The sequence below is a fragment of the Streptomyces sp. NPDC046831 genome (genome assembly GCF_040645305.1).
In the GTDB taxonomy this organism is placed as follows: Bacteria; Actinomycetota; Actinomycetes; order Streptomycetales; family Streptomycetaceae; genus Streptomyces.
In genome coordinates this window covers 1-56,454 of the sequence record NZ_JBEYXZ010000015.1, presented here as the reverse complement: position 1 = coordinate 56,454, position 56,454 = coordinate 1, and the positions used below count along the sequence as shown (strand labels likewise).

Sequence of the window (56,454 nt, the reverse complement as noted above, 5' to 3'; positions counted from 1 at the left end):
GACGAGTTCGGCGTCTGGCGCCGCCAGCCCTTCACCGGCGGACCCGACGAGGCCGCCGTGCCCGGCCTGGGCGCCTCGTACCCGGCGGGCCTCGCACTCGGCCGGGACGGCCGTACGGCGGTGGTGGGCCGCTCCACGGACGAGGAGGGGACCACGATCCACCTGGCCCGGGCGGGCGAGGATCTGGTGCAGATCTACCGCCACCGCGAGTCGGCGCACGTCGGGGACCTGTCCCACGACGGTTCGCTGATCGCCGTCGAGCACACCGAGCACGGCGACGCGATGCACTCGGCGCTGCGGGTCGTGCGCCCGGACGGCACGGCGGTCGCCGAGCTGGACGACACCGAGGGCGGCACGCGGGAGCTGGGCCTCGAAGTGCTCGGCTTCGCGCCGGTCACCGGCGACACGCGGCTGCTCATCGGCCACCAGCGGCGCGGCCGCTGGGAGCCGCTCGTGTGGGACGTCGCGACGGGCGAGGCGACGGACCTGGCGCTGGAGCTGCCGGGCGACGTGAGCGCGGAGTGGTACCCGGACGGCAGCGCGCTGCTGGTCGCGCACGGCTTCGAGGCGCGCAGCGAGCTGTTCCGGTACGACCTCGTCACCCGTGAGCTGACCCGGATCCCCACGCCCCCCGGCACGGTCTCCGGGGCCACCCCCAGGCCCGACGGCAGCGTGGAGTACCTGTGGTCGTCGGCGGCCGAGCCGCCCGTCGTGCGCTCCACGGCCGGCGGGATCGTCCTGGACCCGCCCGGCATGAAGTCCCCGGGCTCGGTGCCGGTGGAGGACGTGTGGGTGCCGGGGCCCGGCGGCCGCATCCACGCCCTGGTCCAGAAACCCGCGGGCGCCACCGGGCCGTTCCCCACGGTGTTCGACATCCACGGCGGCCCCACCTGGCACGACAGCGACTCCTTCGCCGCGGCGCCGGCGGCCTGGGTGGACCACGGGTACGCGGTGATCAGGGTCAACTACCGCGGCTCCACCGGCTACGGGCGGGCCTGGACCGACGCGCTCAAGCACCGCGTGGGACTGATCGAGCTGGAGGACATCGCGGCGGTGCGGGAGTGGGCGATCGGCTCGGGCCTCGCCGACCCCGAGCGACTCGTCCTCACCGGCGGCTCCTGGGGCGGCTACCTCACGCTGCTCGGTCTCGGCACCCAGCCGGAGGCGTGGACGCTTGGCATCGCGGCCGTCCCGGTCGCCGACTACGTCACGGCGTACCACGACGAGATGGAGGCGCTGAAGGCCATGGACCGCACCCTCCTCGGCGGCACGCCGGAGGAGGTGCCCGAGCGGTTCGAGGCGTCCTCGCCGCTGACGTACGTCGACCAGGTCAAGGCGCCGGTCTACATCTCCGCCGGCGTCAACGACCCGCGCTGCCCCATCCGCCAGATCGAGAACTACGTCAAGCGCCTGGAGTCACGCGGCGCCGTCCACGAGGTCTACCGCTACGACGCCGGCCACGGCTCGCTGGTGGTGGACGAGCGGATCAAGCAGGTCCGCCTGGAGCTGGAGTTCGCCGAGCGCCACCTGCCGCAACACACCGACTGAGGACGGCCCCGGCGGGAAACGGGTCCGGCGAGGACAGGCCCGGCGGCAGCGGGCCCGGCGGGGGCGGCGCCGGGCCCCGGACAGGAGGCGGACCGGGCCCCGGCCGCCGGTGCGGGGCGTCGCCTGCTGCGGCGACAGCGACAGTCGCAGGGGGAGCGCGGCAGCCGGGCCGTGGCCGTCGGTCGGCGGGCGGCCAGTCGCCGCCACCGGGGTCGTTGCCGCAGGCCGGGGCGCCCGGTTCCTCCGGAGCAGTGTGCCGTCGTTCGGCCGGTCCGCGCGGAGCAGGTGGCCGGGGCCGCCGGACGGCCGGCGTCCCCGGGCCGGGCCGCCGGACGGTCGGCGTCGCCGGGCCGGGCCGCCGGACGGCCGGCGCCGCCGAGGCGGGCCGCCGGGGTGCCGGCCGACGTCGGGGCAGGTCGCCGGGGTGGCCGACGCCGGGGCAGGTCGCCGGGGTGGCCGACGCCGGGGCAGGTCGCCGGGGTGCCGGCCGAAGGGTCGTCACGCCCCGGCCCGTTCGCGGGAGCGGCGCCCGAGCAGTTCCGCCAGGCCCCTGCGGGTCACCGCCAGCACCACCCGGTCCTCGCCCCGCAGGACGTACGTACCCGGCAGGCTCCACACCAGCCGCGACCCGCGTCCGGCGTCCTCGGCCGCCGCCTGCGCGGCCGGCTCCCGCCGCGCCCCGCCCCTCACGCCCGTGTCCAGGGCCAGCACGCGCCAGTACCCGGCACGGAAGGCCTCCGCGACCGTCCGGCCCTCCAGCTGCGGATGCCCGGCGACATCCACGGCCGCGAACAGCAGCACCCGCCGCTCCACCGGGATCGCCCCGAGGATCTGCCGCCCGAGCATCGCCCCGGCGAACGCGGGCGCGGCCAGGTGGGTCACGCTGCGGCTGCGGGTCAGCGCGCGCGGGTGCGCGGCGCGCAGGGTGCGGTACACGGCGGTCGCGAAGTCGTCGTCGTAGAGGCGGAGGACGACCCGCAGGTCGGGGCGGACGGACCGCGCGTACAGCACGGCCTCCAGGTTCGTCGTGTCCGCGCTCGTCACCGCGAGCAGCGCGTGCGCGCGGTGGATCTTCGCGGCCTCCAGCACGCCCTCCTGCGTGACGTCCCCGAGCACGACCGGCACCCGCAGCCGCCGTGCCGTGGCCAGGCCGCGTGCCTCCGGGTCGGACTCCACGCACACCACCGGGATGTGCAGTTCCCGCAGCCGTGTCAGCACCCGGGTGCCGATCTTGCCCAGGCCCAGCAGCACCACGTGCCCGCCGAGCCCGCGCGGCGGCTTGCGCAGCGCGGACGCGGAGCGGAAGGTCCCCAGCGCCTCCAGCACCGCGGCCAGCAGCACCGGCAGCAGCAGCAACCCGACCAGCCCGGACAGCAGTTGCAGTACCTGACGGCCCGTCGACGCGCCGAGGGCCGGGTCGTCGATGGCGAACAGGTCGAGCAGCGTGAGGTAGAGCGCGCTCAGCGGGTGCACGCCGGTCACGAGCGACAGCGCCACCGCGAGCGCGAACACGCAGCCCACCAGGCCCGCCAGCGACCACCGCAACCGCCGGGAGAACAGCGAGGTGAGCGGCGGTACGACACCGGCGACCCCGCGGCCGGCCGCCAGCGGCGGACCGGAGTACGACACCTGCTCCAGCACGACGGTGCCGCGTCCGGTGGCCGCCCGTACCGCGGCCTCGTCGGGCAGCAGCCGCGGCCCCCGCTCCCCGCTGCCCTCGGAGCCGTCCGCACCGGCCGGGTCGCTGCTCGTCGCCGACAGCAGGGCGAGGGTGCACAGCCCCGGATCGGCGACCTGCCCCGGCGCGGGCGGCGGCCGCTCCACCGCGCGCAGGAGCAGCCCGTCGGTCTGCACGACCTTGCTGGTGCCCGCGACGGCGCTGGCGGCCAGCGCGGGCGCCGCCGTGTCGGCGTCGGACAGGACGGTGGTGGAGGCGTCGAACCCGGAGCCGGCCGCGGCACCCTCCCCGTCCCCGTCGCCGATCGCCAGCGCGGCGGCCTGGTCGAGGAGTTCCTCGATGTGCTGCCCCAGGCGCCGGTTGTACAGGCGCAGGACGAGCCGCAGCCGCGGGTTGAGCCGGCGGGCGGTGAGCGCCGCCCGGATGTTGGTCTCGTCGTCGTACACGAGCGCCAGCGCGGCGGCCTGCTCCACGCCCGCGTCGGCCAGCACCGCCTCGGTCAGCTCGGCGGCCTCCACGGTCCGGTCCCCGCCGGTGCCCTGGCCGGCCGGGCCGTTCGCGCCGTTGGTCCCGGCCCGGCTCACGGCCGCGTTGACCACCCGGTCCAGCAGCGTGGACGTCGCCCGGGTGCGGCCGACCACCGGCGGGCGCACCGTGCGCTCGCTGGGCGGCACGACCAGCGTGACCTGCTCCTCGTACACCCCGCGCAACTCGGCGGCCAGCCGGTGCGCGAGGCCGTCGTCCCCGCACACCACCATGTGCGCGCCGGAGCCTCCCGGCGCACCCCCCTGATACGGAACGCTCCCCACGAGGAGGAAGACTGCCCCACCGGGGCGGGTGGTTCCAGCTCAGCCGGCGGGGAGGCACGACCCGGGGCAGGGCAGGGGGCCTCGTCGTCTCTCAGGAACCGGGACGTCCGGGGAGCTCACCGACCCCGCCGGCCGTGTGCGTCAGCCCTCCCTCCCCGCCGTGGCGTCGATCTCGGCGACGAGGGCCTCGACTCGGGTCCTGATCTCGTCGCGGATCGGGCGGACGGCGTCCACTCCCTTGCCGGCCGGGTCCTCCAGCCGCCAGTCGAGGTACTTCCTGCCGGGGAAGACCGGGCAGGCGTCCCCGCAGCCCATCGTGATCACGTAGTCGGACGCCTGGACCGCCTCGGTGGTCAGCACGGTGGGCTCCTGGCCGGCGATGTCCACACCGGCCTCCCTCATGACCGCGACCGCCGCGGGGTTGACCTGGGCGGCGGGCAGGGACCCGGCGGAGCGGACCTCCACCCGGTCGCCCGCGAGGTGGCGCAGGAAGCCGGCCGCCATCTGCGACCGGCCGGCGTTGTGGACGCACACGAACAGCACGGAGGCGAGCGGGACGGCAGGCATGGGCGCTTCCTTCAGCGAACGGTTGAACAGGGGTCTCAGCCGATCCGGGGGCTGCGGCGTTCGACCAGGACGACGTCGCGCCAGCGGCCGTGGTGGCGGCCGATGCGCTCGCGGACGCCGATCACCCGGAAGCCGGCCCGCCGGTGCAGCGCGAGGCTGCCGGTGTTCTCCGGGAAGATGCCGGACTGGACGGTCCAGATGCCGGCCGCCTCGGTGGAGGCGATCAGCGCCCGCAGCAGCGCCGAGGCCACTGTGCGGCCGCGGGCGGCAGGGTGGACGTAGACGGAGTGCTCGACGACACCCGCGTACGCCGCCCGGGAGGAGACCCTGCTCGCGGCGATCCAGCCGAGCACCGTCCCGTCCGCGTCCAGAGCGGCGAAGCGGTGCTCGGGCAGCTTTCCGGCGTCGAACGCCTCCCACGACGGCGCGCTGGTCTCGAAGGTCGCGTCGCCCTCGTCGATACCGGCCTGGTAGATGGCCAGCACCTGCTCGGCGTGCTCCGCCCCCAGCGGCACGACCACCGTGCCCGGCCCGCCGCTCGGCACCGTCGCCCCCTCGCCCGCCACCGCTCACGCCCCCGTCGGCACGGCCAGCAGCTTGCCCATCGTGGCGAGCACGGACGGCTCGACCCGGTAGTAGACCCAGGTTCCGCGTCGCTCGGAGGTCAGCAATCCGGCTTCCTTGAGCTTCTTCAGGTGGTGGGAGACCGTCGGCTGGGACACCCCGACATCGGAGATGTCGCACACGCACGCCTCGCCGCCCTCGTGCGAGGCGACCGCGGAGAACAGCCGCAACCGCACCGGGTCGCCCAGCGCCTTGAACATCCGGGCGGCCGTCGCGGCCTCGTCGGCCGTCATCGGCCGCTCGCTCAGCGGAGGGCAGCAGGGCACCACGTCCCGGCCGCCGGACTCCGGCACGGGCAGCACCTCGGCATTCGACATACGTCTATGTTGACATGCATCGAACCAGCGGGGGAGCCCTGCCCGCGGTTCGGCCTCCGCCACTCACGCCGCTCCATGCTCCCGTGACCCCGTGTCGGCTTCGACGTGTGTCTATGTTGACGTTCATCGAATCACCGGCCATGCTGAAGCCGCGAGTCATTGACGAACGTCGAAACAAGCGAGGAGTCGCCGTGAGCGCGCCCATCACCGAGCTGCCCGTGGTCGTGATCGGGGCCGGCCCGGTCGGACTGGCCGCCGCCGCGCACCTGGTCGGCAGGGGCATCCGGCCCCTCGTCCTGGAGGCGGGACCGGCCGCCGGAGCCGCGGTGCGCGAGTGGTCGCACGTCCGGCTGTTCTCCACCTGGGGCGAGGTCACCGACCCGGCCGCCGAGAAGCTGCTCGCCCCGACCGGCTGGGCCAGGCCCGATCCGGCGACGTACCCCTCCGGCGGCGACTGGGCCGACCTCTACCTCCAGCCCCTCGCCGACGTCCTCGGCGACCGGGTGCGTACCGGTGCGCGGGTGACCGGCGTCTCGCGCGCCGGCCGCGACCGCGTCGTCGACGCCGGCCGGGAGAGCCGGCCCTTCGTGGTCCACGTCGAGTACACGGACGGCCGCCGGGAGCGGCTGTTCGCCCGCGGGGTGATCGACGCCTCCGGCACCTGGAGCACGCCCGGCCCGGCCGGCGGCAACGGTCTGCCCGCCCTCGGCGAGAGCGCCGCGGCCGACCGCATCGGCTACCGCGTCCCGGACCTGAGGGACCCGGCCGTCCGCGCCCGGTACGCGGGCCGGCGCACGGCCGTCATCGGCTCCGGCGCCTCCGCCTTCACCGCCCTGGCCGCCCTGGCGGACCTGGCCAGGTCCGAGGACGGCACCGGCACGAAGGCGGTGTGGATCCTGCGCCGGGGCCTGTCCGGCGCGACCTTCGGCGGCGGCGCCGCGGACCGGCTCCCCGCCCGCGGCGCGCTGGGGCTCGCGGCGAAGGCCGCCGTCGACGAGGGTCACGCGGACGCCGTCACGGGCTTCAGCACCGAGGCCGTCGAGCGTGACGCCGACGGCCGCCCGGTCCTGGTCGCCGACGACGGCCGCCGCCTGGACCCGGTCGACGAAGTGATCGTCCTGACCGGCTTCCGGCCGGACCTGTCGTTCCTGTCGGAGATCCGCCTGGGTCTGGACGAACGCCTCCAGGCCCCCCTCGCCCTGGCCCCGCTGATCGACCCCAACCAGCACTCGTGCGGAACCGTCCCCCCGCACGGCCACCGCGAACTGGCCCACCCCGAGCAGGGCGTCCATCTGGTCGGCATGAAGTCCTACGGCCGCGCCCCGACGTTCCTCGCGATGACCGGCTACGAGCAGGTCCGCTCCGTCGTCGCGGCCCTGGCCGGCGACATCGAGTCCGCCGACCGCGTCGACCTCACCCTCCCCGCGACCGGGGTCTGCGGTGGCGCCGGGCTCTTCGACGCGCCCGACGCGGACCCGGCTGAAGGCGGCTGCTGCGCCCCGGCACCCCAGTTGATCCCGTTCGGCGCGCCGACGCGCGCCGAGGAGGCTCCCGCGGGCGGCTGCTGCGGCGCGTGACCGGCGATCCGGCGGGAGGGCGGCGCCCGCCGGACGTCTGCGGACGAAGACGCATCCGGGGAAACGGGCCGGCGTCCCGGGGCGCTTCCCAGGACGCCGGCCTCGCAGGTGTCCCCGGCCGGGTGCCGGTGCCCCCGGTCGGGTGCCGGCCGGCCTCAGGCGGCGGCGACCGCGCACTGGCCGCGGTCCGCGGACTTCGGTCCGTCCGCGGTGGGGCGGACGTCGAAGTCGAAGATCCCGGTCGGGAGGTAGAGGGAGCAGCAGGCGTTCGGGATGTCGACGATCCCGCTGATGCGTCCCTCGATGGGGGCCGAGCCGAGGAGCAGGTAGGCCTGCTCGCCGGTGTAGCCGAACCTCTTCAGGTACTCGACGGCGTTGAGGCACGCGCGGCGGTAGGCGACCGTCGCGTCCAGGTAGTAGTTGGTGTCGGTGTCGTGGTCCACGGAGATCCCGATGAAGGAGAGGAACTCCGAGTAGCGCGGCTCGACGTTGCCCGGCATGAAGACCGGGTTGGTGCTGATGCCGTACTTCTCCATGCCGCCCTTGATCAGGTCGACGTGGAAGTCGATGAAGCCGCCCATCTCGATGGCGCCGCAGAAGGTGATCTCCCCGTCTCCCTGGCTGAAGTGCAGGTCACCGCCCGACAGCTTGGCGTCCTTGACGTGGACGGGATAGAAGACACGCGAGCCGCGAGTGAAGTTCTTGATGTCGTGGTTGCCGCCGTTCTCCCGCGCGGGAACGGTGCGCGCTCCGTGCCGGCAGACGCTCTCGGCCTCCGAGCCGGTCGCCTTGCCGGCGAGGGCCTGGTCGGGGTCGGGTGTGAGTCCGAGCGGCGGAATGCGGTCCGGGTCGGTGTCGACCAGGGCCTGCTCGCGCCTGTTCCACTTCTCCAGCAGTTCCGCGGACGGCGCGGTGCCGAAGAGACCCGGGTGGGTGATACCGGTGAAGCGGACACCGGGGAGGTGCCGGGAGGTCGCCACCTGCCCGTGGAAGTCCCAGATCGCCTTGTAGGCGTCCGGGAAGTAGTCCGTCAGGAAGCCACCGCCGTTGGCCTTGGCGAAGACGCCCGTGTATCCCCAGCCCTGGCCCGGCGCGTCCCCGACCTGCTGCGGTACCGGCCCCAGGTCGAGGACGTCCACGACGAGCAGGTCGCCGGGCTCCGCGCCTTCGACGCCTATCGGTCCGCTGAGCATGTGCGCCCGCTTGAGGTCGACGTCGCGCACGTCGTTGGCGGAGTCGTTGTTGCCGATCTGCGCGTCGGTCCATTCGCGGCATTCGACGCGGAACTCGTCGCCCGGGCGGACCATGACGACGGTCGGTACGTCCGGATGCCACCTGTTGTGTCCAGGAACATCCTGGTCGCGCATCGACCGGGACTGGTCGACGCTGAAGACGACTTCTGGCATGTCAGTGCTCCTCGAGAATTCTGGTACCGGCGATCCGGTCGCGGCACGGCACCCCGGGACCGCCCGGCGCCCGTCGTGCCGCTTCGCACGTCCCGTCAACCACCTCCCGTGTTCGGACAGACCGGCGAGTCGGGTCGCCCCGGGCCTGTCAGCCGGTGCTGCCGGCCGGTGAGCCCGCGGCGCCGTACTGCTCCACGGGCCTGCCGGGCGGGCGCCGGTGCCGGAGTACGAACCACAGCGCGCCGAACGTCAGCACGCCGAACGCGCCCAGCGCGATGGCGATCTCGCTGTAGTTCTGCTGCACCCAGTAACCGGACAGGAGCAGGAATGCCGGTATCACGCCGGTCACCCAGCCCTCGATCGCCGTCACCCAGCCGACGTACGGGGTGAGCACCTCCAGTTTCAGTCCCAGCAAAAGGAAGAAGAAGAACCAGAGGAAGGACCAGTAAAGCCAGATCACTCCGAATGGCTGGTCATTGAACTGCCGGAAACTGACGAAGGAGTAACCCAGCGCCACGATCGACACGAACAGCGAGTAGTAACCGACCCCTGTCGTGTCGAGCCCCATCAGCAGTCCGATACCTACATACAGGTAGGTGAAACCGAAGAGGAAGATACCCGATGCCAGCAGAATTCGGCTGGCATCCTGACCGGCGGCGATGATGAGATATGTGGGTGTCAGTACCTGGAGACCGCCCACGAACAGGTTGAATATGGCCGCTGCCCGGCTGTCCACCTTGCCCAGCAGCATCAACCCGTTCAGAAACAGCACCGCGCCGACGAAGAGAAGCCCGACGTTGGCCAAGAGGACACACCTCCCGATGTTCCGCTCTCTCCAAGCGATGGGCCGCCGGGGCGGTCACGAGACGAAAAGCGGTTCCACGCAGTTCGGCGTCCTGATCTCCGAGGCGGTGCGGCCGGCAGGCGCCTGCCTGGCCCGGCGCTCCGAGAACGTCGACGTCAGGGACGGGGGAGCCGGGCGACCGCCGGATGGACCGGCTTCGGGGCAGCCGCCCTCGGAGGCACCCGCGTGACGACCGACGGGTTCTCGCGCGACTTCTCCTCCTGCTCCCGCAGGCCCGTCACAGCGCTCGGCGCGGGCGTGAGCCCACGCGAGGAGTACACCCGCCGGGCCGCACCCGAGCACCGCGGGCAGCCGTGCCGCGCAGGCGCCTCGCCCATGGGCAGTCTCACGTCGAAAGGTCCGCAGCAACTGCAGGAATACTCGTACGTCGCCATTACCGCGCCTCCGCCCCGCCGCACGTCCGGCCTAGGCTCGACCGCGGATCCAGTCGCCCGGGTGAACGCCGCCGAATTGGATCCCTGTTCAAGGCAACGCCCGGAACGACAGCCTGTCAAGCGATGTCGCACCGCCCCGCCGTCTGCTTGCGGCACCCATGGGCAGAGCGCCTCGAGCGGTGACGAATGGGGCGGCAATTCGCAGGGGCGTCGTGGGGCGCGGGCAGCCGTGCACCAAGCGTGGCCGTTCCATACCGGGCGCGATCGGCGGAAGCGCAGGCGCCCGAATCAAGCGGCCGGAAAGCCTCCCGAGCCGCGCCGCCCCTATCCGGTCGCGGGAATAGGCAGGGGCCTGGGCGCCCAATGCAATCCCCTACCCGAATGCCGCCGACGCCGCCCGGCCCGTCAGGCCGGCCGCACCCGGCCGGTACCTGCAGGTGACCGGCGGCCCGCGGCCACACCGGACGGCACCGCCGCACGGGCTGCCGCCTCACACGGTCGCCGGCCGTGCCGGAGCCGTGCGGCGACGGTCGGCGGTCGCCTCCGGCCGGCAGGGCGGACAGCGCACACAGCGACGGCCCCCGGCCGGATGGCCGGGGGCCGACATGATCGGGTGCCGCGCCGCCTCGTCGACGGGACACGGTCCCGGGCGGCATGGGGCGGGGGGTGCTTCTCAGGGGGTGCCGGCGATCGCGCAGGCGCGGCACGGGGGACGGCCGCAGGTGCACTGCAGGATTCCGTCCAGTACCTGGTGGTCGTGGTAGAGGCACGTGTCGCGGCAGGTGTGACGGGGCACGAAGCCCGCCTGGAGCTCGTCCGGCCAGGGCTCCTCACCCTCCCGGCAGCGCACGAAACGCTCGGGGTCCGTGGCGTGCAGCTGCTGCATGCGTGCCCGGGCCTCGCCCTCCAGGACGCCCGCCTGGGCGAGCATGCCCTTGAGCTGCTCGGCGAAGCCGGAGAACCTGGCGTCGCCGGTTCTCACGTGTGCCGCGCTCAGCGCCATGACGGCATTGCCCAGGAATCGCCGAGCATCTTGAAGATTGGTGACGTGGTGCAGCTGGATGCCCGTCACGCCCCTGACCCACACGGCCTCGTTGCTCACTTGTTTACCTTCCGGACTCGAGTCGTCCTCTGGTGATCCGGCTCGGATGTTCGCCGCATCGCCCATGCGCCTTGGATCGCCGGCCCGGCGGCTACCCGTCCGGGTACCGGCCGACCCGCTGATGGCCGGGACCATCCGCGACGCTGCGGAAATCACCTAAAAAGGCGCATGCTCACCAAAGACGCTAAAATCCGCAATGCGCGCAGGTCCAGTCATCTTCAGGTGAATCGGATCACAAGCGACCGCATATCCGTTGTGGGCCCGGGAGTTGCCCACCGAAATTCGGCAGCCCCACCGCGGCCGCGCGGGGCCGCCCTGCCGCCGGGAGAAGGCACCCCGCTGTCCGGCCGCCCGGGCACACCGCGGGCCCCCGCTGACGGCGGTCACCGCCCTCGGAACAGGCCGGGACGGCCACGTCGTCGGGGCGCATGAGACCAGTGGCCGTGGCGGGCCGGCCGGACTCGGGCAGGGCGGGGCGCCTCCGGTCATGCGGCGCAATCAGGAGCCGGTCGGCACCCACTCTCGCAGCCCCTGGCTGTTCGTGCCGTACCAGTAGTGGGGCAGGCCCTTGATGCTGCTGGTCCGGAACGGGCGGCCGTGGTCGTCGATGCGGACCGTGCCCGTGCGGCCCTGCGAGGACCAGTCGAGTTCCAGGTACCACTCGCAGTCGTACGCCTCGGTCGCCGCGGTGACCATCAGCACCTCCGGGTCTTCGGCGGAGACGCGGTAGGGGAACCGCGGGAGGGGCCTTCCGCCGTCGTTGCCGGGACGCGGACGGGCGATCGGACGGCTGACGTCGAGGTTCACGGAGAGCTCGCCGGACGTCAGGTCGCCGCCGCAGCCGTGGTCCATGGCGTACGTGGTGCCGGTGACCGGAGTGCCGCGGCTGACGACACGGACCCGGAGACCCTCCAGGACCACGGCCGTGGACGACTTCCCCTGCACGGAGATCTGCACCATCGTCTGCCGTCCGTGCACCGCCCCCTGCGTCGCCGCCCACACCCCCGCGTCCTGCGGCAGCGGCGGCGGGGGCACCTGGGCCGGCTCCTTGTCGATGACGTAGTCGTGCCCGCAGCCGCCCAGCCAGATGTGCGGGTCGGCGGTCCAGGCGAGCGGCACACCGGTCGGCACGGGGGCGTCGCTCCCCGGGGCCGCCGACGGTCCGCCCTTTGTCTCAGGGCTCTGCGACGCCCGTACGGCCGCGGAGGGCGAGGCCGACGAAAGGGTGGGGGAAGGGCTGATCGCAGAGGCCGGGGGGTGGTGTGCCGCAGCAGTCCCCGGCGTACGGGACCGGCCGGGGGCCCCGGCCGAGGTGCCGTGGGACCGGCCGGCCGACAGCGCCGACAGGCTGCCCAGCGTCACCAGCAGCACGGTCGCCGCGGCGGCGGCGACGAGGGTGCGGCGGCGGTGGTACCAGGGCCGTACGGTCGAGCGGTGCGCGTCCCGCTGCATCGCCGGCTCGGGGCTGCCCGGCCCGGGGGCGTCGGAAGCGGGGAGCCCGGCTGCGCCGGGTGCACCCGCGTCGAGCCGCGGCGGTTCCCCGCTCGTGCCGCCCCCGTCACCACCGATGCCGCTCCCGTCACCAGGGACGCCACTCGCGGCGCCACCGACCTCGTCGGCCCCTTTCGGCTCCGCCCTCCCCTCACCCGCCCTCGGCCGTTGCCGTGCCGCCACCGCGAGCAGCCACAGGCGGTGCAGTTCGAGGCGTTCCTCCGGCGTCGCCCCGCAGAAGGCGGCCAGGCGTTCCACGGGGGCGTAGTCCTGCGGGACCGCCTCGCCCGCGCAGTAGCGGTGCAGCGTGGAGGTGTTCATGTTGACGCGCCGGGCCAGTGAGCCGTAACTCCGGTCGGTGCGCTCCTTCAGCCGGCGCAGCAACGCCGCGAACTGCCCGGCATCGTCCCCGGTCGGCACAGTTCCCCCGCCCTTCTCCCCGTACGCCCGTGTCCCCGTATCCCAGGTGGCCCCTATCCCTGCACGTCAGCCGGACCGGGATGGTTCCACCGGCGCCGGAAGGGCGTCCGGCGCCGCAGCTCGGGGGTCCTTCGCGCAGCGCCCGTTCCGGCGCGGCGGGCGCTCCGGACGGCCGGCCGAGGCTGCGGTGATCGCCGCACTTCGCTTGGACGACACAACGCTGGAACCGTCCCAGCCGTACGGACGTGCAGGAGTGCAGGCAGGGAAGCGCCTGGGAGGCCGTCCCGGACCGGGACATGACGGCACAGGCCGACGGACGGATGCGGGTACGGACCACATGGATGCGATGCGCGACGACGTGTCGGAGTTCGCGTTACTGCTGACGCGCCTGAAGGAGCGCACGGACCGCAGCTACGCGGCGCTGGCCCGCCGTCTGGACATGAACGCCTCCACGCTGCACCGCTACTGCGTCGGAGAGGCGGTGCCCCTGGACTTCACCGGAATCGAGCGGTTCGCCGCACTCTGCGGAGCCTCCTCCGAGGAACGCGTGGAGGTGCACCGCCAGTGGATCCTGGCAGTCGCGGCACGGAAACGGTCACGCGCGTCCGATACCCGGCGCGCGCCGGCGGGCCACGACACCACGAGCACCGCGGCGCCGACCGCATCCGCGAGCCACGGCAGGCCGGCGGATGAGGCGGCCGAGTCGAATGCGCCGGCCGACCCGCGCCCGGGGTGGGATTCCTCGGCGGATCGGCGGCCGGGGTCGTTCTCGGCGGCTGACTCGTGCCGGGGGTCGGAATTCTCGGCGGATCGGCGGCCGGGGTCGTTCTCGGCGGCTGACTCGTGCCGGGGGTCGGATTTCTCGGCGGATCGGCGGCCGGGGTCGACTTCGTCAGCCGACCGGCGCTCGGAGTCGCCTTCGTCAGCCGACCGGCGCTCGGAGTCGCCTTCGTCGGCCGACCCGCGCCCCGAGCCCACCTCGCCGGCCGACCTGCGGCCCCGCGTCGGGCGTCCGCGACGACGGCCCGTGCGATCGACCGCACTGGCGGCCGCGCTCGCCCTCGCGCTCGGCGGCCTCACCGCATCCCTCGCCGGCCACCCGCCCGGCGGCGATGAGCCGTCGGCCTCCGTCCGCGCCACACCGAAGCCCTCGCTGCCGGCCGCGCACAGCGGTGGCAGCCCGCAGTCCGCTGCCGGCCTGCCTTCCGGTGGCGTCGAGTCGTCGGCCCCCGCCCGCGCCACACCGAAGCCCCCGGCGCCGGCCGCACCCAGCGGCGACAGCCCGCGGAAGCACCGGGCGAGCGCCGGCTCGGTCCCACCGGCGACCCCGCTCACCTGGACGGCCGACTCCCATATCTGGCGACTCGAATGCGACCACGACTACGTCATCGCCAAGCCACCGCAGCAGGTCCCGCCACCGCCGACCCCGCAGGACGCCGCGGTGTGGGCCGCGTCGCAGGGGGCGGTGCACGGGCGCACCACCAATCTGCGGATCTCGGTGCAGGGACGGGGCTCCGCCGCCGTCGTCCTGGAGGCACTGCATGTGCGCATGGTCAACCGCACCACCCCCGCCGCCCGCCGGGGCACCGCCTACTCGATGTACGAAGGCTGCGGCGCCGTCCTCATCCCCCGCCACTTCTCCGTCGACCTCGACGCGCGCCGGCCCCTGGCCCGTTCGGTGCCCGGCAACGAGCCGGACAGACCGGCCCCCGCGATCGACTTCCCCTACCGGGTGTCCCTGCGGGAGCCGGAGGTCCTGCTGGTCTCCGCACGCACCGAGTCCTGCACCTGCGACTGGTACCTGGAACTCGACTGGTCCTCGCAGGGCCGGACCGGCACGCTGCGCATCGACGACCACGGCCGCCCGTTCCGCACCACCAGCGTCGAAGGACTACCGCGCTACTGGTACCGCAACCCCTCCGGCTGGGTCCCCATGACGACCGCCTACGACGACGAGGAGACCGGCGGCTGACGAGCAGCGGGCCCGGCCGCTGCGGTGCGGATCGCTCAGAACGCCGTCCCGCCGGGGAACAGCTCGCCCGGCCCTGGGCTCCTCACCCAGCCCTGTCCGCCACCCGGCGGGCGCGCTCACGCACGCCTGCCGGCCGTTCCGGCGGCTTCAGCACGTGGAACTGCTGGAGATTCTGATTCCGTTGACGACGTAGGAGTCGCTGAAGACGGTCTGGTGGTTCGGCGCGAGGCAGATCGAGCCCCCGCTCTGCAGCCGCAGATACACCACGTCGTCGTTCCGGGTGTTCAGGACTCCGTAGTGCGGCCGGGGGGTGACCGCCTGATAGGCGCTGGTGACGTCCCGGTACTTCGAGAGGGGGCGGCCCGCGAGCAGGGCGTCGTCGTCCACGTAGAAGCAGACGTAGGGGTACGGGCAGCCCTGGGTGGGGCCTTCCGCGTGGGCTGCGGACGCACCGGTCAGGGACATTGCCACGACGGCCATGCCGACCCCCGCGAAGCTTGCGGCCTTCCGGGCGATGGACTTCATTGAAACTCCAAAAATTGGACGAATGGTTCGACGCACCCCCGAGTGACGCGAGGCGCCACCCGGGGGAGTACGGCCGGACGGACGTGTGTGCTGTCACGAACTCCTCACGCGCCGGCGGTGCTCGAGGGTGTTCGGTGTGCACGACCGGGCTCGGCCGCCACGGCTCTGCTGCTCGTCGCGAATGCTCCTGCCGGCCACACGGACGTCCGGCCGGTGCTCGGCAGGTCGTGCGAGCGTCCGGGGCAGCCGCTGGGAAGCGGTCCCGATCGGTCGAGGCCCGTCACTTCGACATGATGAAGTCCAGGGCGAAGCCGGAAGAGGTCGTCCAATAGGTGACACGCTGACCGTCGTCCGCGTACAACGTGTCGACGGGCATGGGGACATCGATCGGCCCGCCCGCGCTGCTGCCGGGCTTGCGACCCTGGAGGCCGAGGGTGATGCTCTTCGCCGGGTACTCGTCCATGGCGCCGCCGCTGACGAGCAGGGCGGCATACGCCTCCGCACCCGGAGCGAGGGTGACGGGCACCCCCGGGTTCGGGTCGCTCTCCTTGATCACGGGGACCGTGGTCCGGGCATCGGCACCGAGCCGCACGAGGGGGTGGCGGTAGAGGTTGCACGCCCTGTCGCCGGCGTTCTGGACGGTGATGAGGAGGTGCCGGGCGTCCCTGCTGTCCGCGGGCTCCTTCACGGCGGACACCCCGAGGACCTCCTGGGAGCAGGCGGCGACGGTGCCCTTGTCACCACTGCCGCCCGAGCGGTGCGTCACCGCGCCCTCGGCCTTCCCGCCGATCGCCCCCGCCCCGGTGGCGGAGGCCTGTGCCGACAGACCGCACCCAAGAGCCAGGACGAGACCCACGGCCACGGCCGCACGGCGGCCGGCAAGGGACTTCACGTTCATATGCGTGTTCCTTCTCTGCTCGATACGAGGTCGCACACGCCCGCAGCCGCGGCACTGTGGTGAGCGCCCGCGCCCGCGCCCGCATCCCGGATGCCCGCATCCCCGATCCCCGCAGACATGGGTGTCCCCTGGGACGGGTGAGCTGGGGTGCCGTGGCGCTGCCGGACGGGCGGCCGCTTCAGCCGGTGCGACAGCCATAGCGTCGGACGCCTCGTGGGCCTGGGACAACAGCCGCCGGCGAACCTGCATCGGTGGGACGATCCCACCCCCGGCGACCTGCGCAAACACGTGACCCTGGGATGCCTGGTCGGGATGGGAACACCTGAGGCCGGCGGTCGGACACCCAGTGGACACACCCCGCGCCCGCCGTCTCACCCGGCAACGGCGCAGCCGGTCCGTTCCCGAAGGCTCTCCGGATCCTTGCCACTGGGCCTTCGAGCGCACGGCTCTGCGCGAGGCAGACGTCCGTGCCTGTGCGCCGCTGTGCGCCGACGGCGTCACGCAGCCGGACACTCATCCGGCCAACACGGAAGCACCGTTCAGGGTCAACTCGCTGTCGTCGAAGCCTTGGTGTGCGTCGGCCCACGGAACCACTGCGCGGCACGATCCTTGCGATCCCGTCCCCGCTGACCCCCGGGGCTCAACCAACCAGCTCCAGTCCGCTCCAGCTGCGTTCGCCGCCCGCCGCCCACGCATCCAGTAGCTGCCGGGCCTCGGTCTCAGGGGCGGCCAGCCAGACCGTCTGTGAGCCGCCGTGTGTCGGCACGCCGGCCTCGTCCCAGTCGACCCGGCCCTCGCTGCAGCAGGCGCACAGCATGTGGAAGCTGCTCGCCGGCTCGGCGCCGAAGTCCTGCGCGAAGAACGAAGCCACGAGGGCGTCGACGTCGGATGCGTCCGCTGCGTTCACGGTCGCACGCAGCGTCGGCAGCGGAGAGACCTCGAAGAGCAGCAGTTCGTCGAAGACAGCGACGCTCTGGCCGTCGTACGTCCGCTCGCCGGTCGGCTCCCCGTCGTGCACGACGATCTCGCCGAAGCGACGGCCTTTCGTGGCAGGGACGTTCATCACGCGTCCCCGCGTCGGGCACAGCCGCTGGATCCAGACCACCTCGCGCTCGCCACCCGTGTCCAGCCGTACGCACGCCGGGCCGAACGCCGCGCCCGGCGACGACATCGGCTGGAGCGTGCCGAGCGACGAGCTGTTCCAGTTCTGGTCCGACCAGTTGCAGGCGACCGACCTGTCGCTGTACGGGCGCAAGCTGTGGCAGATGATGAGCTCCTACTGGCCGACCGGCGACCAGCAGCCCAACGCCACCCCGGCGGAGATCGAGTTCGCGCGCCGCTGGCGGGACAGGCCGAAGGTGGTGTTCTCCTCGACGATCGACAAGGTCGACTGGAACACCCGCCTGGTCACCGGCGACGTGGTCGCCGAGATCACCCGGCTCAAGGCCGGGGATGGCGGCCCGATGGACATCGGCGGCGCGACGCTCGCAGGGGCGGCCATGCGGGCCGGGCTGATTGACGAGTACGTGCTGGCCACCGCGCCGGTCCTGGTGGGCGGCGGCACGCCGTTCTTCACCGCGCTGGACAGCTGGGTGAACCTGAACCTGGTGGAGACGCGGCCGTTTCCCTGCGGCGTGATCCTGACCAGGTACGAGACGAGGCGCTGAGCGCCCGTCCGGAGGCACGGGCCATATGCTCCGCGCAGCGGTGCTTCCCACGACCTTCGCCTGCGCGAGGCTGGGTGACGCCTCCTTGAACACGACGGTGCCCCCATACTCGTCACCCGGACGAGCACGGGGGCACCCTCATGCACGGCCAAATCAGGCTCGAGAGGCCCTACGGCGCCGCAGCGCCAGGTAACCGCCCGCAGCCACCAGCGCTGCCGCGACGCCCGACAGCAGGCCTACCGGGGCGCTGCTACCGGTCTCGGCCAGATCGCCGCCACCCTGCGCGGACGGGGATGCGCCAGCCGACGGGGCCGTCCCGCCCTCGCCGGAGGAGGCACTCGGCGCCGCGGTCGCATCGGCCGGGCCCGAGGGCGCGGTCGAATCTGCCGGGCCCGAGGGCGAGGACGACTCCGGCGAGGAGGGGGACACCGAGGCGGACGGCGGCGTACCGCCACCACCCTCGGAGCCCTTGCAGTCCGTCCAGAACACCTTGTGCTTGGCGGCCCCCTTCTCTCCGTCGAAGTTCCAGAACAGCTTGTAGTGCCCGTCGGGCAGGGACAGGTCCGCCGTACGGCCGTGGCCCTCGGCATCCAGAGTGAGGGCCCCGGACTTCACGGTCTCGCCCTTGGTGGCGGCGGTCGGGGCCCAGGCCTCGATGTGCCAGTCGACCTTCTGGACCGCGTCGAAGCCGAAGGCGTCGAGGTAGAACGTGCAGACGTGCGGCTCGTTGCGGCGCAGCTCCTCGCCTGTCTTGGCGTCGTGGATCTTCACCGTCCCGTTGTCACCGGGAGCGGTGGCGTGAGCGGCCGGTGCGAGGAGCAGCACGGCCGTAACGCCGGCGGTCAGCGCGCCGACGCGGATGTGAGTACGCATGGGGCAGGTCCATCTTCGTGATACGAGCGGGAAGATGTGGAGGGGGCAGCTCAGCATCCGGCCCTACATGGCGGCGCATCAAGCACGAACAGACAACGAATGAAGGCGCGGCACTCTGGAACGGCTCGTCACCGAGCGGGATGTATGGGTGTCGACAGCACATCCTGATCACGGGCCGCACCAGGTGCCGCTGTGGTTATGTGGGATGGGCGAGCAGTGTGGATGTGCACCAGTGCCACTTCCGCGACTGCGCGGAACGTCCGCGAGGAGCCGCGCGTGCGCCTGGCGCTGCCGGACGCCTTCGACGTCGTGCTTCTCCAGGGTGAGGCGGAATGCTTCCTGGACCAGGACGTGCCCGGAGACGCGGCCGAGGCGTTCGCCGCCAAGTTCGGGTGGGACCCGCGTGCGGAGGAAGGTTCCTCTCTGTATGTATGTGTGCGTGGTGCCGAAGAGTGTGCGCGCTTGGCGCGGCGAACCGGAACTACGCGGCAGAGTCATCATGCGCGACGGGACGTGGCTGGAATAGCAGCCGTCGCTGACTGACGCCGCTCTCCCCACCAGCAAGATCACGATCTAGGGCTGGAGTATTAGAGAGGGAGGCGCGGGTCCGTCACCCATTGGGCCGAAGGCTCGGCGCCCGGATGGCGGGAGCGCCGTGGCCGGGGTGATGACGGGCCCGCGCCGCGGGTAGCTGGCCTGAGTACGAAGTGTCCCGGCACCCTCTTGTGAGGCTGTAGCCGACGCCTGCACCGCCGCTACGAGCGCAAAGGCCGAGCACTTCCTCGCATTGGTTGGCATCGCCGCAGCTCTCATCAGCTACCGCCGACTCACCAACTGAAGCCACGTCTTAGCCGAAAGGCACGCCCCGGCATCGACCGTCTGCCAACATGGCATGACCTCGTCATTGTGAACCACTGTTCACTCAAGGACCATCACAACAGATATGGGGAAGCATGCAACTCACCACGCGATCCACGTGGGCCAAGGCCGCCGCCATCGGCCTTGCAACCGCCGCCGCCAGCATCCTGGGCCCCGTTCAGACCGCTGCCGCCGGCGAGTCTTGCACCCTCGGCATGTGCTCCGAGACCGTCAACCAGTCGTCCACCTGGGTCGTCGCCTACAAGAACTGGACCTGCAGCACCGGCAGCACCGGCACCTCCAGCACTGGCTGCGTGCAGACGAATGACAACACCAAGATCAGAACACTCGCCCCCTGGACGCAGACCCCGGGCGGAGAGGACTGGGACGCCTTCCGCGTAGACGCCGGCTACTGCTTCAAGGTCCGGTTCACCACCGTCTACGGCAGCAGCTCGACCAAGTACTACAACCGGTCCGGACTCGGTGCGGTGTACGTCAAGGTTGGGAATGACGCCACTGCTTACGTCCTGGCTCAGAAGTACGGCGCCTGCCCGTAACCCCAGCCGTGTCCAGCGGGCGCCCACATACTGCTGCGGGCTGCGGGGACATCCTCCCGCAGCCCTCTTTTAGCCGCTAGCGACTGGCGGCCCGACCCCGACGGCCACGTGTGCCCGGGCTGCACGACCGGCGAGGGGCCGGTCATCGAGCGGGGCGAGTGTCCCCGGTGCTGCGGCTCCACCGTCGACCTTGCGGCTGGGGGGCGCTGCCACTACTGCGGCCACCTCCAGCCGCACCCGGACGACGGGGACGACGTCCTCGTCGGTTGAGGTCCGGACACGTGAGTGCGGGTGTACCGGAGTCTGTGACTCCGGTACACCCGCACTCACGTGCTGGGAGGCTCCGAGTGGGCGCTCGCCCCGCCCGGGCCCAGTGCCCGGCGCTGCGGCCGGGCACCGTCCGCCCGGGGCGGCTGCCCGCTGCAGGGCTCCGCCTGGTGGCCGGTGTGCGCGAGCTGCTCCACGGGCAGTAGCCGCGCCCGCACTTCCTCGACGGCGCGCGGCCGCGCGGTCGGCCCGATGCCCAGTTCTCTGCGTGTCACAGGGTGATCCTGTCGCATCGGCATCGGCATCGGCGTCGGGCCGGCTGCAGGACCTGCGCCCGTACTTCCGGTGGTGCCGGAGACGGGCGCTTGCGTAGCGGGCTCAGTTCTGGAGCTTCGTGCCCTCGGGCGAGGTGAGGCCCTTTTCCGGGTGGGCACGGAACGTCGCCGTCCAAGTGGTGGGCGGACAGGACGTGCCGTTCGGGTGCTGCTCCGTCAGTCTGGCCCGGGTGCTGTCCTCCACGACCGTGTCGCCGCTCTCCACGGAGGTCACGGTGAGCCGCACCGGCACGGCGGACGCACCGATGTCGTCGGGGAGGCGGACCGACAGCGACGCGAACGGGTCGGCGGGACGGCCCGATGTCCGCTCCTCGCAGGTGCCGTCCACGCATAGCCGGATACTCGCCGCGTCCCGGCCGCCGAAGTCGGCGGGCCGCCACACGGCGGAGACCTGCGAGTCCGCGTCGGCCTCTGCGTGACGGCGAGTATCCCCCCAGGCTGGCCAGGGTGGTGGTCGCGTTCTGGAACAGCTCCTGCCGGAGTCGCGCCCACCGGGCGCTCCGGAAGAGCATCTTCAGCTTCTGCCACCTGTGTTGGCGGAGTTGACAGCCCATGAGCGCGCCGTAGCTGTTGTTTCGGCACGAGCCACCACGTCCCTCGGCCCCGCACCACACGGGCACGTTGAAGAAGAAGTAGAAGGCGCTGATCCCGGACAGGACAAGGAGCGCGACCCGGCCCCGCATGGGCACGGCGAAGACAACCCAGCCCCAGTGCTTCCCACCGTATCCAGGCCGACGACATCGCCGAGCGCGGCATCGACCTCCTGGCCCCGGTCCGGCACCTCCTCGACCTGACGCCGCAGGGCCGTGGCGACTGGTACCGACCCTCGGCTACTGACCGCCACCGCCGTCCACCCCAGGAGTACGGGCGGCAAGCCGAACGGCACCCGCCCCGTCGGGGTGGGTGCCGTGCGACGGCCTCGCTGCGGAGCTAACCGGCCAGGGAGGAGGCGTAAGGGGACAGGGCGGGAGCCAGCTGCACCCCGTGCGCCAGACCGAGGGCGGTGATGGCGTCGGGCAGGCCGCGCCCGACACGTGCCGCCTCCATGGTGCCCGGGGCGGCCAGCGGTCGGCAGCTCGCGGCGATGATCTCGAACAGGTGCTGCACCCGGCCGGCTCCGCGGGGCAGGAGCTGGCCGTGGAAGTCCTCGTGGTGAGCGAGGACCAGGGCGGCGAGGCCGGTGACGTGGGCCGAGGCCGTGCCGGTGCCGTCGAGAGCCGTGTATCCGCCTCGCGGTGAGCACGAGAGGACCGCCACGCCGGGCGCGGCCGCGTCGACCCCGGGGCCGTAGCAACTGAACGGCGCGGCGAACAGGCCTTCCGGGGTCAGCTGCGGGCCCACGTGGGTCGCCTGGGAGGTGTCCGCCGGGAAGGACCCGAAGACGCCGAGCGCACCCACGGTGAACACGGTGGGCAGCGAGCCGGGGAAGCACACCGGCCCACCCAAGTCTCCCGCCGGGGCGACGCAGGCGATGCCCGCCGTGTTGGCGTCGGCCAGTTTGTGTGAGACCAGCGCCGACGGGTACGGCGTCGCCACCGCGATGTGCGCGATGTCGACCTCCCGCTCGATGCAGTGGTCGAGGGCTGCGATCAGGTCGCTGAAGCGGCCGTCGGGCAGCACCTGGCAGACCTCGATCTCGGCGTCGGCCGCCGTGCCGATGACGCCCTTGCCGGTGTCCGCCGCCGCGATGATGCCCGCGGTGTGGGTACCGGTGCCGACGGTGTCGTGGGCCCAGCCCTCTTGGGTGCCGCGGACGAGATCGATCCCGCTGCGTACGCGCTGCCGCAGATCGGGATGCTCGGCGGTGACGCCCGTACCGATCAACGCGATCCTGACTCCGAAGGCGCGGAACGTGGGGGGCAGCCGGTCCAGCCGCATGGCCTGCTGGCCCCAGCCGTACTGCTGTCGCTCCTCCAGCCCCGGATACACCTTGGCCAGCGGTGTGAGGGTGACCAGGTTCTCCTCGGTCGCCGACAGCTGCGGACGGTTGATCCAGCGGTCGATGTAGCCGCCCGCGGGCCGCACGTACAGGGACTGGACGGACTCCACGGTCTCCGTCGACAGCATGACGGTGACCGTCCCGTCGTCCCCGGTCAGGCCCTGGGCCGGCCACGACGACCCGATCAGGAACACTCCGGCGCCGGCCAGCGGCTCTCCCTCCGGGCCGCAGACCCGCAAGCCGATCTCCACGGGCTGTTCCAGCGGCGTGACCAGTCCCGGGTCCCGCAGGGGGATCCCCGCGGCCGGCGCGGCGGCCGGTCCGGCCACGGACAGCGGCAGGTCCGGCTCGATGTGCACGTGCAGCGTCCGCATCGCCGGCAGCTGGGCCTCGGGTGCCTCGACGACCACGATGTCCGGGCACACGGAGGGCAGCCCGGCCGATCGCAGCTTCGCCGACGGCCGGAGTCTGCGGGTCACGGTGACCTCGGGCATCCTCTCCATCTGCTCACACACCGCGTCCATGCCGAGTTCGGGCACTCCCGGTGGGAGCAGGTGCTGCGGCAGCGGAGCCACCATGTAGCGCTCACGGCGCGGCCGCACCCGGAACGGTGACTGTGCGCCTTTCGTGCGCGACTGCTTATCCTTGCCCTCGGGTCCGGGTCCGGGTCCGGGTGCGGGTCCGCCGGCCCCCGCGCCGCCCCCGGGCCCGCTCGCGCGGTTGTTTCCGGGCCTTTCCTTGACCATCACGTCCACCTTCACCACGCCTATGTCGTAACTGGTGCTCCTGGTCCGGGGTGACCGGGCAGTCGGCGCTTCCGCGGGGAAGCGCCGCCACGGTGACGCGGTGCGCCCGGAACCGCTCCGGACGCACCGCGACACGCTGCCCTGGAGGTCAGCCGATACCGAACTGACCCATCTGGCCGAAACCGAAGCCAGGCTGCGGGAACTGCTGGCCGAACCCACCGCCCCACGGCTGCTGACCGGTCATGCCCGGCTGCGGACCCTGCGGGCCGCCCTGGCCCTGCGGGCCGTGCTGGAGCAGCGACGCGACCGCGATCGGCAGCGCCTGCTGCACAGACTGCTCCACCGCGTGGCGGATGCCCGAGTGCAGCGCGCGGTGCAGCGCCACGGCCAGGTACGGGTGCGCCTGCGGAGCCATGTGCGGCGGCAGCTGGTGCTGGAGCTGCTGGATGTGCTGGAACGTCTGCTGGACCTGCTGCGCCGCCTGCTGGGCCGTCTGCTGACACGCTTGCTGGATGGCCTGCAGGACCACCTGAGCGATCGGGGCCCCACCCGGCTGCGGACCGCCGAACTGCGGACCGCCGAGCGGGCCGCCGAGCTGCGGGCCGCCGAGCTGCGGACCGCCGGGCTGCGGACCGAACTGCTGGAGGGGTGGAGTACCGGTCATCACCGACATGAATGCTCCTTCCGAGCATGAGGGAAAATGCCGACATACCTCTTGATCGGCATTTTCAAGACAATCGGACCACTTGAAGCTAAGTGGGCGTTGACACAGCCGCAAACGGGGCGATCGGCGATGCCGCACACCTGCCCGGTGAGGAGGCAGCGGAGGAACCTCGGCGATGTGAGCCGTTCAGGTGAACGCCGGACCGTCTGACGGCTGTGAAAGGCGCAGGCCAGGTCGGCGGAGCACGGTGACGGACAACGGGCGTGGAAAGACTCTGGAGTTCCCCGGTCTGCTGCGGCTGATCGGGGAACAGTTGACTGCCTCCCGCGCCACGGTCGCCTCCGCGCCCGCCCTCGACATGCAGGTGCCGGCCTACCACTGTTCGATCTGGCGCAGCCCCTGGGCGAGGGGGCGTCCCGGCCGCGCCCCGGGAACGCGAGACCCTGCTGGACCTGTGGGCCGCATCGACGCAGCAACTACTGGACGCACTGCGGGAGTCCGGCCCGGATCGCGGCTCCGGCTCGTCCGGGCCGCAGCCTGGTCTCGCCATCGCGCCCACCAACCACACGGTCAAGGACGCCGTGGCTGACTGGCTGGAGTTCGGACTGGCGGGCCCCGACCCCAGCACTGTCGAGACCGTCACGCTCCTGAGCCGCAACCACGTCATCCCGTCTCTCGGCGCGCGCAAACTGCGCGACCTGAGTGCGGAGGACGTGGATCGCTGGCTGGCCACCAAGGCCGAGACGCTCAGCACTCGCACGCTTCGGGGGATTCACTCCTGCCTCAACCGCGCGGTCAAGCGGGCCATGGCGTGGGACAAGGTGAAGCGCAATGTCGTCGAGCTGTGCTCGGTGCCCCAAGGGCAGGGCGGGCGCCCGTCCAAGGCGCTCACCTTCGCCCAGGCCGAGGCCGTGCTCGAGGGCGCCGAGGGAACCTCGATGTACGCGTACATCGTCGTCGCGCTCTTGACCGGGGCCCGTACGGAAGAACTCCGGGCTCTCACCTGGGACGACGTCTTCCTGAAAGGCCGGCCGGCCCTCGACCCGCCGCAGCCTCCGCACATCGCCGTCCGGCGGTCGGTGCGGAGGAGCGGGGACACCAAGACCCGAAAGTCACGGCGCACGCTCGCTCTGCCGGCGCGCTGCGTGGATGCCCTCTGGCAGCAGTTCGAGGATCAGGGGTGGGACCGGCTCGCCTCTGATGAGGAGTGGGAGGAACACGGCCTGGTCTTCTCGTCGGCCGTGGGCAAGCCGCTCGACGCCGCCACCAACGTCCGCCGTGACGTCCGCCAGGCGCTCAAGGGCATCGATGGGATCAACGCCGACGAGTGGACTCCGCGGGAGCTGCGGTACAGCTTCGTCTCGCTGCTCTCCGACCGGGGCGTCCCCCTGGAGGAGATCTCTCGGCTCGTCGGGCACTCCGGGACGGCTGTGACCGAGGAGGTCTACCGGAAGCAGATCCGGCCCGTGATTCAGACCGGTGCCGTGGTCATGGAAGGCATCTCGCCGTTGCCCAAGGCGCCGGAGCTGGAGCGGATCGGCCCCGGGTACGGGCTGAGGGCCGTGGAACTGCCCACCGAGGACGAGTTCCACACCGCGCTCGGCCGGGCCGGGACGATCTTCGGCAGGACCGTCTCCCGGGTCCTGTTCGCCCGCAACGTCGCCCGGCTCGCCGAAGGCGTGCGCGCGGTCGCGGAGGAACACCGCGTGGCCCTCGGCGAAGTGCGCACCCTCCTGACACAGCACGCCGCCCCCCTCGGGCTGACCGGGCCCGGCGGCGCCGACGCGCCCCCTCTGAAGTCCACCAAGGCCGCCGCCGACCTCGTCGCCCGGCTGCTGCGCACCACCGAACCGGCCGCGTGCGTGCGGGAGCTGGCCGCCGCCGCGTACGACGTGACCGACGAGGAGATCGCGGGCGCCCTGCGGCACGCCTCGGAAGTCGCCGCCGCGCTGCGCGGCACCCAGTGGTCCCTGCTGGAGGACGTACGCCGCGACCTCGCCGTACGACAGGACGGCCTCGGCGAGCGAGCGGCCCGGTTCCTGGACGAGGTGCACCGCACCGCCCGCGAGCACGAGCAGAACGTTTCGCTCGTGCCCGTCCTGGACCGGCTCCCGGACACCGTCATGGCCCTGATGCGCGAGGCCACCCGCCTCGCCCAGCCCGCACAGCCGTCCACTCCGCCGTGGCTCCGGTCACCCCGGAGCCGACCGCCGAGGACGTCAGCCTCACCGACCACGGCAAGCCCTCCGTCCCCTCGACGCCCGTGCCGGACCGGCCCTCCACGCCGGACGACGCCTCCCGCGGCCAGGGCGGCGCGCAGACCGCGCAGAGGCCGACTCGTGCGGCTCCAGCAGCTGCTCCAGGCGCTCGGTGTCGTCCATGGGTGAGGAGGCCTTGCGGGCCCGGTCCAGGCAGGCGGCGGAAAGGCCAAGTGGAGCGGCACGGGCTTCGGCCAGGGCACCTCCTTCGAAGTCACCCGCGCCGTGCGCGAGGTGCTGCTCGGCACGGATCCGCCCATCGCCTTGACCCAACGCGCCACCACGACGCTCAAGGAGGCACGTGAGGTCTTCCTGGAAAAGGTCCACCCAGGCGGCACGTTGATCGTGCGGGACCAATCGGGGCAACTTCGCTGGTGGACCTGGGCAGGCCACCGGGCGAACGCGACTCTGGCCGCCACGTTGGAGGGGATCGCGGTGCCGGCCCAGTGCATCAACGATCACTGGATCCGTCTGCGGGAAGACCTCACTCCACCGGTGTGGAAAGAAGTGCTGAGCGAGGCTCCGAACCGGCTCTGTCTTCCCCCTGTCGACGAACGGGCGGTGCGGGGACTGAAATTCGGGGACGCGTTGCCGCCGCGGCTGGCAGAGGCGAAATTGTCGGCCCGGCTGGCCGACTTGGAGTCCGCCGCAACTGTTATCGCTGAACCCGTGCGTTTCGTCTACACAGGTGCGTAGAACCCGGATGACCGTGCGCGCCCAGTCGGCATTCTTGCTGAACCTGACATTCGGTGCGGCCTTGTGTGAGGGAGCTCACCAGGGAAAGTGGCACGGTCGAGGTCTTTACCGGATCTGAGTTGATCGCAGGTCGGTGGATAGCACCGGGACTGCGTGCAGAAGGAGGACCTGGGCCTTTCACACTATTGGGCGGCCTCAGGCTTCATTCGCCGCAAAGAGCATGACTGCACCCGTAACGTCAGCAACATGACGAATGAATATGGAAGCCACGGCACGCCGCTCGCCGAGTATCGGCTCACACGCATCGCGCCAGCCGTGAGGAACGCGCGTCCGGGAATCTCCGCCGTTCGGCGCGGATCAGGAAAAGCCTGCTTGAACCCTCGGGCGGAGAGGCGCCTTCAGCAGCCACGGCTGAGGTGATCCCTCCGCCCCGCGGTCGCGGTCTGTGTTGTCCGAGAGGGCCGCTTCGCCCATCGTGCCGGACCGTCTAACCTGCGGAGCATGATTCGTGCGGTGGTATTCGACGTGGGTGAGTGCCTTGTTGACGAGACCCGGGAGTACGGGACGTGGGCTGACTGGCTGGGGGTGCCACGGCACACCTTCGCGGCCATGTTCGGGGCGGTCATCGCGCAGGGTCGTGACTACCGGGAGACGTTTCAGGAGTTCCGGCCCGGGTTCGATCTGACCGAGGAGCGGGAGAAGCGCGCGGCTGCCGGACAACCGGAGTGGTTCGGCGAGGATGACCTGTACCCGGACGTGCGGCCCACGCTGGCTGCCCTGCGTGCGGCGGGGCTGTGGGTGGGCATCGCCGGGAACCAGACCGTGCGGGCCGGCAGCCTGCTGCGGGGGCTGGATCTCCCTTCCGACATGATCGCCACCAGCGATGACTGGGGGGTGTCGAAGCCGGATGTGAAGTTTTTCGAGAGTGTCATCGAGGCGACGCCTGCCGAGCCGGGCGAGATTCTGTACGTCGGTGACCGGCTCGACAACGACATCCGCCCGGCTGTGCAGGCGGGGCTTCTGACCGCGCTGATCCGGCGCGGTCCCTGGGGGACGATCCAGCAGCGTGACCCGGACGCGAACGCGATCACGACGATGCGCATCGACTCGCTCGCGGAGCTGCCGGAGAAGATCGCCAAGTTCAACGCTGAAGGGCGCTGACCGTCGTACTCCAGTCGTAGAGACGATCATCGAGGTCCCGGATGCATCGCTCGTTCTGCCAGGGGGCGAGCGTGCGCCGGACCTCGCGGATGCGGTCCATGCCCATGGCGTACCAGGTGATCGCCAGCTGGTCGAGAGCCTGGATGGCGTACCTGCATGCCTCCTCCGGCCTTCCGTCGGCGGCTTCGACCGCGGCTAGATCGCCGAGGACGACGGTGCGCTGTTTGTCTGACTCGGGTGGCAGATCGTCGAGCACCTCCTGGAGCGTCTGGCGCGCTTGCGGCAGGTGGCCGGCCTTCAGCTGCGTGTTGCCTTTGAACGCGGCCAGGCGGACGGGGCTGAACCAGTCCAGCCACTCAGGAGTGGCGTGTTCGGAGCCCGTGGACAGTGTGTCTTCGGCATGGCGGATCAAGCGCAGTGCCGCGTGCGGATCTCCGCAGCGGGTCTCGCATTCCGCTTCGACAGCATCCAGCCATGCCCAGAACTCCGCTGACGCCGGTCCGCGGCGAGCGTAGGTACGGGCGGCCAACATGCGCTCGACTGCCGCCTCCCGGTCATCCACCCAGCCCGGGATGAAGGCCATGTGCGCGAGGACGGCTGCCCCGAGCAGCGGATCGTCCGCTTCAGCTGCAGCCTGCAGAGCCCGCAGGAGGGTCTCCGAAGCCTGTTCCGACTGTCGCAGGTCGAAGAACTCGATACGACCGACCAGGAGATAGGACTCGGCCAAGGCGGCAGCGAGGGTCTGACGGGCCGGGTTGGCCGTCTCTGGGAGGAGAACGCAGCCGAGACGAGCGTGCTCCAGGACCGCCGGGTGCAGCACGGCCGGGGCGACGGACCAGTACAAATGCCGGTGTGAGCGCGTGACAGCCTCGAAGTCCCTGCTGACAGTGGCTGGTTGCGTCGTGGCCCCACCTTGAGCGGGGACGGCCGCCAGCCGGGCTCCGGACAGGGACGCGCGAGGGGTGTTGTCGATCGCTGTTCCGGGCTGGGGCCGTGTGCTTCCCCACGGAGGGGTGAAGCCGAGGTCTTCCATGCTCTGGCCCAGGAGGTGGGTCAGGACCCGGTGCACATCGGGCTGGGGCCAGGGCGGTGTGGCGGACTCCCAGCGTCGGATCTGTCGGACGCCGACAGCAAGCCCTCTGATGCCCAGCGTTGGCGCCGCCTTGGTGATGGCGTCGGCCAGCGCCTGCTGGGAGTTGTATCCGGCGGCCAGGCGGGCGGCCTTGAGTCTGGTGTTGCCTGCGGGTCGGGACATGGATCTCCTCCAGGGCGAGCTCTCCTCAGAGAGTGACATGCAATGTCCTCAGGCGGCCAAAAATCATCCCGCCGGCAGCAACTTGGCCCTGTCAGGGTCCTATTGATGACCTGTCAGAGTCCTCGAAAGAGGACCTCGCGGGTCAGCATGATGTCACTGCGCCACAACGAAGCCACGTCCCCACCAGGCTGCTCTGCTCACCGCTGAGGTGGCGGGGCGGGCGACGGGGCCGGCGCCACCGTGTCCGGTTGTCGCAGGACTGGTTAAGCGCCGCCGCACCCAAGACTCCCCGAGTGGGGCGGCGCTCACCGTTCTCAGGTGGACGCACGCGGTTGTTCCAGCACATCCAGTACGTAGGGAGGATCAGTCATGCCCCAAGCCAGGCGAGAGAAGAAGGATCACTTGATCTACGCGGATGTCGTGGACTCCAAGTCCAAGGCAGGCGTGTGGATGGGTGAGCGCGCCTCCTTCCAGGAGAAGCAGGGCCGCATCATCGAGGCGCTCAAGGAGCAGACCGACTGGGTCGAGCTGAAGGACGCGGTCATGGTCATCGGTACCGACCCGGCCGGCATCACGGTCATCGCGCCGAACCCGACGCTGCCCGGTGTGATCGTCCTCGCCGACGGCGGCTCGCCGGCCACCTCCGCGAAGCTCCAGGCCGCCGCCGAGGAGAAGGTCCGCGAGGTCATGGGCGAGCTCGGGATCGCCGAAGAGGAAACGGCGGCCTGACCACCATGGCCGTCCCCCGGATGCTGTGGGGGAAGTACTTCCAGTACGAGCGGGACGGGGAAGCGGTTCTCCTCGATCCGGTCACGCTGGACAGTGTGTTCATCGACTCCGGCGAGGTTCTCGACCTCGCCGGGGTCCCCCCGACCGCGACCCATGAAGCCCTCGCAGAGCTCGGCTTCACTCCCGAAGGCCCCATGGCCGACCGGCGTGAAGCACTCCGTGACCGACTTCGACTCCTCGGCCTCGACGCCGCCCCCTGCCGCATCAGCGGCCTACGCGTGGTCCTCACCGACCGCTGCAACATGGCCTGCACCTACTGCTTCGTCGACACGAACACCGGTAAGCCGGACATGACGAAGGAGGAGCTCTCGGCAGGGCTGGAGTTCCTGTTCGAGCAGAACGCCGGGCAGGATGAGGTGTCCATCCAGTGGTTCGGCGGCGAGCCGACCATCCGCTTCGACCTCATGCGCTTCGGTGACCAGCTGGCCGACACCCTCGCCGAACGCCATGACGTGACCAGGGTGCGGCGAACAGTCGTCACCAATGGCGCCCGCCTCACGGATGAGGCTCTCGACCATTTCATCGCGTACGAATACGGCGTAGGCATCTCCATCGATGGCCCTCCGGGCATCAACTCCGCGCACCGCCTTCTGCTCGGTGGTCAGCCCGCAGACGACCGGATTCGCCGAAACGTCGCCCGGTTCGTCGAGGCCGAGGGGCTGCACGTGGGCTGCAACCTCACGCCGACGGCCGCGAACATCGGACGCCTCGCCGAGACCGTTCGGTGGATCATCGATGACCTCGGATTGAAGTTCATCTACGTCAACACACCCATTCCGACCGCGGGCCGCTGGCAGGTCAACGGCGCTGATCTGGCTCGCGAGTTGTACGAGGCCAGGCTGACCGCCCTGGCACGAGGCGGGATGCTGTTCTCCGCCCTGGACCGCGCCTTCCAGGCCCTGGACACCCGTCGTCCGATGCTGTTCGACCACATGCAGGGCGACCGCAGTCTGAACGCTGCCCTGCTGCCCGGCAACCGGGTCAGTCTGTGCGACATCAACTTCACCGAGCCTTCCTTCCTGCGCACCCTTGATGAGGTGCGAGCCGATCCGGGGAGCCTGGCCGGCGTGGCGAAGAAGGTCGCTCCCATCCCCGAGTGCGGGAACTGCCCGGCGCTCGCCATCTGCGGCGGGCCGTCCCGCAATGAGCAGTCCCTCATCGGCGGCAGCACCCCGGACCCCGAGATGTGCGCGTTCTACACGAGCACCGTGGAGATCGCCGTGTGGGACAACTCGGGGGTGCAATGAACACGCAGGTCCGTACGGCACTCGTCTCCACGGCCGGGCACTGCAAGGTGGCCTGCGGGTTCTGCTTCCGGGCCGACCGCGCCCACGACCTCCTCGACACCGCGACCTACGCCCGCACGCTGTCGCGGCTGAAGGAAGCGGGCGTGGAGGGGGTGTGCCTGAGCGGGGGCGAACCGACGCACCATCCGCGGCTGCGGCAGCTCGTACGGCTGGCCCACCAGTTCGGAATGTCGGTGTCGATGGTGACCTCAGCCCGCACCGTGGCCGAGGTCACCACCCTCTCCCAGACAGCGCATCTGCTGGCCAACGTGACCGTCTCCGCCGACTCACAGGGCGCGATGCTGCTGGGACGCACGACCCGCACAGCGGCCTCGGGCATCGACACGCTGCGCGCCGTCAGTACCGACTCGAAGATCCTGCACGTCACCTGCTGGGACCTGAGCGACGGCGAGTGCGAGGAACTGGCCGGCCTCGTGTCCGAGGCAAAGGTGGAGATCCAGTTCAGTCCTGTCGTCCTCGACGAGCGCGCCCTGCGCCGCGAGGGCAAATCGGTCCAGGACTATCTGGTGCGGCAGCACCTCGACGCCGACCTGCTGGGCCGCCACTTCAACCTGTCCGGCCGGTACCGGGCCTACCTCAACGAGCTGCGGGACCTGCAGCTTCCCCCGGCTGGGGGTGAGCGGTGGTCGTGCCGCTCGGCGACCGCGTACGTGTCCGCCGACGGTCACATACGGCGCTGCCCCTACGGCCAGGCGTCGGTCAGCGTCAACGCGCCCCGTGCCGCGATCAGGTACTTCCTGACCGCTCCGGCGCAGGACCGCGTGACCCCGGACTGCGCTGCCATCTGCCGCCCCTCCGCCGTGTCCGACGAACGCAGTGCGTCGTGTGCAGCTCAGGCGTGAAGACGGCCCAACGCACACGACTCCATGGACTGCCCTATGACGATCACGACACCCGACGACTTCACCCGCCGGTGGCGGCAGCCACCGAATTTCCCGCTGGACGTTCCCTTCGACTACACGTTCCTGCCCGCCGTCGACGTCCTGGATCACGTCCGCAAGGACGAGGAGGTCCGGTTCACGATCCTTGGGGACGACGACTGGCAGGTGCGCATGGACCGCACCGCCGCCTTCCGCACCGCCCCGCTCGAAGAGATCGTCACCTGGCCGTTTCGGTTGGTGCACTTCAACCTCAGTCGCTTCTACGACGACCTCCTGAGCGGCTTCCAGGAGGAGGTCATGATCCCCTGGCGCACCCACCTGTCCGCCCGGGGCTTCACCTGGCAGCGCCTGGCACCCATCCTGTTCCTGTCCACCGAGGGCGCGTCCTCGACCTACCACAACGACAACTCGCACGGTCTGGTCTGGCAGGTCCACGGCACCAAGACGTTCCACAGCTACCTCGACCCCGACGAGCACCTGTCGGCCGACGCCGCGGTCATCGGCGAGACCACCGGCGAGGAGCCACCCGAGCACGACGTGGCCGATCGCCACTCCGTCACCATGCGGCCCGGAAAGCAGCTGTGGAGTCACGCTCTCACACCCCACTGGGTCACCACCGAGTCAGCGCTCGCCATGAGCGTCACCCTCTCCCACGGTGGCCTGAGCCACCAGGGCCTCTTCTCCGAGCGTGAGGGAGCGCTGCGGGCCTACTGGGACAAGAACCCCGCCGAGGTGTGGACGCACGACCTGCGCAACGTCCGCTACTGAGACCGCGTCCCACGACACGAGGTGCTCGCCCGTGTCGTGGGACGCACTCCCGACCGGCTACGGGGTAAGCCGGTTCGGCCCGCGGAAGAGGAAGGTGGCCTCGCGGATCGAGTCCAGGCCGAGCATCACCATCAGCACCCGACCGAGGCCCATGCCGAGGCCCCCGTGCGGCGGGCACCCGTACCGGAACGCGTTCAGGTAGTCCTGCAGCGGCTCCGAGCTCATGCCCTTCTCGGCGGCCTGCTTCAGCAGCACGTCGTACCGGTGCTCACGCTGAGCGCCGGTGGTCACCTCCAAGCCCTTCCACAGCAGGTCGAAGCTCAAGGTCACGCCCGGGTTGTCGGCCGGCCGCATGTGGTAGAAGGGCCGGATGCCGACCGGGTAGTGCGTGATGAACACGAACTCGTGCCCGGTGGTCTCCTTGATGTGAGCCGAGATGCTCCGCTCGCCCTCCGGGTCCAGGTCCTCCTTGATCCCTGCCGGGTCCCAGCCGCCCTTGCGCAGGATTTCGTGCGCCTCGGCCATGGTGACGCGGGGGAAGGGCGTCGTGGGGACGGTGACCTCGACGCCGAAGTGCTCGGCGATCGCCTCGCCGTACGCGTCGGTGACCTTGGCGATCGCGTGGGCGAGCATCTGCTCCTCGAACGCCATCACGTCTTCGACGCCGTCGATCCAGGCCAGCTCGACGTCGACGCCGGTGAACTCGGTGGCGTGCCGGGAGGTGAACGACGGCTCGGCGCGGAAGACCGGGCCGATCTCGAAGACCTTGTCGATGCCGGCCGAGATCGCCATCTGTTTGTAGAACTGCGGCGACTGCGCCAGATAGGCGCTGCGGCCGAAGTAGCCGAGTTCGAAGACCTCCGCGCCGGACTCCGAGGCGGTGCCCATGAGCTTGGGGGTGTGCATCTCGGTGGCGCCCTGCGCGTAGGCGTACTCGCGCATGCCCTGCTCCAGGCTGGTCTGCACGGCGAACATTAGCTGGGCAGCGGGACGGCGGCGCACGTCCAGGAAGCGCCAGTCCATGCGCTGCTCCAGGCCGGTGTGCTCGTCGATCGGTAGCGGCGTCGCGGCCAGGTTCAGGACCTCGACCGCTTCAGGCACGATCTCCAGGCCGCCGAGCTTGACCTGGACGGCGTCCACGACGCGGCCGGTGATACGGATGGCGGACTCGGGGGTGAGGGCTTCGAGCTGGGCCTCCAGCGGCCCGTCGTCGCGCTTGTGGGTCACCTGCACCATGCCGGTGCTGTCCCGCACGATGACGAACTGCATCTTGCGCTGCAGGCGGAGCGTGTTCACCCACCCGCAGACAGTGACGGTACGGCCGACGTGTTCTCGCAGGTCGGAGACGTGTACGCGGCTGTGGATCATTCGGTCCTCCGAAGGACGTCGTCATGATCCCTTGGGAGTGCGGGCGAGAAGGGCAACTCGCGGTACCACCGCACTTTCGTCGCCACGAAGTGGCGACCTCATTCGGCCCGGTGACGGGGGCCGGCCGGCGGGGCATTGGGCCACCAGAGGGGGCCGTTCCTCCCCGCGCTCGGGAGGGTCTTCGCCTCGGGGCGCGAGACCGCCTTCCCAGCTACCGGCGGCTCTCTCTTCTCGCGTGATCCCTGGCTACTCGTCTCCGTCAACGCGTTGCCCAGCAGGATACGGAGCGTGTGGCGGCGGTGGCAATCAAGAACTCACTCGCGGAGGGGCGTTTCCAATCCCATACTGGCCAGGCCAGTTGTCCGACCCAGGAGCGTATAGGCGCCATTAGCCGTTTGAGTGAGTCCGTCACCCGTGTCATGCACATTCTCGATGGAGCGGACCTGGGCGCGGACTATACGGTCGCGCAGCTGCTCAGGGAGATTCTTGACTACGCCTTCCAAGCCATCCCTGGTTGGCGGGAGATCAATGACGGCACTCTGACCGTCGCCGAGTTCCGCGAGAACTACCTGCACTCGGCTGCGGCCGGGCTGCATGTCATCGCCAACACCATTGCCGCCGCCCGGATGGCCGGCGTGCCCCCGCGTGCAGCCGTGGACGCGCTCACCGAGATCCCCTGGCGGCGCGACGCTCTCAAGACCGTCGGCGAGGACGAGATGATGGCACACGAGTTCTTCGAGGGCACCCTCGCCAAGACCACGTGGGACCTGCGGGGCCTGCGCTGGCGGGCGGGCGCGTCCGGCGCCACCGCTCGAATTACGAGGCCGCCATCAGCAACGTCCTCAAGCACATTGCCGCGAACTACCCCGAGCTCAAGGCAATGGCGACGGACGAGACCTTCACCGAGCTCGGCCTGATCGCGCGCAAGCGCGGCCCGGGCCGCCCGAAGAAGACGGAGATCGTCGCGCAGTAAGCTCACACGCACTCGGATGCCCTCGCACTCTCGGTAGCGGGGGCATCCGCATATCTGGGCTCGGATGGTGCCGTACGTGGTGTGGCACAGACTTCCTTCGGTCAACCTCAGTGCTGCCGCAACCAGCCGTTTGCGACCTGCTCGATCCCGCAGTCCTCGTCCTGGCCCGCGTCCGGGTCGTCCATCGTGACCGCGGCGTCGGTGTGCTGGTCGTCCAGGGGCGCCAGCCGGTCGGCGGGGAAAGGCCAGCTCGATGCGCGCGGCTCGTCCAGCGCTCTTCCCTGACGGGCCAGGCGGGCGGGAAGACCGCTGCCGCAGGGCCCAGTACCCGGGTGGCGGCACGCAGCCGATGAGCGGCAAGGGCCGCCGTCCACTCACCGTCGTCCAGGTCCTCGATCTCCTGTGGGACCGGCAGACGAGCGCGATCACAGCCGCGCTACTGGGCCGCGCCCGGGGCGAACTCGTCGTACCCGCCCGGCACCATCCCGCACCCAGCGGACCAAATCAGGCAGTGAGCGGGCCCCGGGTGCCGGGCGTGGAGCCGGGGCACGCCCGCACAAGCGCCGGGCGGGGAACGTGCACGTGTCTCCCGGAGAACGACGAGCCCGCAGTCGCTTGGTCACGGGAGGCCGGAGCCCTTCGCTGCCTACCACGGGGGTTGAGGAACATCGACGTCAAGACGTGCGCTAAGTCCTCCGGGGCCCGTTACCGCAGATAAGGGGGTCGCTTCACGTTTCACCGGATATCTGCCCGGCCGCCCCGAGCGGCTCCTACGCTGGATCACCTGCACCACCCGACAACGAAGGACACCGATGGACACCCCAAGCCAGCCCCAGTCACTGACCGGCCCGCAGACGTTCGTGCTCGGCACCGTTGCGGCGCTCACCGTCGCAGCGTTCTCGGCCGCACTTTGGGGAAACGCTGAGCAGAGCGAGCGCGGCTTCCGGTTGCTGAACTGGCTGCACAACCGCAGCGAGACCGAGCTCCCGTCCGCAGAGTCGGACCTGTAACGCTCGCAGGCCCCGTCTGTGTCATGCCGCGCCTGCGGGAGAGTGGACTTCTCCGCAGGCGTCGGTTTTCGTTCCAATGTTCCTCGTCCGCCTACGAGCGGTGCCAGGCAGCCGGAACACTCGGCGGCAGCGGGATCTCGTCCAGCCGCAGCCACCGCTCCCGATCGCTCTGATCGGGCAGGCAGAACCGCACGTCACCGGCCTCGTCCGCCTCGTATGGGGCGTCCCCGACCGCCCGCAGCAGCGCCCGCAGCCTCGGGTGGGGCGACTGCATCGCCCGCTTGCGCACACCCTCGCCGCGCAAGGCGACCAGCGCGAAGGAAGTGACGTTCACCCCGGTGCGACGGTGTTCGTCTGTATGGGCCGCTTCCTCCCGTTATCCCACAATGGAGGTCAGCGACTCCGGGCCGGCGACCGTGTACGGCAGCAGCAGTTCCCCGCGCTGGAGCACCACCTGCGCCCCCGGCTCCATCAACGAGCCGTTGCCGTCAATCGACAGCGCCACCTTGCTGACCATCGGGCTCATTCCGATCTCACGGGCCTCGTCGAACTGCTCCACCGTGGCGTCCACGAACCGCTCCGCGTCGGGCAGCACCAGCACGCAGTGCCCGTTCCTCGGCGCGAGCGAGCCGTAGCGGGTGCCGCCTCCGTCCTTGTGCTGAACCGCCAGGTCGACCGCCAGCGGTTCAGCCCTCACCCCCAGCTGGCCGTAGGGGTTCCGCAGCGTCATACACGCGTCCACGCACACATTCGCCGGCACACGACCGTCCACTAGAGCCACCCACAGGTACGGCAGCACCAGCTCCACCAGCTGGTCCGGTTTCGCGTGCTCCAGCATCCGCGCCGCATGGTCCGGGCTCCCCCGCAGCGGCAACTCGCCACCCGGCAGCACCCCAACCGCCGTACGCGGACGCGGTAACGGAGAACGGCCGGGGACCCGCTTCTGGGGCATTCGGTGCTTCCTGCCCCGCTTCTGCTTCGACATGAGCAGGGCCTAAAGATCCCAACCGGCTCCGCGACAGACCGCCTCCACAGCACCACCAGCACCGATCGGCATACCCGAACCGCTGTGCCGTAGCGCCACGGGGCCGGGACCGGACTACCGGCCCCCCAGATAGTCGGCGGCCCGCTCGGTAGCCTCTTCAACAGACCTTCGGTGGGAGCCGCAGGGGAGCCGGTTCTGGAAGTCGGCTCCCAAATGGCTTTCAAAACGGGGCGCCAAAGCAAATCAGGCCCGGTGCTGATCTCTCAGCACCGGGCCTGACCTGGTGTTTCTCTGTCGGGGTGGCGGGATTTGAACCCACGACCTCTTCGTCCCGAAGCAACTTGGGCGGGGGCGCTGCCTCGGGTTCGTAGGTCTCGTACCTGTGCTGATGGTTCGTAGCCGTCCGGGCTCGTCCGAGATTGTCGGTCGGCGTTGTCACGCAGTTAGACACTCACCCTCGCAACGGCAGCCCCTACTGCTTGGACCTCTGAATGGATCTCTACTGACCAGGTACAAGGGCCCGGTAGGCCGCCCAGCCTGCCTCGGTGAGCGCCCAAGGATCCCCACGCCTCTCATAAGGCTTGAGTAGCCCTGCCTTGACCATCCGGTTCCGCTGCCAAGCGGTTCGGTTCTCCCACTTGACTTCTCCGTTGGATGGTTGCGGCAAGTGGTCGGTCTCGGTCAGTTGGGAACCGTATCGCTGCTCGATCCTCCGAAGCACGGCCTGCTTGGAACCCGCACCGCCCATCTCACCAAGCGTTGTGAGGAGCCAACGGCCGAGTACCTCGTGGGGTGTCAGTTGCATGCCGGCGATCGTAGGATGCCGCTCTAATCCGCGTGGCGTCCTCTGCTGAGAACGTGGCACGGATCCGGGCCAGTTGGGGTGCTGCCCTCCGCTGGAAAGAAGCGCCCCACCTTGCCGTACGGCCAACACTGTGCGGAAACGCGTACGCCCCGGGCGCCCTGACCTGGGGCTTCGCTGCCGCGCGCTGCGGCTCGTCTGTCACTGTCGGTTGCCGTTGGTCGGCCTCGGGCACCCTCGCACGGGCAAGAGACGGCCCAGAGCTGATCACCAGGAACCCGTCGTTGGCCGACGGCGGCCACCACAGAACGGGTGCATGTACCCCAGCCGCCGACAGCTAGCCACCATGGCGGACGCGTTGACCGACCAGGCGCGCGTATGTCTCGCTGCACCCTCACCGGCCTTAGCCACGGTGCAGTGCCGTCGACGGGAGCAACCACGCCGGCCAGGCGGAAAGGGACGGCTCGGAGTCGATCGCCCCAAGCTGTTCTCTGGGAGCAGTTGTTGCGCTGACGTGCGGTTGAGTAGCGTTTGATGACTGGCCGGACTCAGCCATGCTGCCCGCGCCGTCGACTACAGCGAGCCTCGCTGGCCGCACCGCGTAACTGAGAGATCCCCCCCCGGGGGGCTGCGGCTGGTGTTGTCGAGTCAACAGAGGCCCGTATGCTGCTGATTCGCAGCGTGGCGACAGGTCCCGCAGGCCAGCCGGTGCTAGCATCGACGCTTCGCGTCGTTGAAGGCAGCGGGGAGCAGCGAATGCAGATCGAGTGCCTACGTTCTCACATTTCCAGCGGAAGCAAGGTCTTCCCGATCTACATAGGATTTGCATCCGCTGCCGAAATTACAAATATCGCAGTCGCTCCCGCCTTCACTAAGCAGACTGACCATCAACAGATCGCTGCAAATATCACTGCGGAGCCCGTGCGAGACTGGCAGCGACCTATCAACTATGATCGGGTCGATCAAATTGCGCAGGTGTTCAATAATTCTGGCGGCCTTATGCCCAACCCTGTGCTACTCGCTAAGAATGCCTTTACTTCCGGTATTACTATCGCACCCAAGCGGATCGACTCCACTTCCTACGATACAGGTACCTTCATTGTCAACGTCCCGGAGGACGTAGAAGATCCTGCACAGAAGCCGCTATGGATTCTTGATGGTCAGCACCGTATTGCTGGATTGAGTAAGTCGGCACAATCCGGTGATCCGGTACCTGTTGTGCTCCTGCTGGACGATGGCAGCAACTCTTATAGCAGCCCACTGCTGGCAAACCTGTTTGCCCAGGTAACAACAGCAGCCACGAAGCTGGACGAACTGCACAACGAGTGGCTAACCTACGCCTTTGACCTGGGAAAGTACTCTGCCGTAAGAAATCCTAGTGGCGCCGCAAAGCAGGCCTTCAAGACTGTCGTTGAGCTCTGCCGAACGCCCACTTTTCGAGGAGTCTCTAACCCATTCTTCAATAATGTGCAGTTCAACGAGCATCGTCCAGCTAACCCTACGTATGGTGGGTTTTCGTTCAAGTGCAATGCACTCGGTGATTTGATCAGTCGCCATTACTATAACCTCCCAGTCCAACACCACAGCCACCTCAATCCGTCCGAGTTGGCAGCGGAACTGAGCCATGCTTACATTGCTCTCCACCAAACCGTAGGTAACCATGCCGCTTCAGTGTTCTTCGGAAAGCCGCCAAGTCAGCAGACAATCATGCAGGAAGCCTTCCTGGTAGGTGTTCTGGCTCGGGCCCTGTTCTACGGACCGACGGCCGACTACCGTTCCCTGTTGCAGGAACTTAAGTTCCAAAATACCAACTGGGATTTCTCATGGGTTCGAACCCTTAGTGGGCCGGCTAACACCATCAGCAAGAAGATCGCGCGGAACGTCCTTGAAGATGCCTTGGTTCAAGGCACACTCCCAGAAGCAAGCGGCAATCTCGCCGATCACCTCAAGGGGAACGGTGCCGCAGTAGTCCTCGCCTTTAGCAAAGTAACTCCGGCGGGGCGTCCAGCCAAACAAGGGAAAGAACAGTACAGGATGCTCCGCGGCGCAACGGGGAGCCACAACGCTGGGACAACAACGCACGTAAAGGTAACGGAACAAACATCAAACGTCGGCGACTTTGAGATTCTGGACGCAAAGACAGTGGGACGCCCCTTGCGTTATAAAGAGATGGAGAGGAAGGGGCTAATTCTCAGCGACAAGTACTCGAAGCCTCTGGAAATTGTAGTCGTTATGAAGCATTATGGCGACCTGTCTAGTCAGTCAGAGTTGCAGATTAACTGGTGATCGGTCCAGATGTAATGCGGCTACGCTTCAGTCGCGCTTTCGATTACCTCCAGTCCGTGAGTGACCTCGAGGGGATCTCTGGCGAAGTTTGGAAGCTGCGATATGCCGACGCCCATGCTCGTCGTTCCCTCCCCGCAGCGCTTGCACTTCTTCATCCCAGAGTTGCCCCGATTTCTCGCGAATCTTGGATCAAGTGCATTGGACCTCGGTCCTTCAACATCACTCGCCCAAGAAGGACACTTTGCGCCTCTCGTTTGATATGGGGCTACGAGTGCCCGCAGGTACGTACTGCCCACCAAATCGATCACTTCTGGCCCTATAGCTTGGGTGGACGTAGTGTTGTGGAGAATGGCCTTTGGCTCTGCGATATCCATAATCGGGCGAAGTCGGACGATGTCCACTTTTACGCTTGGGAGGAAAGTCAGTTCCCTTCCTGGTTGTCCATCACTCTTTCTCATGTCGATGCGTACTTGGAATCGACATGAAAATGTAGAAATCCGTAGGCAGGCACCTAGGTAAGTAGGTCATCCTTGGCTCTCGGCCACTGACATTGCCCGGGGTCTATCAGTAGAGAGTCCTCCTCAGCCTCATCGTCCCCGGCGATGGGGCTGGGCCGCACCCGGCCGTCCAGGAAAGAGCCCAGCTGACGCGGTCGGCGTCCGAAAACCTAGTGCCGTGGCCACAGACGTTTGAGACCATGCCAACGGTCCTGTGTAGGGAGGGTCGTGTCAGAGAATCGAGGGCTGTTCGATGGGTTCGAAGCGCAACGTACACCTGCTGATGCCGATTACAGGTCTGTGCTGCGTCGAGGAATGGTCGCCCTAGACACGAACGTGCTGCTTGATCTTTATCGGATGAATGGTCAAGTCCGCACGGATATGTTGACCGTACTCAAAAGCGTATCGGAAAGGATTTGGATACCTCACCAAGTTGCCGTGGAGTTTTGGCGTAACCGGCAAAGTGAGGAGTTGATCTCATATCATGACAGGAAAGCGGGTGTCGTAAAAGACGCATTGAGGTCCGCCATGGATAAGGCGAACAGGGCTCTAGATGAGTGGGTTAGAAACGTCCATATTGGCGATAATGTCGATATCGCCGCCCCTATGTACGAGAAGCTCGATCGAGTGCGTAGCGTGTTCGAGGAAATTGAGGATCTTCTCGATAAGCAGGCCGGTAAAGATAGAGTTCCAGGGATTCGCGACACGAACGCGGATCCTGTTATCGCCGAGTTGGAAACTCTACTTGCGGGGCGTGTGGGTATCCCCTACGACCCTATGCGATACGCTGAGGAACTCGCTAAAGCCAAGGAGAGGGCGGATAGTCAGATTCCTCCTGGATACTTGGACTTTGAGGGCGGAAAGAAAGGGGACGAGGAAGCGGCCGGTGATTACCTGGTCTGGCGGCAACTGCTAGACGAGGCTCACGAGAGGAAGGTGGACGTTATTTTTGTCACTCGTGACCTAAAGGATGATTGGTGGCGCAGATCGTCTCCGAAGGCTATGCGGCTTCCTCGCGCAGAACTTGTTGACGAGTTTCGAGATCTGACAGGCGGCCGATTTTACATGGTCGAACCGAGTGTCTTGATGCAGCAAGTGAGTGCAGTATTCAGGCTCGAAAAGCAAGTTGATCGAAACTCTGTTGCTGCCTTGCAGTTCTTTGAATCGACTGAGTCCGATGCGGCCGAGAGGCGCTCAAGCGATGCAGATACGCGATACCGCCTTGCGCAAGTCCCGGGAGGCCGGAACGGGGACTATGTAGAGACCATCTGGACTATGGTGCAAATCGCTGACGAGCGACCACAGATGGAAGATTGCATTGGGGAGTTCATGCGATCCTTCCCTAGTGTAACGTTGGCTCCTGAAGCCCGTCGTCGTCTGATGAATCTCGTTTCCCTTGGTTTCGCTGTTGTGCAAGGGCAGCGGATATCTCTAACAGATGCTGGGAAAAAGTTTCTAAATAGCCGAGACGCTGAACTTCTGTCGAGGCTATTTATGGAGAGGATTGAAGGGGCTTTTGAGGCGCGTAGGTTACTTCGTGGTGGGTCTCAAGTATCTGAGCTGAAGGACCTGCTATTTGAGCATCCCGCCTTGGATCTTAGCCCGACCCAAATCGAGTTGCTATTGCGCTGGATGGGAAAGCTAGGCCTCCTAGGAACGTAACTGGCTGTCTGCGTTGCTCTCTGAGGGCGGCGGAGCGGGTTTGGCCGGTGGCCTGCCCGGTCTGGGGTCGAGCATGATTAGGGGGCCGTACGCTGGTTGGCAACTCGGGCAGGCTCTGGGCCTGACCGCAATTAGCACGAGTGGCCCCCTGGTCTTGCTCGACGCGGGACCCGGACCGGGGAGGTGGCTAAAGTCGTGGAGCCGACCGCCCCAGCCCCGGCGCATGCCTTCTCTGGCATTCAGGTGGCTGATTGCTGTGCGCGCGGCACGGGCGCCGGCCGGGCTGGAGCGGGGCGGAGACAGGAGCGCAGGCCCGGCCGGGGGCCGGGCCGCGCGCGGGGAGCGGAGCGAGCCGCCTTGAACCAGTAGAGAAAGTTGTAACTCAGTCGCTGGAGCTAAGGCGTTCATCAGGTTCCGGGCCTCGGGCCTCCGCTATGCGCCGGCCGTGGGCGGCAGCTCGTAGCAGGGACTGGGCCACCCGTTCGGCGTCGTCCGGGTGCAGGTAGATCTCCTGGGTCCACAGCACGGACAGGCGAACGATGCCGTTCAGCAGGTTCGTCGCCACGTCCACCTCGACGCCGCTGCCGCTGGCGTCCGTGACCGTCAGGTCCTGGTCGCTGCTGTAGGCGCTCATGTACCTGAGCATGCCTGAGGCCCGGCTTCAGGTACGAGGCCGGGCCTTCGGTGTCAGCTGAGAGGCGAGACCCTGGGATGGGGTCTGAACTCGTAAGCGCAGGGCGGGAGCTCTGTCCGGTGAGCCAGCGGTAAGTAGGCCACCGGTCGGATGGTCCACGTGATGCGTGTGGTCTCGTGCGTCACGGACACCGTGGAGGGCTCGCAGCGGAGCAGTGCGCGCCGGGTCTCGATGCGGCCGTCGTACAGCCATGCCCATGCGTCGTCTGATGCGTCGGCGTCGAGGGCGGGGGAGATCGTGCGCAGTGTGACTGCGACCCACCGGTCGGCCTGGGGTGCTGTGTAGGCGTCGAAGGATGCGAGGAGTGCCGGCCTTCGCTGTTCGGTGAGGTCTTCTGTCCAGCACTCGCACCAGTAGCCGCGGCGGAGCTTCGTCATCGCCACGGGTGGTCTCCTTGCGTCGCGTCCGCGTACAGCTCGGCGGTGACCGTGTGGCCGTAGTCGCTGTCGTGGACGACGACCCGGTGCGCGATGGCGCTGACCATGCCCAGTCCCCGGCCGTGCTCGGCTTCGGCCTCCTGGTCCTGGTGCTCGACCTTCGGCGCCGTGGTCGTGCCGCCGTCGTCCGTCACCGACACCGCCACCACCTGGGCTGTCACCGCGACGGCCAGATGGAAGCTGCCGTGTTCTCGACCGCTGGCCGTGTGGAGGATCGCATTCGCGCCCAGCTCGCTCACGATCAGTTCTGCGTCTTCGGCTAACGGGGAGCCGCGCAGGATGTCGCGGGTCCAGCGGCGGGCCCGGCTCACCTCCTCGGGGAAACCTGGGCAAGACAGTCCCCAGACCCTCGCGGTGCTCGTATACTCGTGCATACAAGTTCCTTCATGCTGGTAGGCCGCCATGTGCAGCGGGTTCGGGCTATACGAGTTTTACGCCGTCGTGCGCGCGGATGGCCGGCGGGGACGCCGCGTCCAGTGCGTCCAGGACGCGGATCGCGTACGCCTCGTCAGCGAGTTCGGAGACTTCCTCGCGGGTGACCCAGCGCAGTGCGCGGGTCTCGTCGCCGGTGGTCAGCGTGCCGTCGGCCGCCTCGCAGCGGAACACCAGCGAGACGATCAGACCCGTCATGTTCTTGTAGACGCCGGTGAGGGTCGCGGGAAGTGCGATCTTGATGCCGGTCTCTTCGAGGACTTCGCGCTGGAGGGCTTCGGGGATGGTCTCCTCGCGTTCGAGGACACCGCCCGGCGGTTCCCACTTGCCGTTGTCCCGGCGCTGGATCAGGAGGGCTCGGCCCTGGTCGTCGACGACGACCCCGGCCACGCTCACGGAGTGCGGGCGTTCTGTGCTCACGTTCCTCGGCCCTCTCGGATGGCTAGGCTCTCCACCGTAGCAACAAAGCTCGCCCACTCGTCTAGATACCTAAAGGAGTACACGTGAGCCCTCTTTCTTCGGGCCTGCTCGGTGATCTCGACCCCACGAGCGATCGTGCGGTCTTCCGGCAGATCGCCGACCAGCTGCGTGAGGCTATCGACCGCGGCCGATTCCGCGAGGGCGAGAAGTTGCCCTCCGAAGCCGAGCTGGTGGACCACTACGGGGTCTCCCGGATGACCGTCCGCAACTCCTTCTCCATCCTCCAGGGAGAGGGCCTGGTCCACGCCGAGCACGGCAAGGGTGTCTTCGTCCGGCCGCGTCCGCCCGTGCGGCGGCTCGCCTCCGACCGGTTTGCCCGTCGTCACCGAGAACAGGGCAAGTCCGCGTTCATCGTCGAGGCCGACGCCGCCGGCAGTCACCCCCAGGTCGACAGCCTGGAAGTGAAGGAAGAGAAGGCCAGCCAGGACGTCTCCGCCCGGCTCGGGTCCGTGCGACGGGTCCTCGCACGCCGGCGCCGCTACCTCCTCGACGGACGGCCGGTCGAGTTCGCCACCTCCTACCTCCCACTCGACATCGCTCGCGGCACCCCCATTGCCGAGCCCAACCCTGGCCCTGGCGGCATCTACGCCCGCCTCGAGGAACTGGGCCACCGCCTCGACCACTTCGAGGAAGAGATCCGCGCTCGCATGCCCTCGCCCTCCGAGGTCAAGACCCTGCACCTGGCGGCCGGTGTCCCCGTGATCCACCTGATCCGGACCGCCTTCGACACCGATGGGCGGCCCGTCGAGGTCTGCGACACGGTCATGGCGGCCGACGCCTACGTCCTGTCGTACCAGCTCCCGGCCAACTGAGCGGAGACGACCGGCATGACAACCGACCAGGCACATGGCCGCGAGTGCCACGAGCGTTGGCTGACCGCGCTCAACAGGCGCACGAACCAGCCTGGGTATCCGGAGAAGTGGTTCGACGAGCAGTGCGGCGGCTGCCGCTTCTGGGTCCCACTCACCGGTGAGTTGGGTTGGGACTGGGGGGCCTGCACCAACGGCAACTCGGCCTTCGACGGACGGGTCCGCTTCGAACATGACGGCTGTGAAGCCTTCGCGGTGCGCGAGGACGGCTCGTTCGGTTGACCGGGACAAGGGCCGACGCCGATAACTCGTACACCCGCACAGGCATACTCGTATAGACGAGTGGGCAAGTTGTGTGGCAAGGTGATCGTCGTGACCCCGAGGGATCGGGTTCACCGATCGCTGCACATATAGACGAGTAGATAGGACTGTGCACTGTGCGCACCATCCGCGTTGAGACCTCCGCCGCCACCATCCTGCTCACCGAGGCCCCCGAGCCGAAGGTCCGCGACCGGCAGACCGGCGAGATCGCCAAGGACGCCGTGAGCGGTGAGGCGCTGATGACTGTCGGCGTCGTCTACATCGAGGACGGGGAGTCCTCGCTGATCAAGGTGACGGTCCCTGAGGGCGGTGTCGCCGAGGGCCTGGTGCTCGGCTCGCCCGTCTCGCTGCCGGGGCTCGTCGCCCGGCCGTGGGAGTCCGTGTTCAACGGCCAGCAGCGGCACGGCATCGCCTACCGGGCCGCCGCCGTCACCCCGGCCTCCTTCCCCGCCGCCATGGGGGCCACCGCCTGATGACCGACGTGACGACACTCCTGGAGGTGGGTGGTCCGGTCGCCGCACTCGGCGGCGGGGCCGCCTACGCCCGGGCCAACCATCCGGCCCTGTACTGGTCGGCGGTCGGCGGGCCCATATCGACCGCGCGGTTGCTCAGCTCGTACGCCTCCGTCATGGAAGCCTGCGGCCTGACCGTCCCGCCGTCCCGGTTACGGGTCCTGGCCGTCAAGGCGGCCACTCGGCGGGAGGTCCGGCCGGTCCCACCCCGCCGGGGCATCGCCCGGCCCACCTCCACCGGTCTGCGGCTGCGGCTCCGCCTGGCGCCCGGGCAGGAACCCGCCGACGTCGCCGCCTCGGCCGAGCGGCTGCGGCACGCCTGGGGTGTGCACGCCGTCTACGTGCACACCATCAAGCCCGGCGTCGTCGAACTGCGGCTCGTCGGCTTCGACGTCCTGCGCAAGGTGCGGATGCCTCGTAAGGCCGGCGGGGACTTCCTTAAAGTGCCAGTAGCGCTGCGGGAGGACGCCCTGCCCTTCGTGCGCGACTACCGGACCGTCCCGCACCAACTCACCCTCGGCGCGACGCTATCCGGCAAGTCCATGTACCTGCGCCACCTCATCGCCGGACTCGCCGCGCAGCCCGTCGCCCTCGTCGGCATCGACTGCAAGCGCGGCGTCGAACTCGCGCCCTTCGCCCCACGCCTGTCCGCACTGGCCACCGAGCCGGACGAGGCGGCCGAGTTGCTGCCCGTCCTGGTGAAGGAGATGGAGGACCGCTACGACCTGATCAAAGCCCAGCAAGGCATCGCCCCCGGCACCCCGGACGAGGAGATCACGTCCGACATCTGGGGTCTGCCCGACAGCGAACGGCCCGTCCCGGTCGTCCTGTTCGTCGACGAGGTGGCCGAACTCTTCCTCGTCGGCACGAAGAAGGACGAGGAGCGACGCGACGAGATGGTCACCCAGCTCATCCGCCTCGCCCAGCTCGGCCGTGCGGCCGGCATCTACCTGGAGGTGTGCGGACAGCGCTTCGGCGCCGAACTGGGCAAGGGCGCGACCATGCTGCGTGCCCAGCTCACCGGCCGTGTCTGCCACCGCGTCAACGACGAGGCGTCGGCGAAGATGGCCCTCGGCGACATCGCCCCGGAAGCGGTCGTGGCCGCTTGCGCCATCGCTCCCGAGCGGCCCGGCCTCGCCGTCGCGGGCGACACGTCGGGCGGCTGGTCCCGCATCCGCACGCCATACCTCTCCCTCGGCGACGCCGCCGAGACCTGCCGGGAGTCGGCCCACATGGTCCCCGACCTGCACGCGCTGAAGCCCTTCCGTCCGACTGTTCCCGTGCGGCACGTCGAGACCCCGGCCCCGGCCGTTCAGCCGCGCCCCGTCACCGACTGATCCCGCCCCCACATGCACCGGTCGGCGTGACCACCTCACGCCACGTCCCTACCCCGCCCATGCCCGAACCCGGAAGGAGTCGCAGCATGCGCGCCCACCTGGCCCGTGTCGACGCGGTGCTCGTCCAAGCGGTCATCGCCGCCGCGCTGTCCTTCGCCCATCTGCACGACGTCGCCTCGGCGGCCGGACAGGACGGGTGGAAAGCGTGGGCTTATCCCGTCTCCGTCGACCTGCTGCTCGTTGCTGCCTGGCGTCGGCTGCGGACCGGCGACGCGAAAGCGGCCGGATGGTGCTGGTTCCTGATCGCCCTCACTGCGTCGCTCGGCGCCAACGTCGCCACCGCCGGACTGCTCGACCTGGACCAGGTGCCGGCCTGGCTCCGCATCCTCGTCGCGGGCTGGCCCGCGGTCGCCTTTCTAGGCGGAACGCTCCTCGTCCACTCGCCGCCGACTACGCACGACGAGTCCAGCGGCGCCGTGGGTGAGGAAACGCCCGAGGACATCGAGGACCAGGAGGACGCGCCCGATGCCGCGCCGGAGCCCTTGGTGCCTCCGGTGGTCGAGTCGGTATCGGCTCCGCTCCCGGCCTCGCCTCCGGTCGCCGTCCCCGTCGCCCTGGTCGAGCACGCCCGCAAGGTCGCGGCCGAGCACCACGCGCGCACCGGAACGGCGATCGACACCCCGACCCTGCGCGCTCGCCTCGGCGTCCCGCTGCCCATGGCCGACGCCATCGCCGCCCAGCTCTGAGAGGAGACCTCCTGTGAGCGCCAACCACCGCTTTCGCTCCGTCACCCGCATTGGCCCCGTCCAGGTCGGCACGTACTACGACGGTCGTGGCCGCGAGAAGCACACCGCCGCCTGCACGGCTCCGCGCTGCGGCTTCTCCGCCGACTACGACAGCCGCGCCGCCGCCGAGCTGGCCGCCCGTACCCACCGCTGCCCCGTCCGCTGAAAGGACCCGCACACCGTGACCGTCAGCCTGCCGCTCGTCGTCCTCCTCGGCTTCTTCGCCTGGGGGGCGGTCAAGTTCCTCGGCGTCCGTACCTGGATCGTCGTCCTGATCGCCCTCTTCGGATTCTGGCTCTCGGACACCTTCCTGGCTCCCGCCATCGAGTCCGGTACGCGCTCCGGCGTGGACATCGTCAACGGCTCACATGACTAGACGAGTAGGTAAGGAGAACTCCGCCGTGTTCCTGCCCAAGTACCCCGACAGCCCGACACCGCCGCCGGCGCACCCCCACACCAGGGCCGACCAGATATCCGCTGGGCGTCCGGCTCCTCAGATCTCCGTCAGCACGGGAGCGGTCGCGGCCGTCCTCGTCGGCGGCATCGTGCTGACCGCGCTCCTGGCCGCCGTCGCCGTCGCGGCCGTCTCCGTGGCCGTCGCCGCCGTGGTCCTGCGCTCGCTGCTGCGCGACCAGCACCGCCGCCGCTGACGCACCAGACCCCCGGGGCGGCCTCGATACCGCCAAGCATCCGCCGCCCCGGGGGCCGTCTCCCTCCAGCCGAACCAGAAGGAGAAAGCCATCATCGCCCGCGCCACTCCGCCCCCGCTCCACGAACTCGGCGAACTGGCCGCCCTCGGCACCATGCCCGCACTCCTGCGCCAGCTCGCCGGCCTCGGAGGCTGCACGCACCCGATCCGCCTCGACGGCCACCGCACCGAGTACGACGTGAACACCCGCACCGGCGAGATCGGCGGCGTCCTCCACCACCTCGCCTCCTCCAGCCTCCCGGCCGGTCACCTCCTGGTCCGCTGCAACAACCGCCGCACGACCCGCTGTGCGGCCTGCGCCGAGGTGTACCGCCGTGACACCTTCCACCTGATCACCTCAGGACTGCGGGGCGGCAAGGGCGTCCCCGAACGCGTCGCCGCACACCCCCGCGTCTTCGCCACCTTCACCGCCCCCGGCTTCGGCCCCGTCCACAACCGCCCCACCGGCCCAGCCGGTTCGGTCCGCCCCTGCCGCTGCGGCACCCGCCACGACCAGGACGACTCCGCCCTCGGCACCCCGCTCGACCCGGACACCTACGACTACGAAGCGGCCGTCCTCTGGAACGCGCACGCCGGTCCACTCTGGCGCCGCTTCTCGACCTACCTGCGCCGTGAGGTCGCCAAGCGCGCCGGCCTCACGCAACGGGCCTTCCGCGAGCACGCCCGCGTGTCCTTCGCCAAGGTCGCCGAGTACCAGAAGCGCGGGGCCGTCCACTTCCACGCCGTCATCCGCATCGACGGCCCGGATGGCGGTGACACCCCGCCTCCCGCCTGGGCCACCGCCGAACTGCTCACCGACGCCATCCGGGCCGCAGCCACGGCCGCTCGCGTGGATGGCCCGGTCATCGACGGCCGGGCCCACGCCTTCACCTTCGGCCGTCAGCTCGACGTCCGCACCATCCGATCCGCCGACTTCGACGGCGGCCAGGAGCTGACCGAGCGGGCTGTGGCCGCCTACATCGCCAAGTACGCCACCAAGGGCGCCGAGACGGCGACGGGAGCACTGGACCGGCCGCTGAGGTTCCTCGCCGAACTCGCCCAGCTCGACATCAGCGACCACGCCCGACGCCTCATCCGAACGGCCTGGACCCTCGGCGCCCGCAAGCAACTCGAACACCTCCGCCTGCGCTCTTGGGCCCACATGCTCGGCTTCCGCGGCCACTTCTCCACCAAGTCCCGCCGCTACTCCACCACCCTCGGCGCCCTCCGTGACGCCCGCGCCGAATGGCGCCGCGCACAGGCCCTGACAGCGGACGGGACCGACCCGGCCACGACCCTCGTGCTCGCGCACTGGGTCTACGCCGGGACCGGCCTCACCGATGCCGAAGCCTGGCTGACCGAAACCCTCGAACCCGCCCTCGGAACCGAAGGAGAACCAACACATGCGTGACGACGAGCTGTTGACCGTGGCCGATGTCATGGCTCGCCTGAAGGTCGGGCGGTCGACGGTCTACGACCTGATCCGTACCCGCCGCCTGCCCTCCGTCGCCATCGGCCGGTGCCGGCGCATCCCGGCCTCCGCCGTGGGCGAGTTTATCGCCGGGCAGTTGGAGCGTGCGGCCTGATGACCAAGCGTCGGAGCCGCGGTGACGGCGGCCTGCACTGGGACGAGAAGCGACAGCGGTGGATCGCCACGGCGAACCTCGGCTTCGACCCGAGCGGCAAGCGGATCGTGAAGCGGGGGAGTGGCAAGACCAAGACCGAGGCGAAGACCAAGCTCAAGGAGGTGCTGAGAGACCACGAGGACGGCCTTGCCATCGCGCCCACCAACTACACGGTCAAGGACGCCGTGGCCGACTGGCTGGAGTTCGGGTTGGCGGGCCTCGACCCCAGCACCGTCGAGACCGTCACGCTCCTGAGCCGGAATCACGTCATCCCGTCTCTCGGCGCACGCAAGCTGCGCGACCTGAGTGCGGAGGACGTGGATCGCTGGCTGGCCACCAAGGCGAAGACGCTCAGCACGCGCACGCTCCAGGGAATCCACTCCTGTCTCAACCGTGCGGTCAAGCGGGCCATGGCGCGGGACAAGGTGAAGCGCAACGTCGTCGAGCTGTGCTCAGTGCCGCAGGGACAGGCCGGTCGTCCGTCCAAGGCGCTCACCTTCGCCCAGGCCGAGGCCGTGCTCAAGGGCGCTGAGGGGACCTCGATGTACGCGTACATCGTCGTCGCCCTTCTGACCGGGGCGCGCACCGAGGAGCTGCGGGCTCTCACCTGGGACCACGTCTTCCTCAAGGGCCGGCCGGACCTCGACCCGCCGCAGCCTCCGCACATCGCGGTCTGGCGGTCGGTGCGGAGGAGTGGGGACACGAAGACCCGGAAGTCCCGGCGCACGCTCGCTCTGCCGGCGCGCTGCGTGGATGCCCTCTGGCAGCAGTTCGAGGACCAGGGGTGGGACCGGCTCGCCGCTGATGAGGAGTGGGAGGAACACGGCCTTGTCTTCTCGTCGGCCGTGGGCAAGCCGCTCGACGCGGCCAACGTCCGCCGCGCCTTCCGCCAGGCGCTCAAGGGCATCGACGGGATCAACGCCGAGGAGTGGACGCCGAGGGAGCTCCGGCACAGCTTCGTGTCCCTGCTCTCCGATCGGGGCGTCCCGTTGGAAGAGATCTCCCGGCTCGTCGGGCACTCCGGGACCGCCGTCACCGAGGAGGTCTATCGGAAGCAGATCCGGCCCGTGATCCAGACCGGCGCGGTGGTCATGGACGGCATCTTCGGCACGCAGGAACGACGCTCGTAGGCGCGCAGAATGCGGTAGTCACTCAGATAGACACGCAGGCAAAACAAGAAGACCACCTAGGAACGTCCCTAGGTGGTCTACCTGCTGTTTCGGCTGTCGGGGTGGCGGGATTTGAACCCACGACCTCTTCGTCCCGAACTATCGGCTGCACGGTCATTGCTGTCCAGAGCGCTGGTCGTGTGGCCTTCGGAGGCCTTTGCCGGTTGGCTGCGGTCATGGTGGTTGCTGTACTCCACTGCTGTACAGCAGCGGTTGATCGCGGTCTGAAGAAGTGGGAGCGGGTAACCGCCCCCGTGCTGGTCCCGCTGTTCCCTCATTGTCTATCCGGCGAAGTACTGGTCCCTGACCAAGGTTCGGCAGAAGGTCAAGGAGGGGGAGAACGACTGGGGAACCCGAGGGCAAGCTGAGCCCATCGAGGACACTGTTCCATCACCGGATCCTGGCTACGCCAAGGCGCTTGATCCGTTCGACGAGTCGACGCTGCAGATCCAAGCAGTACCGGGCGTCATCCCCGCTCTCCCGGCGATGACGCAGGCGCTCGCTCGCAGTCAGCATTGCGATAGGGGTCCGCCGGCCGTCGTTTACTGAAGTCGGCGGACTCCATGGGTTGGCCGCACTTAGAGCAGGCAGGGGCGTTGCTGGTCAAGTGGCGCCCTCTGAATGGCGAGACCGCTTCGTCTTGGGCGCCGGAGGGCCTGGACCAGTCTCCTGGCGTGCCGTCCGGGCCCTGTCTCGTACGTGCTTCTGGCCAGACAGCTAGTGCGCTGTGCCCGCCATAACCAGGATGTGGACGTCGAACTGCATATGTCATGCAAATGGCCTCAAACCCCTAGGCGAAAATCTTCGATCTTTTGACGGATCACCTCACTAGGGTCGTTACCGAAAGACTTGTCGGTCAGCATCTGCACAATGTCGGCATCAGTAAGAGCCACGATCATCTTGTCGTGTTGCATCCACTGGCTCTTAATTGCGTGGATTGCGGATTCCTGCGGCTCCATACGCGTCATAATTACGGCAAATAGCCCAGTTCCATGCCTAGACAGATAATTGGCGACCTGAATGATCTCCTGCTTCTCGATTCCGCGTGTGTAATTTTTAGCGTCTGCAACTATATAGTCTGCGAAGTATTTATCTCTGATGAATTTCCAGAAGCCAGCGTCGGCATAGTTGGGGAGGATGAAGTCTCGCCGGTTCATCTCGGCGTCATCCAAGCTCTCCCATACGGGGGATTTCAAGGGAGGGCAGAATAGATATTCTGCGATGTCTCGACAAAGACGCTGGTAGGCCGACCAGGTAGCTCGCCCGGAAGGCGTCTGCGTGAGCTTATCAATCAGGTTGAGGGCTTCACTCTGTGGAGCGGCCTCGAAGTACTCCTGAGCTAGGAACCTGGATGCCTCTTCTTGCAGACCCGCGGCCACCGACCTCTGGGCGATCCATGTCCCGTCCCATATTTCGATCCCGCTCTTTGTGAGTAGCTCCGTGCCCTTGTTTGCCAAGATTCCAGGAGCTGCTACAACGAGGCGCTGTCTACGATCTCCATACTGTGTTGCCCGGGCAAGGGTACCGTAATGCTTCATCTGGTTTACGGCATCTTCAATGCGAAGGTTCGTCTGCGGCGATACGCGTTTGACCTCAATTACGAGAACGGCGTCCTGTGACTCGGCGATAATGTCCGCGCGAGCTCCTGGGCCCAACAGAACGTCTTGCGATACGTTCCGGTGGCCGGTCTTAACGAGTAGCTGCACGAGAAAATGAGTGAATTCGAGCTCGCTGAAATCGGGTGCTCCGCCTTGGACTTGGAAGCCAAGTCGCTCCAACCAGGTCACCGCGTGCGCCTTGCCGCCGCTGAACTCGGAAGGCTTGAGAGCGCGTTCGTGGTCCCACTTGTGCGCCACTCCTGCGATCGCCTTCGCGTCATACTCTCTGCCCTCGTGCACGAGGACGTACGTACGGGCCTTGCTGTAGCCGTACTTCGTCAGGAAGGTCTCGCGCCCCAACTCGTCATATTGTGCGAGTGTGTTGAGCACGGACCGCCGTGTGATCGCTCCTCTGCGCATGACCGAAGACTACGGCCGGGTACTGACAGAGGCGGATGTTCAGCCGAGTACCTGAGGCTGAGAGGCGCAGGCGGCCCAGCTCGGCTCGTCCGGTTTTCCAGTCGGCACGGTGCCAGGTTTCCCTCCACCGACTGCTCGCTGACCTGTGGCACGACGCGCTGGCTGCCCGCCTCGTGCAGGGTTTCGACATGCTGTGGCGGGAAGGCCGGCGGTGGGTTGCTCGCATGAGCTGGTGCGGCTCTCTGCTCTGTTCACCCTGACTGGCCGATCTACTGATCAAGGGTCTCGCTGACCGGCGGGACTGACGAAGCCCGCGGCTCCGAACTGCTCGGATGCCGTGGGCTTCTGTCGTTGTTGGTCGGCGTCGGGCGTCCTCGCACGGCCCAGAGACGGCCCGGCCCATGCAGAGCGCTGGCCCAGGGGAGTGCCACTGCATAAGTTCGATCGCCGACTCAACCCACGTCGGGCGGCCCGCCCGCGGGGCTGCATCAGCTTCCGGGTCGTGACCGCCCCTGTGCGCTCCGGTCCGTCGTCGTTGATGTCGACCGGTGGATGTCAGGCTACGGGCCCCTACGTGTCGATGGGGAGCTCCCTGGCCCGCCGCCGTGCTCTGGCTCGGATCTCCTTGAGCTGAGCGTGAAAGGCATTGTGGCCGTTCTGGTCCAGGTTCAGCGGCAGGTCCAGTTGCGAGATGAGTTCTGACTCCAGCGTCCAGGGTTCGTCATGCTCTACCCAGCAAACGCGAGCGTTGTCGGCCATCCACTGGCTGAGCTTCGCCTCGCCGGCCTGGCCGAACGTCAGCCGTTTGCCGCTGCCCACTCGTCGCAGCTCCAGGTGGAGCAGACAGCCGAGAGAGAGCCGCAGTGTTGACCCTTCGGCGTTGCCCCGGAAGTGGTAGCGCACGCGGCTCCGAAGGTTCTGGGTGCTGGTTCGGTTGGCCATGTACCGCGGCGCTATGCCGACGTAGAGCAGGCGTCCGGCAACCAGGTCTGGGTGGGGTGCTTGCTCGAAGTACCACCCGTACACACCGGATGCCGCGGGGACGGGGTTCGACCGGTCCAAGACCTCCTGCGCCGTCCACAACCGAGTGGGATTCGTGAGAGCAGTAGTTGCCATGGAGCCTCCCGTGCGCCGACCTGATCGCCGCAGGCTACATGCCGCCTCTGACAGTGATCCGCTATAACAATCGGCCGGCCTGGCCAGGTGGGGAAGCGATGTTGTGGTCAGGGAGACCAGGCGCTTAGAAGATGCGGGCACGACCTGGTGGGTCGGCTAGATAGTCGTATGCCAGCACCGTGCCGGGCCGCCGAATGCCGCTGCCGTCCGCCTTCGTTGCCGTCAGCACTGCCGTCACTGCCGTCGGCAGCGCAGCAGTGTGACCACCGCATTAGGAGTTCGGTCCGAGTCCGCTCATGAGGCGCCGTCGTCGGCAGTGGCGACAGCCGGACAGGGGTGCTGGTGTACCCCTTCGTCCGGCGTCGTTGATGTCAATTGGTGATGTCAGACCGTGAGGTGTTCGTTCGGCTGATGGGTGCGTACGAGCTGGATACATCGCTCGTCACAAGCCCTCGTAGTGCGGAAGTCCCTTCGTGATCTACCGCATCCCCTCGCGCGATCTGGTGCCCAGGTGGTGCAACCCGCCTTCGGTGACCGCTCCGTCGACGTAGGGCAGCAGACTGGCTCCTTCAGGGTGCGTCACTGAGCTTCTTCGAGGTGGCCTCCGATCAGGTGACGGTCCGCGAGCCGAAACGGGCGAGGCCCCCGGGCTGTTGATCGTGATGTCTGACGTCTCAATCACGCTGCTCGGGCGCCTCGTTGGTCATCTATCCTGCCGCACTCGACCTGCCCCATGCGCTCGTGGAGTGGGTCACCATGCTCCTCGTCACCCGTGAGGGCGACCGGCGCTGCAAGCTCCGCCCGTCCCAACGCGCGATGGTGGCACTGGTGTACCTGCCCGAACACGTCACCCTGGCGAAGATCGCTGCCGGGTTCGGGATCAGCGAGTCCACCGCCCACGCCTACACCAGCGCGGTCATCCACCTGCTCGCTGAACGCGCGCCGGACTGCTGAAGGTCCTGCGTGAGAGCGACCCCAACTTCGTCCTGCTGGACGGCACCCTCGCCGAGTGCGACCGGGTCGGCGACTCACGCGCGGACTACTCCCACAAGCACCGTCGGCACGGGGCGAACGGGCAGGTGGTCACGGATCCGGACGGCCGGCTGCTGTGGCTCTCACCCGCGTTGCCCGGCCGGGCTCACGACCTGACCGCCGCCCGTACCCACCGGATCATCCGCATCTGCGTGCGCCAGGGCGTCCCCATCCTGGCCGATCTCGCCTACCAGGGCGGCGGCTCCTGGGTGACTACGGGCA

The 56,454-nt window shown here is 69.0% G+C and carries 54 protein-coding genes and 4 pseudogenes (1 of these 58 only partly in view); 30 read left to right on the top strand and 28 right to left on the bottom strand.

Annotated features, from left to right (window positions below; all coding sequences use genetic code 11):
- Positions 1-1,548, top strand: the 3' portion of a protein-coding gene (locus ABZ920_RS15575; RefSeq protein WP_361504024.1) for a prolyl oligopeptidase family serine peptidase. It extends 306 nt beyond the left edge of the window; the window shows 1,548 of its 1,854 coding nt (coding positions 307-1,854); its start codon lies off the left edge, out of view; it ends in the stop codon at positions 1,546-1,548.
- A 498-nt stretch (positions 1,549-2,046) separates the two neighbouring features.
- Here the strand turns inward: ABZ920_RS15575 and ABZ920_RS15570 are convergent, their stop codons facing one another.
- The 4 genes from ABZ920_RS15570 to ABZ920_RS15555 all read right to left on the bottom strand — a co-directional run bounded on the left by ABZ920_RS15570 (position 2,047) and on the right by ABZ920_RS15555 (position 5,543).
- Positions 2,047-3,984 carry an NAD-binding protein gene (locus tag ABZ920_RS15570; protein WP_361504021.1) on the bottom strand — a complete coding sequence of 646 codons (1,938 nt, stop codon included), beginning with the start codon at positions 3,982-3,984 and terminating at the stop codon, positions 2,047-2,049.
- A 192-nt stretch (positions 3,985-4,176) separates the two neighbouring features.
- Entirely contained in the window at positions 4,177-4,602 is a 426-nt protein-coding gene (locus ABZ920_RS15565; RefSeq protein ID WP_361504019.1) for an arsenate reductase ArsC, read from the bottom strand.
- Between the two features lie 35 nt (positions 4,603-4,637).
- Complete coding sequence (locus ABZ920_RS15560) at positions 4,638-5,147, bottom strand: N-acetyltransferase family protein (RefSeq protein ID WP_361504016.1); 510 nt, start codon at positions 5,145-5,147, stop codon at positions 4,638-4,640.
- Between the two features lie 24 nt (positions 5,148-5,171).
- Entirely contained in the window at positions 5,172-5,543 is a 372-nt protein-coding gene (locus ABZ920_RS15555; protein WP_361504013.1) for a metalloregulator ArsR/SmtB family transcription factor, read from the bottom strand.
- 191 nt (positions 5,544-5,734) lie between these two features.
- On the opposite strand from ABZ920_RS15555, the gene ABZ920_RS15550 reads away from it, so the two are divergent.
- Positions 5,735-7,120 carry an NAD(P)-binding protein gene (locus ABZ920_RS15550; protein ID WP_361504010.1) on the top strand — a complete coding sequence of 462 codons (1,386 nt, stop codon included), beginning with the start codon at positions 5,735-5,737 and terminating at the stop codon, positions 7,118-7,120.
- Positions 7,121-7,275: 155 nt separating this feature from the next.
- Here the strand turns inward: ABZ920_RS15550 and fmdA are convergent, their stop codons facing one another.
- The 5 genes from fmdA to ABZ920_RS15525 form a co-directional block, all read right to left on the bottom strand.
- Positions 7,276-8,526, bottom strand: a complete 1,251-nt coding sequence (gene fmdA, locus ABZ920_RS15545) for a formamidase (RefSeq protein WP_361504007.1) — start codon at positions 8,524-8,526, stop codon at positions 7,276-7,278.
- A 148-nt stretch (positions 8,527-8,674) separates the two neighbouring features.
- Entirely contained in the window at positions 8,675-9,331 is a 657-nt protein-coding gene (locus tag ABZ920_RS15540; protein WP_361504004.1) for an AmiS/UreI family transporter, read from the bottom strand.
- Positions 9,332-9,486: 155 nt separating this feature from the next.
- Entirely contained in the window at positions 9,487-9,765 is a 279-nt protein-coding gene (locus ABZ920_RS15535) for an FmdB family zinc ribbon protein (protein WP_361504001.1), read from the bottom strand.
- A 673-nt stretch (positions 9,766-10,438) separates the two neighbouring features.
- Complete coding sequence (locus ABZ920_RS15530) at positions 10,439-10,867, bottom strand: hypothetical protein (RefSeq protein WP_361503999.1); 429 nt, start codon at positions 10,865-10,867, stop codon at positions 10,439-10,441.
- Between the two features lie 498 nt (positions 10,868-11,365).
- Positions 11,366-12,778: a helix-turn-helix transcriptional regulator gene (locus ABZ920_RS15525; RefSeq protein ID WP_361503996.1), complete on the bottom strand. Its 1,413-nt coding sequence runs from the start codon at positions 12,776-12,778 to the stop codon at positions 11,366-11,368.
- Positions 12,779-13,115: 337 nt separating this feature from the next.
- Between ABZ920_RS15525 and ABZ920_RS15520 the strand changes: the two are divergent.
- Together ABZ920_RS15520 and ABZ920_RS15515 are read left to right on the top strand one after the other, a co-directional pair.
- Positions 13,116-13,319: pseudogene (locus tag ABZ920_RS15520) on the top strand (helix-turn-helix transcriptional regulator); the annotation flags it as partial.
- Between the two features lie 486 nt (positions 13,320-13,805).
- Positions 13,806-14,750 carry a hypothetical protein gene (locus ABZ920_RS15515; RefSeq protein ID WP_361504248.1) on the top strand — a complete coding sequence of 315 codons (945 nt, stop codon included), beginning with the start codon at positions 13,806-13,808 and terminating at the stop codon, positions 14,748-14,750.
- Between the two features lie 147 nt (positions 14,751-14,897).
- Here the strand turns inward: ABZ920_RS15515 and ABZ920_RS15510 are convergent, their stop codons facing one another.
- The 3 genes from ABZ920_RS15510 to ABZ920_RS15500 all read right to left on the bottom strand — a co-directional run bounded on the left by ABZ920_RS15510 (position 14,898) and on the right by ABZ920_RS15500 (position 17,236).
- Complete coding sequence (locus tag ABZ920_RS15510; RefSeq protein WP_361503993.1) at positions 14,898-15,275, bottom strand: hypothetical protein; 378 nt, start codon at positions 15,273-15,275, stop codon at positions 14,898-14,900.
- Positions 15,276-15,555: 280 nt separating this feature from the next.
- Positions 15,556-16,173, bottom strand: a complete 618-nt coding sequence (locus ABZ920_RS15505; RefSeq protein ID WP_361503990.1) for a DUF4232 domain-containing protein — start codon at positions 16,171-16,173, stop codon at positions 15,556-15,558.
- Positions 16,174-16,813: 640 nt separating this feature from the next.
- Complete coding sequence (locus ABZ920_RS15500; protein WP_361503988.1) at positions 16,814-17,236, bottom strand: hypothetical protein; 423 nt, start codon at positions 17,234-17,236, stop codon at positions 16,814-16,816.
- A 58-nt stretch (positions 17,237-17,294) separates the two neighbouring features.
- On the opposite strand from ABZ920_RS15500, the gene ABZ920_RS15495 reads away from it, so the two are divergent.
- The gene (locus ABZ920_RS15495; RefSeq protein ID WP_361503985.1) at positions 17,295-17,840 is read left to right on the top strand and encodes a dihydrofolate reductase family protein; all 546 of its coding nucleotides are present in this window, start codon (positions 17,295-17,297) and stop codon (positions 17,838-17,840) included.
- Between the two features lie 153 nt (positions 17,841-17,993).
- On the opposite strand, the gene ABZ920_RS15490 is transcribed toward ABZ920_RS15495, so the two are convergent.
- A complete protein-coding gene (locus ABZ920_RS15490) occupies positions 17,994-18,713 on the bottom strand; it encodes an LPXTG cell wall anchor domain-containing protein (protein WP_361503982.1) in 720 nt (239 codons plus the stop codon).
- Between the two features lie 115 nt (positions 18,714-18,828).
- On the opposite strand from ABZ920_RS15490, the pseudogene ABZ920_RS15485 reads away from it, so the two are divergent.
- Positions 18,829-19,239 (top strand): annotated as a pseudogene (locus ABZ920_RS15485) (pyridoxamine 5'-phosphate oxidase family protein).
- Between the two features lie 427 nt (positions 19,240-19,666).
- Positions 19,667-20,128: a hypothetical protein gene (locus ABZ920_RS15480; protein WP_361503979.1), complete on the top strand. Its 462-nt coding sequence runs from the start codon at positions 19,667-19,669 to the stop codon at positions 20,126-20,128.
- 326 nt (positions 20,129-20,454) lie between these two features.
- Here the strand turns inward: ABZ920_RS15480 and ABZ920_RS15475 are convergent, their stop codons facing one another.
- The 4 genes from ABZ920_RS15475 to ABZ920_RS15460 all read right to left on the bottom strand — a co-directional run bounded on the left by ABZ920_RS15475 (position 20,455) and on the right by ABZ920_RS15460 (position 24,088).
- Positions 20,455-20,670 (bottom strand): hypothetical protein, encoded by a 216-nt coding sequence (locus ABZ920_RS15475; RefSeq protein WP_361503976.1) that lies wholly within the window; start codon positions 20,668-20,670, stop codon positions 20,455-20,457.
- 103 nt (positions 20,671-20,773) lie between these two features.
- Entirely contained in the window at positions 20,774-21,058 is a 285-nt protein-coding gene (locus ABZ920_RS15470; RefSeq protein ID WP_361503973.1) for a hypothetical protein, read from the bottom strand.
- A gap of 602 nt (positions 21,059-21,660) precedes the next feature.
- On the bottom strand, positions 21,661-23,247 hold the full coding sequence (locus ABZ920_RS15465; protein ID WP_361503970.1) for a S8 family serine peptidase: 1,587 nt from the start codon (positions 23,245-23,247) through the stop codon (positions 21,661-21,663).
- Positions 23,248-23,563: 316 nt separating this feature from the next.
- Positions 23,564-24,088 (bottom strand): hypothetical protein, encoded by a 525-nt coding sequence (locus tag ABZ920_RS15460; RefSeq protein WP_361503967.1) that lies wholly within the window; start codon positions 24,086-24,088, stop codon positions 23,564-23,566.
- 470 nt (positions 24,089-24,558) lie between these two features.
- Between ABZ920_RS15460 and ABZ920_RS15455 the strand changes: the two are divergent.
- The 3 genes and pseudogenes from ABZ920_RS15455 to ABZ920_RS15445 form a co-directional block, all read left to right on the top strand.
- Positions 24,559-25,581 (top strand): annotated as a pseudogene (locus ABZ920_RS15455) (site-specific integrase); the annotation flags it as partial.
- A 981-nt stretch (positions 25,582-26,562) separates the two neighbouring features.
- A complete protein-coding gene (locus ABZ920_RS15450) occupies positions 26,563-27,033 on the top strand; it encodes a hypothetical protein (protein WP_361504245.1) in 471 nt (156 codons plus the stop codon).
- Between the two features lie 501 nt (positions 27,034-27,534).
- Positions 27,535-28,194 (top strand): HAD family hydrolase, encoded by a 660-nt coding sequence (locus ABZ920_RS15445; protein ID WP_361503965.1) that lies wholly within the window; start codon positions 27,535-27,537, stop codon positions 28,192-28,194.
- On the opposite strand, the gene ABZ920_RS15440 is transcribed toward ABZ920_RS15445, so the two are convergent.
- Positions 28,175-29,449, bottom strand: a complete 1,275-nt coding sequence (locus ABZ920_RS15440; protein ID WP_361503962.1) for a transcriptional regulator — start codon at positions 29,447-29,449, stop codon at positions 28,175-28,177. The genes ABZ920_RS15445 and ABZ920_RS15440 overlap by 20 nt on opposite strands.
- Positions 29,450-29,818: 369 nt before the next feature.
- Between ABZ920_RS15440 and ABZ920_RS15435 the strand changes: the two genes are divergently transcribed.
- The 4 genes from ABZ920_RS15435 to ABZ920_RS15420 are packed head-to-tail and all read left to right on the top strand — an operon-like array spanning position 29,819 to position 33,194.
- Positions 29,819-30,178 (top strand): hypothetical protein, encoded by a 360-nt coding sequence (locus ABZ920_RS15435; protein WP_361503959.1) that lies wholly within the window; start codon positions 29,819-29,821, stop codon positions 30,176-30,178.
- Positions 30,179-30,198: 20 nt separating this feature from the next.
- Positions 30,199-31,485 (top strand): radical SAM protein, encoded by a 1,287-nt coding sequence (locus tag ABZ920_RS15430; protein WP_361503956.1) that lies wholly within the window; start codon positions 30,199-30,201, stop codon positions 31,483-31,485.
- Positions 31,482-32,387, top strand: a complete 906-nt coding sequence (locus tag ABZ920_RS15425) for a radical SAM protein (RefSeq protein WP_361503953.1) — start codon at positions 31,482-31,484, stop codon at positions 32,385-32,387. The genes ABZ920_RS15430 and ABZ920_RS15425 overlap by 4 nt, the downstream gene beginning before the upstream one ends.
- A 36-nt stretch (positions 32,388-32,423) precedes the next feature.
- Entirely contained in the window at positions 32,424-33,194 is a 771-nt protein-coding gene (locus tag ABZ920_RS15420) for a hypothetical protein (RefSeq protein WP_361503950.1), read from the top strand.
- Positions 33,195-33,251: 57 nt separating this feature from the next.
- Here ABZ920_RS15420 and aspS read toward each other — a convergent pair whose 3' ends face one another.
- Complete coding sequence (gene aspS, locus ABZ920_RS15415) at positions 33,252-34,562, bottom strand: aspartate--tRNA(Asn) ligase (protein WP_361503947.1); 1,311 nt, start codon at positions 34,560-34,562, stop codon at positions 33,252-33,254.
- Between the two features lie 299 nt (positions 34,563-34,861).
- Between aspS and ABZ920_RS15410 the strand changes: the two genes are divergently transcribed.
- A complete protein-coding gene (locus ABZ920_RS15410; protein ID WP_361503944.1) occupies positions 34,862-35,479 on the top strand; it encodes a hypothetical protein in 618 nt (205 codons plus the stop codon).
- Between the two features lie 868 nt (positions 35,480-36,347).
- On the top strand, positions 36,348-36,545 hold the full coding sequence (locus ABZ920_RS15405) for a hypothetical protein (RefSeq protein ID WP_361503941.1): 198 nt from the start codon (positions 36,348-36,350) through the stop codon (positions 36,543-36,545).
- A gap of 91 nt (positions 36,546-36,636) precedes the next feature.
- Here ABZ920_RS15405 and ABZ920_RS15400 read toward each other — a convergent pair whose 3' ends face one another.
- The 3 genes from ABZ920_RS15400 to ABZ920_RS15390 form a co-directional block, all read right to left on the bottom strand.
- Positions 36,637-36,879: a hypothetical protein gene (locus ABZ920_RS15400; protein WP_361503938.1), complete on the bottom strand. Its 243-nt coding sequence runs from the start codon at positions 36,877-36,879 to the stop codon at positions 36,637-36,639.
- 42 nt (positions 36,880-36,921) lie between these two features.
- Positions 36,922-37,383 carry a hypothetical protein gene (locus ABZ920_RS15395; RefSeq protein WP_361503935.1) on the bottom strand — a complete coding sequence of 154 codons (462 nt, stop codon included), beginning with the start codon at positions 37,381-37,383 and terminating at the stop codon, positions 36,922-36,924.
- 646 nt (positions 37,384-38,029) lie between these two features.
- Positions 38,030-38,335, bottom strand: a complete 306-nt coding sequence (locus ABZ920_RS15390) for a winged helix-turn-helix domain-containing protein (protein ID WP_361503932.1) — start codon at positions 38,333-38,335, stop codon at positions 38,030-38,032.
- Between the two features lie 660 nt (positions 38,336-38,995).
- Between ABZ920_RS15390 and ABZ920_RS15385 the strand changes: the two genes are divergently transcribed.
- Positions 38,996-40,618 carry a hypothetical protein gene (locus ABZ920_RS15385; RefSeq protein WP_361503929.1) on the top strand — a complete coding sequence of 541 codons (1,623 nt, stop codon included), beginning with the start codon at positions 38,996-38,998 and terminating at the stop codon, positions 40,616-40,618.
- 725 nt (positions 40,619-41,343) lie between these two features.
- Positions 41,344-42,777: a PIN domain-containing protein gene (locus ABZ920_RS15380; protein WP_361503926.1), complete on the top strand. Its 1,434-nt coding sequence runs from the start codon at positions 41,344-41,346 to the stop codon at positions 42,775-42,777.
- 382 nt (positions 42,778-43,159) lie between these two features.
- Here the strand turns inward: ABZ920_RS15380 and ABZ920_RS15375 are convergent, their stop codons facing one another.
- Genes ABZ920_RS15375 through ABZ920_RS15360 form a run of 4 tightly spaced genes read right to left on the bottom strand, consistent with a single transcriptional unit; the run spans position 43,160 to position 44,736 of the window.
- Complete coding sequence (locus ABZ920_RS15375) at positions 43,160-43,411, bottom strand: hypothetical protein (RefSeq protein WP_361503923.1); 252 nt, start codon at positions 43,409-43,411, stop codon at positions 43,160-43,162.
- Between the two features lie 53 nt (positions 43,412-43,464).
- Positions 43,465-43,848, bottom strand: a complete 384-nt coding sequence (locus ABZ920_RS15370) for a hypothetical protein (protein ID WP_361504229.1) — start codon at positions 43,846-43,848, stop codon at positions 43,465-43,467.
- Entirely contained in the window at positions 43,845-44,282 is a 438-nt protein-coding gene (locus tag ABZ920_RS15365; protein WP_361503920.1) for an ATP-binding protein, read from the bottom strand. Before ABZ920_RS15365 ends, ABZ920_RS15370 begins: the two co-directional genes overlap by 4 nt.
- A 46-nt stretch (positions 44,283-44,328) precedes the next feature.
- A complete protein-coding gene (locus tag ABZ920_RS15360; protein WP_358406727.1) occupies positions 44,329-44,736 on the bottom strand; it encodes an NUDIX domain-containing protein in 408 nt (135 codons plus the stop codon).
- A gap of 107 nt (positions 44,737-44,843) precedes the next feature.
- Between ABZ920_RS15360 and ABZ920_RS15355 the strand changes: the two genes are divergently transcribed.
- The 11 genes from ABZ920_RS15355 (at position 44,844) to ABZ920_RS15305 (ending at position 52,027) form a co-directional block, all read left to right on the top strand.
- Positions 44,844-45,632, top strand: a complete 789-nt coding sequence (locus ABZ920_RS15355; protein WP_330344841.1) for a GntR family transcriptional regulator — start codon at positions 44,844-44,846, stop codon at positions 45,630-45,632.
- Between the two features lie 15 nt (positions 45,633-45,647).
- Positions 45,648-45,911 (top strand): DUF3027 domain-containing protein, encoded by a 264-nt coding sequence (locus ABZ920_RS15350; protein ID WP_266805453.1) that lies wholly within the window; start codon positions 45,648-45,650, stop codon positions 45,909-45,911.
- A gap of 155 nt (positions 45,912-46,066) precedes the next feature.
- Complete coding sequence (locus ABZ920_RS15345) at positions 46,067-46,423, top strand: hypothetical protein (protein ID WP_266805454.1); 357 nt, start codon at positions 46,067-46,069, stop codon at positions 46,421-46,423.
- Positions 46,423-47,799, top strand: coding sequence for an FtsK/SpoIIIE domain-containing protein (locus ABZ920_RS15340; RefSeq protein WP_361503915.1), 1,377 nt, complete (start codon positions 46,423-46,425; stop codon positions 47,797-47,799). Before ABZ920_RS15345 ends, ABZ920_RS15340 begins: the two co-directional genes overlap by 1 nt.
- Positions 47,800-47,885: 86 nt before the next feature.
- On the top strand, positions 47,886-48,545 hold the full coding sequence (locus ABZ920_RS15335; protein WP_361503913.1) for a DUF2637 domain-containing protein: 660 nt from the start codon (positions 47,886-47,888) through the stop codon (positions 48,543-48,545).
- Positions 48,546-48,558: 13 nt separating this feature from the next.
- Positions 48,559-48,750: a mobile element transfer protein gene (locus ABZ920_RS15330; protein WP_361503910.1), complete on the top strand. Its 192-nt coding sequence runs from the start codon at positions 48,559-48,561 to the stop codon at positions 48,748-48,750.
- Between the two features lie 15 nt (positions 48,751-48,765).
- The gene (locus ABZ920_RS15325) at positions 48,766-48,960 is read left to right on the top strand and encodes a hypothetical protein (RefSeq protein WP_004986817.1); all 195 of its coding nucleotides are present in this window, start codon (positions 48,766-48,768) and stop codon (positions 48,958-48,960) included.
- A gap of 25 nt (positions 48,961-48,985) precedes the next feature.
- The gene (locus ABZ920_RS15320; protein ID WP_361504227.1) at positions 48,986-49,234 is read left to right on the top strand and encodes a SpdD protein; all 249 of its coding nucleotides are present in this window, start codon (positions 48,986-48,988) and stop codon (positions 49,232-49,234) included.
- 153 nt (positions 49,235-49,387) lie between these two features.
- On the top strand, positions 49,388-50,683 hold the full coding sequence (locus tag ABZ920_RS15315) for a replication initiator (protein WP_361503907.1): 1,296 nt from the start codon (positions 49,388-49,390) through the stop codon (positions 50,681-50,683).
- Positions 50,676-50,858 carry a helix-turn-helix domain-containing protein gene (locus tag ABZ920_RS15310; protein WP_067241065.1) on the top strand — a complete coding sequence of 61 codons (183 nt, stop codon included), beginning with the start codon at positions 50,676-50,678 and terminating at the stop codon, positions 50,856-50,858. Before ABZ920_RS15315 ends, ABZ920_RS15310 begins: the two co-directional genes overlap by 8 nt.
- On the top strand, positions 50,858-52,027 hold the full coding sequence (locus ABZ920_RS15305) for a site-specific integrase (RefSeq protein WP_361503904.1): 1,170 nt from the start codon (positions 50,858-50,860) through the stop codon (positions 52,025-52,027). The genes ABZ920_RS15310 and ABZ920_RS15305 overlap by 1 nt, the downstream gene beginning before the upstream one ends.
- 821 nt (positions 52,028-52,848) lie before the next feature.
- Here ABZ920_RS15305 and ABZ920_RS15300 read toward each other — a convergent pair.
- Together ABZ920_RS15300 and ABZ920_RS15295 are read right to left on the bottom strand one after the other, a co-directional pair.
- Complete coding sequence (locus tag ABZ920_RS15300) at positions 52,849-54,054, bottom strand: hypothetical protein (RefSeq protein ID WP_361503901.1); 1,206 nt, start codon at positions 54,052-54,054, stop codon at positions 52,849-52,851.
- Positions 54,055-54,654: 600 nt separating this feature from the next.
- Positions 54,655-55,200 (bottom strand): GIY-YIG nuclease family protein, encoded by a 546-nt coding sequence (locus ABZ920_RS15295; RefSeq protein WP_361503898.1) that lies wholly within the window; start codon positions 55,198-55,200, stop codon positions 54,655-54,657.
- Between the two features lie 699 nt (positions 55,201-55,899).
- Between ABZ920_RS15295 and ABZ920_RS15290 the strand changes: the two are divergent.
- A pseudogene (locus ABZ920_RS15290) lies at positions 55,900-56,454 on the top strand (transposase family protein); the annotation flags it as partial.

Excerpts from the sequence above, each read along its gene's own strand:
- ABZ920_RS15570 (WP_361504021.1), bottom strand. The coding sequence starts at position 3,984 with ATGGTGGTGTGCGGGGACGACGGCCTCGCGCACCGGCTGGCCGCCGAG.
- ABZ920_RS15565 (WP_361504019.1), bottom strand. The coding sequence starts at position 4,602 with ATGCCTGCCGTCCCGCTCGCCTCCGTGCTGTTCGTGTGCGTCCACAAC.
- ABZ920_RS15555 (WP_361504013.1), bottom strand. The coding sequence starts at position 5,543 with ATGTCGAATGCCGAGGTGCTGCCCGTGCCGGAGTCCGGCGGCCGGGAC.
- fmdA (WP_361504007.1), bottom strand. The coding sequence starts at position 8,526 with ATGCCAGAAGTCGTCTTCAGCGTCGACCAGTCCCGGTCGATGCGCGAC.
- ABZ920_RS15535 (WP_361504001.1), bottom strand. The coding sequence starts at position 9,765 with ATGGCGACGTACGAGTATTCCTGCAGTTGCTGCGGACCTTTCGACGTG.
- ABZ920_RS15510 (WP_361503993.1), bottom strand. The coding sequence starts at position 15,275 with ATGAAGTCCATCGCCCGGAAGGCCGCAAGCTTCGCGGGGGTCGGCATG.
- ABZ920_RS15505 (WP_361503990.1), bottom strand. The coding sequence starts at position 16,173 with ATGAACGTGAAGTCCCTTGCCGGCCGCCGTGCGGCCGTGGCCGTGGGT.
- ABZ920_RS15500 (WP_361503988.1), bottom strand. The coding sequence starts at position 17,236 with ATGAACGTCCCTGCCACGAAAGGCCGTCGCTTCGGCGAGATCGTCGTG.
- ABZ920_RS15490 (WP_361503982.1), bottom strand. The coding sequence starts at position 18,713 with ATGCGTACTCACATCCGCGTCGGCGCGCTGACCGCCGGCGTTACGGCC.
- ABZ920_RS15480 (WP_361503979.1), top strand. The coding sequence starts at position 19,667 with ATGCAACTCACCACGCGATCCACGTGGGCCAAGGCCGCCGCCATCGGC.
- ABZ920_RS15465 (WP_361503970.1), bottom strand. The coding sequence starts at position 23,247 with ATGGTGGCTCCGCTGCCGCAGCACCTGCTCCCACCGGGAGTGCCCGAA.
- ABZ920_RS15460 (WP_361503967.1), bottom strand. The coding sequence starts at position 24,088 with ATGTCGGTGATGACCGGTACTCCACCCCTCCAGCAGTTCGGTCCGCAG.
- ABZ920_RS15445 (WP_361503965.1), top strand. The coding sequence starts at position 27,535 with ATGATTCGTGCGGTGGTATTCGACGTGGGTGAGTGCCTTGTTGACGAG.
- ABZ920_RS15440 (WP_361503962.1), bottom strand. The coding sequence starts at position 29,449 with ATGTCCCGACCCGCAGGCAACACCAGACTCAAGGCCGCCCGCCTGGCC.
- ABZ920_RS15435 (WP_361503959.1), top strand. The coding sequence starts at position 29,819 with ATGCCCCAAGCCAGGCGAGAGAAGAAGGATCACTTGATCTACGCGGAT.
- ABZ920_RS15430 (WP_361503956.1), top strand. The coding sequence starts at position 30,199 with ATGCTGTGGGGGAAGTACTTCCAGTACGAGCGGGACGGGGAAGCGGTT.
- ABZ920_RS15425 (WP_361503953.1), top strand. The coding sequence starts at position 31,482 with ATGAACACGCAGGTCCGTACGGCACTCGTCTCCACGGCCGGGCACTGC.
- ABZ920_RS15420 (WP_361503950.1), top strand. The coding sequence starts at position 32,424 with ATGACGATCACGACACCCGACGACTTCACCCGCCGGTGGCGGCAGCCA.
- aspS (WP_361503947.1), bottom strand. The coding sequence starts at position 34,562 with ATGATCCACAGCCGCGTACACGTCTCCGACCTGCGAGAACACGTCGGC.
- ABZ920_RS15405 (WP_361503941.1), top strand. The coding sequence starts at position 36,348 with ATGGACACCCCAAGCCAGCCCCAGTCACTGACCGGCCCGCAGACGTTC.
- ABZ920_RS15395 (WP_361503935.1), bottom strand. The coding sequence starts at position 37,383 with ATGCTGGAGCACGCGAAACCGGACCAGCTGGTGGAGCTGGTGCTGCCG.
- ABZ920_RS15390 (WP_361503932.1), bottom strand. The coding sequence starts at position 38,335 with ATGCAACTGACACCCCACGAGGTACTCGGCCGTTGGCTCCTCACAACG.
- ABZ920_RS15385 (WP_361503929.1), top strand. The coding sequence starts at position 38,996 with ATGCTGCTGATTCGCAGCGTGGCGACAGGTCCCGCAGGCCAGCCGGTG.
- ABZ920_RS15375 (WP_361503923.1), bottom strand. The coding sequence starts at position 43,411 with ATGAGCGCCTACAGCAGCGACCAGGACCTGACGGTCACGGACGCCAGC.
- ABZ920_RS15370 (WP_361504229.1), bottom strand. The coding sequence starts at position 43,848 with ATGACGAAGCTCCGCCGCGGCTACTGGTGCGAGTGCTGGACAGAAGAC.
- ABZ920_RS15365 (WP_361503920.1), bottom strand. The coding sequence starts at position 44,282 with ATGCACGAGTATACGAGCACCGCGAGGGTCTGGGGACTGTCTTGCCCA.
- ABZ920_RS15350 (WP_266805453.1), top strand. The coding sequence starts at position 45,648 with ATGACAACCGACCAGGCACATGGCCGCGAGTGCCACGAGCGTTGGCTG.
- ABZ920_RS15340 (WP_361503915.1), top strand. The coding sequence starts at position 46,423 with ATGACCGACGTGACGACACTCCTGGAGGTGGGTGGTCCGGTCGCCGCA.
- ABZ920_RS15335 (WP_361503913.1), top strand. The coding sequence starts at position 47,886 with ATGCGCGCCCACCTGGCCCGTGTCGACGCGGTGCTCGTCCAAGCGGTC.
- ABZ920_RS15315 (WP_361503907.1), top strand. The coding sequence starts at position 49,388 with ATGCCCGCACTCCTGCGCCAGCTCGCCGGCCTCGGAGGCTGCACGCAC.
- ABZ920_RS15310 (WP_067241065.1), top strand. The coding sequence starts at position 50,676 with ATGCGTGACGACGAGCTGTTGACCGTGGCCGATGTCATGGCTCGCCTG.
- ABZ920_RS15305 (WP_361503904.1), top strand. The coding sequence starts at position 50,858 with ATGACCAAGCGTCGGAGCCGCGGTGACGGCGGCCTGCACTGGGACGAG.
- ABZ920_RS15295 (WP_361503898.1), bottom strand. The coding sequence starts at position 55,200 with ATGGCAACTACTGCTCTCACGAATCCCACTCGGTTGTGGACGGCGCAG.